This is a genomic window from Micromonospora sp. WMMD735, assembly GCF_049178995.1.
GTDB lineage: Bacteria > Actinomycetota > Actinomycetes > Mycobacteriales > Micromonosporaceae > Micromonospora > Micromonospora wenchangensis.
This window is the reverse complement of sequence record NZ_JBMHMJ010000002.1, coordinates 470,302-527,972: the sequence shown is the minus strand read 5'-3', so window position 1 is coordinate 527,972 and position 57,671 is coordinate 470,302. Positions and strand designations below refer to the sequence as shown.

General features: G+C 73.0%; 43 protein-coding genes and 1 pseudogene (2 of these 44 only partly in view). 18 read left to right on the top strand and 26 right to left on the bottom strand.

Features of this window, described 5'->3' with window-relative positions; genetic code table 11:
* On the bottom strand, nt 1-431 hold the start of the coding sequence (locus tag ACN268_RS02340; RefSeq protein ID WP_421481488.1) for a S8 family peptidase. 883 nt of this gene lie to the left of the window's left edge; only the first 431 of its 1,314 coding nucleotides appear in the window; the start codon lies at nt 429-431; its stop codon lies off the left edge, out of view.
* A 187-nt stretch (nt 432-618) separates the two neighbouring features.
* Here ACN268_RS02340 and ACN268_RS02335 point away from each other — a divergent pair, with 187 nt between their 5' ends.
* Complete coding sequence (locus ACN268_RS02335) at nt 619-3,231, top strand: CHAT domain-containing protein (RefSeq protein ID WP_421481487.1); 2,613 nt, start codon at nt 619-621, stop codon at nt 3,229-3,231.
* Nucleotides 3,232-3,261: 30 nt separating this feature from the next.
* Here the strand turns inward: ACN268_RS02335 and ACN268_RS02330 are convergent, their stop codons facing one another.
* A complete protein-coding gene (locus ACN268_RS02330; protein ID WP_421481486.1) occupies nt 3,262-4,044 on the bottom strand; it encodes an inositol monophosphatase family protein in 783 nt (260 codons plus the stop codon).
* Nucleotides 4,045-4,323: 279 nt separating this feature from the next.
* Here ACN268_RS02330 and ACN268_RS02325 point away from each other — a divergent pair, with 279 nt between their 5' ends.
* Nucleotides 4,324-6,024, top strand: a complete 1,701-nt coding sequence (locus ACN268_RS02325) for an aminotransferase class V-fold PLP-dependent enzyme (protein WP_421481485.1) — start codon at nt 4,324-4,326, stop codon at nt 6,022-6,024.
* Nucleotides 6,025-6,109: 85 nt separating this feature from the next.
* Here the strand turns inward: ACN268_RS02325 and ACN268_RS02320 are convergent, their stop codons facing one another.
* From ACN268_RS02320 to ACN268_RS02290, 7 genes are all read right to left on the bottom strand, one after another.
* On the bottom strand, nt 6,110-6,700 hold the full coding sequence (locus ACN268_RS02320; protein WP_421481484.1) for a hypothetical protein: 591 nt from the start codon (nt 6,698-6,700) through the stop codon (nt 6,110-6,112).
* A complete protein-coding gene (locus ACN268_RS02315) occupies nt 6,697-8,103 on the bottom strand; it encodes a hypothetical protein (RefSeq protein ID WP_421481483.1) in 1,407 nt (468 codons plus the stop codon). Before ACN268_RS02315 ends, ACN268_RS02320 begins: the two co-directional genes overlap by 4 nt.
* Nucleotides 8,100-8,900: an ABC transporter ATP-binding protein gene (locus tag ACN268_RS02310; protein WP_421481482.1), complete on the bottom strand. Its 801-nt coding sequence runs from the start codon at nt 8,898-8,900 to the stop codon at nt 8,100-8,102. Before ACN268_RS02310 ends, ACN268_RS02315 begins: the two co-directional genes overlap by 4 nt.
* 104 nt (nt 8,901-9,004) lie before the next feature.
* Nucleotides 9,005-9,808, bottom strand: coding sequence for a hypothetical protein (locus ACN268_RS02305; protein WP_421481481.1), 804 nt, complete (start codon nt 9,806-9,808; stop codon nt 9,005-9,007).
* Nucleotides 9,805-10,362 carry an RNA polymerase sigma factor gene (locus ACN268_RS02300; RefSeq protein WP_421481480.1) on the bottom strand — a complete coding sequence of 186 codons (558 nt, stop codon included), beginning with the start codon at nt 10,360-10,362 and terminating at the stop codon, nt 9,805-9,807. Before ACN268_RS02300 ends, ACN268_RS02305 begins: the two co-directional genes overlap by 4 nt.
* Before the next feature lie 150 nt (nt 10,363-10,512).
* Entirely contained in the window at nt 10,513-12,363 is a 1,851-nt protein-coding gene (locus ACN268_RS02295) for a putative bifunctional diguanylate cyclase/phosphodiesterase (protein ID WP_421481479.1), read from the bottom strand.
* Nucleotides 12,360-13,166 carry an SAM-dependent methyltransferase gene (locus tag ACN268_RS02290; RefSeq protein WP_421486791.1) on the bottom strand — a complete coding sequence of 269 codons (807 nt, stop codon included), beginning with the start codon at nt 13,164-13,166 and terminating at the stop codon, nt 12,360-12,362. The genes ACN268_RS02295 and ACN268_RS02290 overlap by 4 nt, the downstream gene beginning before the upstream one ends.
* 410 nt (nt 13,167-13,576) lie before the next feature.
* On the opposite strand from ACN268_RS02290, the pseudogene ACN268_RS02285 reads away from it, so the two are divergent.
* Nucleotides 13,577-14,655, top strand: a pseudogene (locus tag ACN268_RS02285) (sporulation protein).
* Nucleotides 14,656-14,792: 137 nt separating this feature from the next.
* Nucleotides 14,793-14,963: a hypothetical protein gene (locus tag ACN268_RS02280; RefSeq protein ID WP_168222526.1), complete on the top strand. Its 171-nt coding sequence runs from the start codon at nt 14,793-14,795 to the stop codon at nt 14,961-14,963.
* Between the two features lie 119 nt (nt 14,964-15,082).
* On the opposite strand, the gene sigJ is transcribed toward ACN268_RS02280, so the two are convergent.
* Nucleotides 15,083-16,027: an RNA polymerase sigma factor SigJ gene (gene sigJ / locus ACN268_RS02275; RefSeq protein WP_421481478.1), complete on the bottom strand. Its 945-nt coding sequence runs from the start codon at nt 16,025-16,027 to the stop codon at nt 15,083-15,085.
* 221 nt (nt 16,028-16,248) lie between these two features.
* On the opposite strand from sigJ, the gene ACN268_RS02270 reads away from it, so the two are divergent.
* The 3 genes from ACN268_RS02270 to ACN268_RS02260 all read left to right on the top strand — a co-directional run bounded on the left by ACN268_RS02270 (nt 16,249) and on the right by ACN268_RS02260 (nt 17,375).
* Nucleotides 16,249-16,551: an antibiotic biosynthesis monooxygenase gene (locus tag ACN268_RS02270; RefSeq protein ID WP_421481477.1), complete on the top strand. Its 303-nt coding sequence runs from the start codon at nt 16,249-16,251 to the stop codon at nt 16,549-16,551.
* A 223-nt stretch (nt 16,552-16,774) separates the two neighbouring features.
* Complete coding sequence (locus tag ACN268_RS02265) at nt 16,775-16,933, top strand: hypothetical protein (RefSeq protein ID WP_421481476.1); 159 nt, start codon at nt 16,775-16,777, stop codon at nt 16,931-16,933.
* Nucleotides 16,934-17,012: 79 nt separating this feature from the next.
* Nucleotides 17,013-17,375, top strand: coding sequence for a hypothetical protein (locus tag ACN268_RS02260; protein ID WP_421481475.1), 363 nt, complete (start codon nt 17,013-17,015; stop codon nt 17,373-17,375).
* A 51-nt stretch (nt 17,376-17,426) separates the two neighbouring features.
* Here ACN268_RS02260 and ACN268_RS02255 read toward each other — a convergent pair whose 3' ends face one another.
* Nucleotides 17,427-17,804, bottom strand: coding sequence for a hypothetical protein (locus tag ACN268_RS02255; protein WP_421481474.1), 378 nt, complete (start codon nt 17,802-17,804; stop codon nt 17,427-17,429).
* A gap of 499 nt (nt 17,805-18,303) precedes the next feature.
* Between ACN268_RS02255 and ACN268_RS02250 the strand changes: the two genes are divergently transcribed.
* The gene (locus ACN268_RS02250) at nt 18,304-18,933 is read left to right on the top strand and encodes a DUF4291 domain-containing protein (protein WP_421481473.1); all 630 of its coding nucleotides are present in this window, start codon (nt 18,304-18,306) and stop codon (nt 18,931-18,933) included.
* A 131-nt stretch (nt 18,934-19,064) separates the two neighbouring features.
* On the opposite strand, the gene ACN268_RS02245 is transcribed toward ACN268_RS02250, so the two are convergent.
* From ACN268_RS02245 to ACN268_RS02230, 4 genes are all read right to left on the bottom strand, one after another.
* On the bottom strand, nt 19,065-20,588 hold the full coding sequence (locus ACN268_RS02245; RefSeq protein ID WP_421481472.1) for a hypothetical protein: 1,524 nt from the start codon (nt 20,586-20,588) through the stop codon (nt 19,065-19,067).
* Nucleotides 20,585-21,139 (bottom strand): hypothetical protein, encoded by a 555-nt coding sequence (locus tag ACN268_RS02240; RefSeq protein ID WP_421481471.1) that lies wholly within the window; start codon nt 21,137-21,139, stop codon nt 20,585-20,587. The genes ACN268_RS02245 and ACN268_RS02240 overlap by 4 nt, the downstream gene beginning before the upstream one ends.
* A gap of 239 nt (nt 21,140-21,378) precedes the next feature.
* Entirely contained in the window at nt 21,379-23,226 is a 1,848-nt protein-coding gene (locus ACN268_RS02235) for an ABC transporter permease subunit (protein ID WP_421481470.1), read from the bottom strand.
* 149 nt (nt 23,227-23,375) lie between these two features.
* On the bottom strand, nt 23,376-24,812 hold the full coding sequence (locus tag ACN268_RS02230) for an extracellular solute-binding protein (protein WP_421481469.1): 1,437 nt from the start codon (nt 24,810-24,812) through the stop codon (nt 23,376-23,378).
* A gap of 793 nt (nt 24,813-25,605) precedes the next feature.
* Between ACN268_RS02230 and ACN268_RS02225 the strand changes: the two genes are divergently transcribed.
* Complete coding sequence (locus ACN268_RS02225) at nt 25,606-27,198, top strand: cellulase family glycosylhydrolase (protein ID WP_421481468.1); 1,593 nt, start codon at nt 25,606-25,608, stop codon at nt 27,196-27,198.
* Nucleotides 27,199-27,226: 28 nt separating this feature from the next.
* Here ACN268_RS02225 and ACN268_RS02220 read toward each other — a convergent pair whose 3' ends face one another.
* Nucleotides 27,227-27,820: an AAA family ATPase gene (locus ACN268_RS02220; protein ID WP_421481467.1), complete on the bottom strand. Its 594-nt coding sequence runs from the start codon at nt 27,818-27,820 to the stop codon at nt 27,227-27,229.
* The gene (locus tag ACN268_RS02215; RefSeq protein WP_421481466.1) at nt 27,808-28,401 is read right to left on the bottom strand and encodes a hypothetical protein; all 594 of its coding nucleotides are present in this window, start codon (nt 28,399-28,401) and stop codon (nt 27,808-27,810) included. The genes ACN268_RS02220 and ACN268_RS02215 overlap by 13 nt, the downstream gene beginning before the upstream one ends.
* A 399-nt stretch (nt 28,402-28,800) precedes the next feature.
* On the opposite strand from ACN268_RS02215, the gene ACN268_RS02210 reads away from it, so the two are divergent.
* Nucleotides 28,801-31,155, top strand: coding sequence for an AbfB domain-containing protein (locus ACN268_RS02210; RefSeq protein WP_421481465.1), 2,355 nt, complete (start codon nt 28,801-28,803; stop codon nt 31,153-31,155).
* 42 nt (nt 31,156-31,197) lie between these two features.
* Here ACN268_RS02210 and ACN268_RS02205 read toward each other — a convergent pair whose 3' ends face one another.
* From ACN268_RS02205 to ACN268_RS02190, 4 genes are all read right to left on the bottom strand, one after another.
* Nucleotides 31,198-32,409: a chitosanase gene (locus ACN268_RS02205; RefSeq protein WP_421481464.1), complete on the bottom strand. Its 1,212-nt coding sequence runs from the start codon at nt 32,407-32,409 to the stop codon at nt 31,198-31,200.
* A gap of 234 nt (nt 32,410-32,643) precedes the next feature.
* The gene (locus tag ACN268_RS02200; RefSeq protein WP_421481463.1) at nt 32,644-33,465 is read right to left on the bottom strand and encodes an alpha/beta fold hydrolase; all 822 of its coding nucleotides are present in this window, start codon (nt 33,463-33,465) and stop codon (nt 32,644-32,646) included.
* A gap of 19 nt (nt 33,466-33,484) precedes the next feature.
* Complete coding sequence (locus ACN268_RS02195) at nt 33,485-34,054, bottom strand: DJ-1/PfpI family protein (protein ID WP_421481462.1); 570 nt, start codon at nt 34,052-34,054, stop codon at nt 33,485-33,487.
* An 89-nt stretch (nt 34,055-34,143) separates the two neighbouring features.
* Nucleotides 34,144-34,887 carry a GntR family transcriptional regulator gene (locus ACN268_RS02190; protein ID WP_421481461.1) on the bottom strand — a complete coding sequence of 248 codons (744 nt, stop codon included), beginning with the start codon at nt 34,885-34,887 and terminating at the stop codon, nt 34,144-34,146.
* Nucleotides 34,888-35,057: 170 nt separating this feature from the next.
* Between ACN268_RS02190 and ACN268_RS02185 the strand changes: the two genes are divergently transcribed.
* The 8 genes from ACN268_RS02185 to ACN268_RS02150 all read left to right on the top strand — a co-directional run bounded on the left by ACN268_RS02185 (nt 35,058) and on the right by ACN268_RS02150 (nt 43,572).
* Nucleotides 35,058-35,225, top strand: coding sequence for a hypothetical protein (locus ACN268_RS02185; protein ID WP_204926720.1), 168 nt, complete (start codon nt 35,058-35,060; stop codon nt 35,223-35,225).
* A 77-nt stretch (nt 35,226-35,302) separates the two neighbouring features.
* Nucleotides 35,303-36,736, top strand: a complete 1,434-nt coding sequence (locus ACN268_RS02180) for an extracellular solute-binding protein (protein ID WP_421481460.1) — start codon at nt 35,303-35,305, stop codon at nt 36,734-36,736.
* Nucleotides 36,737-36,786: 50 nt separating this feature from the next.
* Nucleotides 36,787-37,686, top strand: a complete 900-nt coding sequence (locus ACN268_RS02175; RefSeq protein ID WP_421481459.1) for a carbohydrate ABC transporter permease — start codon at nt 36,787-36,789, stop codon at nt 37,684-37,686.
* Nucleotides 37,686-38,603: a carbohydrate ABC transporter permease gene (locus ACN268_RS02170; RefSeq protein ID WP_421481458.1), complete on the top strand. Its 918-nt coding sequence runs from the start codon at nt 37,686-37,688 to the stop codon at nt 38,601-38,603. Before ACN268_RS02175 ends, ACN268_RS02170 begins: the two co-directional genes overlap by 1 nt.
* Nucleotides 38,603-39,670, top strand: a complete 1,068-nt coding sequence (locus ACN268_RS02165) for an ABC transporter ATP-binding protein (RefSeq protein WP_421481457.1) — start codon at nt 38,603-38,605, stop codon at nt 39,668-39,670. The genes ACN268_RS02170 and ACN268_RS02165 overlap by 1 nt, the downstream gene beginning before the upstream one ends.
* Entirely contained in the window at nt 39,670-40,746 is a 1,077-nt protein-coding gene (locus tag ACN268_RS02160; protein ID WP_421481456.1) for an ABC transporter ATP-binding protein, read from the top strand. Before ACN268_RS02165 ends, ACN268_RS02160 begins: the two co-directional genes overlap by 1 nt.
* A 99-nt stretch (nt 40,747-40,845) precedes the next feature.
* Entirely contained in the window at nt 40,846-42,306 is a 1,461-nt protein-coding gene (locus ACN268_RS02155; protein WP_421481455.1) for an NAD-dependent succinate-semialdehyde dehydrogenase, read from the top strand.
* Nucleotides 42,307-42,363: 57 nt separating this feature from the next.
* On the top strand, nt 42,364-43,572 hold the full coding sequence (locus tag ACN268_RS02150) for an iron-containing alcohol dehydrogenase (protein WP_421481454.1): 1,209 nt from the start codon (nt 42,364-42,366) through the stop codon (nt 43,570-43,572).
* A 156-nt stretch (nt 43,573-43,728) separates the two neighbouring features.
* On the opposite strand, the gene ACN268_RS02145 is transcribed toward ACN268_RS02150, so the two are convergent.
* The 5 genes in view from ACN268_RS02145 to ACN268_RS02125 are tightly spaced (at most 49 nt apart) and all read right to left on the bottom strand, a layout consistent with a single transcriptional unit that may run on beyond the window.
* The gene (locus ACN268_RS02145) at nt 43,729-44,394 is read right to left on the bottom strand and encodes an O-methyltransferase (protein WP_421481453.1); all 666 of its coding nucleotides are present in this window, start codon (nt 44,392-44,394) and stop codon (nt 43,729-43,731) included.
* The gene (locus ACN268_RS02140; RefSeq protein WP_421481452.1) at nt 44,378-47,194 is read right to left on the bottom strand and encodes an ATP-binding protein; all 2,817 of its coding nucleotides are present in this window, start codon (nt 47,192-47,194) and stop codon (nt 44,378-44,380) included. The genes ACN268_RS02145 and ACN268_RS02140 overlap by 17 nt, the downstream gene beginning before the upstream one ends.
* Nucleotides 47,195-47,241: 47 nt before the next feature.
* On the bottom strand, nt 47,242-48,063 hold the full coding sequence (locus ACN268_RS02135; protein ID WP_421481451.1) for an SAM-dependent methyltransferase: 822 nt from the start codon (nt 48,061-48,063) through the stop codon (nt 47,242-47,244).
* A gap of 49 nt (nt 48,064-48,112) precedes the next feature.
* The gene (locus tag ACN268_RS02130) at nt 48,113-53,320 is read right to left on the bottom strand and encodes a type I polyketide synthase (protein WP_421481450.1); all 5,208 of its coding nucleotides are present in this window, start codon (nt 53,318-53,320) and stop codon (nt 48,113-48,115) included.
* Nucleotides 53,317-57,671 carry the end of an SDR family NAD(P)-dependent oxidoreductase gene (locus ACN268_RS02125; protein WP_421481449.1) on the bottom strand. 12,091 nt of this gene lie beyond the right edge of the window, so only the last 4,355 of its 16,446 coding nucleotides appear in the window; its start codon lies off the right edge, out of view; the stop codon is at nt 53,317-53,319. The genes ACN268_RS02130 and ACN268_RS02125 overlap by 4 nt, the downstream gene beginning before the upstream one ends.

Below are 57,671 nucleotides of genomic sequence, written 5' to 3'. Positions count from 1 at the left end.
GCCGGCACCGGTTGGCCGGGCCACTGCTGGGGGTCGCGCAGTTTTCGCACGACGCCGGGGATGTCGGTCTCCCGGTCGAACAGCAGCCGGGTGACACCGGCGAATCCGGTGCCGACGGTCACCGGATAATCGTGGGCGCGCAGCCAGGTGGCGACCCGTTTGGCGTCGGCGGCGGCGGCGAGCAGTTGCCGGGGGCGGTAGAGGATCTCCCGGCCGGGGGCGGTGTAGCGGCGGACGTTCTGGTCGGCGGCCAGGGCGGCCTCGAACGCCTTCTGGTAGGCGTCGGCATCCGCGTCGCCGGCGGCGGCCGGGGCCGGACGCGGCAATACACCGAACGGCGCCGCCACGGCCAGCGCGGACAGCGTCAGGATCCGCCGTCGGGACAGTGGGCCGCCCGGACCCGGCACGGTGGGGTGGTCAGACGGCGGCACGGATCCTCCATGCTCGTGAAAGAAGCGTGCCCACCGAGGGCGGGCGCGGTGAATTCCCCGACCGCCAATTATTCCGCACCATCGCCGCTTGTCAATTAGGGCAACCGAGCAGGACACCCATTGACGACATTCCCGCGATGGATTCTCGACGTTGACTCGCGGCTGTTCGTCGTGGACTCTCTAGGGCATGCCCGACAGCACCGGTTGCGGTGCCGCGGCGGCCCAGGCGGCGCTCGACGCCGTCCAGCGATACCCACCCGAGGCGATCAGCATCGCCCAGCGGGTGCTCGCCAGCCAGACCGCCGACGACGACGAGCGCTCCACCGCCGAGCGGGCCATCGGGCTGGCCCTGCGCGAACTCAACGACCTGCCCGGCGCGCTGCGCCACCTGCGCCGGGCGGTACGGGTGTCCGGCACCCCCCGTACCCGGGCGCTGGCCCGGATGAGCCTCGGGTACGTGCTGGCCAACGCCGGTCGTACCGCTGCCGCGCTGCGGGCGGTGACCGCCGCGCTGCCCCAGCTCACCGGTGCCGACGCCGGCCGGGCCCGGATGCAGCGGGGGGTGGTGCTGCACTACCGCGGGCGCTACGCCGAGGCGGTGCGCGACTACGGCATCGCCATCGACATCGCCCAACGCGAGAACGATCCGCTGCTGGAGGCGCGCGCCCGCAACAACCGGGGACTGCTCAACGCGCACCGGGGTGCCTCAGGTGGCCCCGGCGACGACCTCTCCCGGGCGGCGGCGGTCTTCCACCGGCTCGGGCTCGACCTCGCCGCGGCCGACGCCAGGTGGAACAGCGGCATCGCCGCCGGGCAACGCGGCGAGATCGCCGTCGCGCTGCGCTGCTTCGCCGACGTCGACGAGGAGTACCGCCGGCTCGCCGTCCCGCGTCCGGCGCTGCTGCTGGACCGGTTCGAGCTGCTGCTGTCGGTGCCGTTGCTCGACGAGGCGGTCGGGGTGGCCGCCGCCGCGGTACGGGAGCTGCACCGCCGGGGCATGGCCTCGGACCTCGCCGAGGCGCTGCTGGCCCAGGCCCGCGCCGCGCTGCTCGCCGACGACCTGGACACCGCGACTGCGGCCGCAGCCCAGGCCCGGGTCAGGTTCCGGCGTCAGGGCCGCCGCACCTGGGCCGCCTTCGCCCGGCACGTCGAGCTGCGCGCGGAGTTCCGCCGGGGCACCCGGACGGCGGCGCTGCTCACCGCGATGGTGCGGACGGCCGACGAACTCGACGCCACCGGGTGGCCGGGGCCGGCGCTGACCACCCGCCTCGAAGCCGGCCTGCTGGCCGCCGCCTCGGGTCGCGTCGACCGGGCCGTGAGCCTGCTCGACGTGGCCGCGCAGGCCCGCCGTCGGGGCACCGCCTCCCGCCGCGCCCAGGGCTGGTACGCCCTGGCCCGGTCGCGTCGACTCACCGGTGACGACGCCGGGGCGGCCCGGGCGCTGCGGCGGGGGCTGGCCGTGCTGGACCGGCACCGCACGTCGCTCGGCGCCACGGAGCTGCGCGCCCACAGCGGCACGTACGGTCGGGAACTGGCCGCCGAGGGTCTCGACATCGCGGTGCGGGCCGGCTCCCCGGCCCGGACCCTGGCCTGGGCCGAACGCTGGCGGGCCAACACCCTGCGGATGCGTCCGGCGCTGCCCCCGGACGACCCGGACCTGTTCGCGGCGCTCACCGAACTGCGGCTCGTCAGCAGCCTGCTGGAGGACGAGGTGCTGGCGGGCCGGCCGGCGCACGCCCTGCGTGGTCGGCAGGCGCGGCTGGAGCAGCGCATCCGGGACCTGGCCCGCCGGGTGCCAGGTGGGACCGGTGTGGTGAAACCGCCGGGCGTGGGCGTGCTCGCCGGACGGCTCGGCGCCCGGGTGCTGGTCGAGCTGGTCGCCCACGGCGACCGGCTGCGGGCGGTGCTGGTCCGCGACGGTCGGGCCAGCCTGCACGACCTCGGTCCGCTGGCCGAGGCGGTGCACCTGACCCGGTGGCACCGGTTCGCGCTGCGCCGGCTGGTCACCACCGGCGACACGGCGACCGCACGGGACGGGGCCGGGCACGCCGCCGCCGCACTGGACCGGCAGCTCTTCGATCCGCTGCGCCGGCACCTCGGCGACCGTCCCCTGGTGATCGTGCCGGTCGGGGCCCTGCACGCGGTGGCCTGGGCGGGTCTGCCGACCTGCGCCGGGCGTGCCGTGACGGTCGCCCCGTCGGCCACGGCCTGGCTGCGGGCGGACGACGGCGAACCCTCGGCCGGGCCGTCGGTGCTGGCCTGCGGGCCGCGCCTGCCGGCGGGTCAGGCCGAGGTGGGCCGGCTCGCGCAGGTGCTGCCGGGGGCGACCCTGCTCACCGGCGCGGACGCCACCGCCGACGCGTTGACCGCGGCGCTCGACGGGGCCGGTCTGGTCCACATCGCCGCGCACGGCACCTTCCGCGCCGACAATCCGCAGTTCTCCACCCTGGAGCTGGCCGACGGACCGCTGTTCGCCTACGAGTGGGAGCGGGTCACCCGTCCGCCCGGCTGTGTGGTGCTGTCCGCGTGCGACTCGGGACTGACCGGGGTCCGCCCCGGCGACGAGGTCATGGGTTTCACCGCCGTGCTGCTCGGACTGGGTGCCCGGTGCCTGGTCGCCACCGTGCTGCCGGTGCCGGCCGACCCCACCACCGCGCTGATGCTCGACCTGCACCGACGGATGCGGGCCGGGCTACGCCCGGCGCAGGCGCTCGCCGACGCCCAACGGGCCTTCGTCGCCTGCGGCGACGGCACCGCCGCGGCCACGGCGGCGGCGTTCGTCTGTCTCGGTGCCGGGTGACGCCCCGACCGTCAGCGCGGCCGGTGCGGGTCACCCCAGCGCCGCGACCCGGGGACGCAGGCCGTCGATCAGCTCCGGTGGCGCGGCGAGCACCCGGCTGCCGCTGACCTCGACCGCGACGCCGGCCTCGACGGCGATCACCTGACCGGCCGCCCAGTCCCAGCGGAACGTGCGGTCCTCGACGTAGGCGTCGCAGCGGCCCGCCGCGATCCAGGCCAACGCCAGCGCCGTCGAGCCCAGCATCCGCACCCCGCGTACGTCACCGGCCAGGTCGGTGACCACGGCCGCCTGCACCCGGCGGTGGGCGACGTCGTAGGCGTAGCCGGCGGCGAGGACGACCTCGCCGAGGGTGACACCGGCGCGCCGGGTCAGCGGGGTGCCGTTCAGGGCCGCGCCGCCGCCCCGGACGCCGCAGAAGGTCTCGTCGTGGACCGGGTCGTGGACCACCCCGACGACGGGCCGCCAGCCGTCCGGGGTCTGCTGCTCGCAGGCGACGCTGACGCACCAGAACGGTATCCCCGAGACGTAGTTGACGGTGCCGTCGAGGGGGTCGAGGACCCAGCGCAGCCCGGAGTCGCCGACGTGGTCGCTGCCCTCCTCGGCGAGGATGCCGTCGCCGGGGCGGCGGGCACGCAGCAGCTCGACGATGCGCGTCTCGCTGGCCCGGTCCGCCTCGCTGACCAGATCGGTGGGAGCGGTCTTGTAGTCGACGCGGCCGTGGTCGCCGAAGCGCCGCAGCAGTTCCCGGCCACCGAGGCGGGCCGCCTCCTCGGCGACCCGCCGGCAGTCGTCCAGCTCGGCAGCGGTCGCCATCGCGTCCTCCTCGGGTCGTCGGCAGGGCCGGTGGAGATCGTCGCACCCGCACGGGCGCGGGCACCAGGTGGACCCGGGCGGCAGGTGCCGCAGCGGGCCGGACGCCGGTGGTGACACCGGGCCGCCCCGGACCGGGTGGCGGCGTCGGACCCCGGACACCGGGCGGCGAGCGGCAGGACCGGCCGGTCGGGCACACTGTGGACAGCGGTCGGGGAACCGACGCTCGCCGACATCCCGTCGACCCGCCCCGTCGCCATCGCCGTGGGGAGGCAGCGCGACATGGGTACGGTCGACACAGAGCGGCTGCTGGCGCGGATCCGCGACGGGGTCGTCGGCGAGGGCGAGGTGCTGGACGGCCCGTACGGGCCACGCCGGATCACCTACGCCGACTACACCGCCTCCGGTCGGGCGCTGGACTTCGTGGAGGACACCGTCCGGGACTGGGTCCTCCCCCGCTACGCCAACACCCACACCGAGAGTTCCGCCACCGGCCGGGCGACGGGACGGTTGCGGGAGGACGCCCGGCGGACGATCCTCGACGCCGTCGGCGGCACCGACGACCATGCGGTGATCTTCTGCGGTGCGGGGGCGACGGCGGCGGTCGACAAGCTGGTGGGCGTGCTCGAACTGCGGCTGCCCGACGGGCCGACGCGCCGCCACGGCCTGCTGGACGCCATCGCCCCGCAGCAGCGCCCGGTGGTCTTCGTGGGCCCCTACGAGCACCACTCCAACGAGCTGCCGTGGCGGGAGACGTACGCCGACGTGGTCGTCATCGGTGCGGACGCCGACGGGCACATCGACCGGGCCGAGCTGGCCGAGCGGCTGGTCCGGTACGCGGACCGCCCGCTGCGGGTCGGCAGTTTCTCCGCCGCCTCGAACGTCACCGGCATCCTGTCCGACACCGACGCGGTCGCGGCGTTGCTGCACGCCCACGGGGCGCTGTCGTGCTGGGACTACGCGGCCGCCGGCCCGTACGTGCCGATCCGGATGGGCGAGTCGACGCCGGGTGCCGCAGACGGCAAGGACGCGGTGTTCCTGTCCCCGCACAAGTTCGTCGGCGGCCCGCAGACCCCCGGCGTGCTGGTGGTGCGGCGGGATCTGATGCGCAACCGGGTTCCGGTGGTCCCCGGTGGCGGCACCGTGGCGTTCGTCGACCCGGTGGGGCACCGGTATCTCGACGATCCGGTGGCCCGTGAGGAGGGTGGCACGCCGGCGATCGTCGAGTCGATCCGGGCGGGCCTGGTGTTCGCCCTCAAGCAGTCCGTCGGCACCGACGTCATCGCCGACCGTGAGGAGCGGCTGTGGTCGCGGGCGCTACGCCGCTGGTCGACGAACCCGGGGATCGTGGTGCTGGGCAACCCCCGGGCGCGGCGGCTGCCCATCGTGTCGGTGCAGATCCGCCACGGTGCCCGCCACCTGCACCACAACTTCGTCGTGGCGCTGCTCAACGACCTGTTCGGCATCCAGGCCCGGGGTGGGTGCTCCTGCGCGGGCCCGTACGGGCACCGCCTGCTCGGCATCGACGAGGAACGGTCCCGGGCGTTCCGGGTGGAGATCGCCCGGGGGTGCGAGGGGATCAAGCCGGGGTGGACCCGGATCACCTTCGGCTACTTCCTGTCCGACCAGGTCGCCGACTACCTGATCGACGCCGTCGACCTGGTCGCCCGGCAGGGGCACCGGCTGCTGGCCGACTACCACTTCGACGCCCGTACCGGCCTGTGGCAGCACCACCGGGGGCCGGGCCGGTCGGTGGGCCTGGCCGACCTGGCCCGGCTGGTGACCGGCGGGGAGCAGCCGGCGGCGCGCCGGCGTCGGGCCGGGGAGGATGCCCTGGCCGGCTACCTGCACGAGGCGCGGGAGATCCTGGCCGGCCGCCGGGACCAGGTCGACGAGGGGCCCACCGGTCTGCCGGCCGGCGTGGAGGCGTTGCGCTGGTTCCACCTCCCGCCGGCCTGCACCGCCGCCGCGTCGCCGCGCTGACCGGGCGTCGCGCCCCGCCCGGCCGCCCGGTCGTCCCCCGCCGCGTCCGGCGGCGGTTCCTGCCCGCCGCCGGACGCCCGAGCCGCTACTCCGCCGGGTCGGTGCGGGCGGGGCCGGCGACCGCGTAGACGACCAGCCCGGCGAGGGCGAACGCCACCGCGATCACCGTGGCGGCCCGACTGTCGGTCGGCTGGCCCTGCCAGGTGGCGACCGCTCCCCAGGTGCCTTGCTGCGGGTACATGGCCGCGATGGTGGTCCAGCCCACCGGCAGGAACCAGGACCGGGCGGCGCCGACCACGCTCGTGCACAGCGCGGTCAGGCCGAGCAGCCCGGCGGTGTCACGGACCACCAGTGCGGCCGGCCCGAACCGGGCTCCGGTGTGCAACGTGGCGAGCAGTACCGCGAGGACGATCACCCCGCCGGCGAGCAGGTGCGCGCCGCGTCGCCAGGACCACCGCAGTGACGCCGTCCGGTCCAGGTTCGCGTCCGGGCCGACGAGGGTGGGGGCGAGCGTCGCGACCATCATCAGGACGGTCAGCACGACCAGCAGCGGGGTGGCGTCGCGGTCCTTGGCCAGGGCCCGGTAGAGCACCCAGGCCACCGCGGCGCCGCCGACCGCCGCGGCCAGGGCCACGGGTACCCGGCGTGAGCGCAGGTAGAGCAGCGTCCCGGTCACCTGGCGCTCCGGGACAGCAGGCCCTCGGAGTCCCGGCAGGCCCGCACGGCGTCGCGGACGGCCGTGACCCGGGCCACCGCCTCCGCCTCGGGCAGCGCCCGCAGGCCCTGCCACAGGGTCTTCGCCCCGGTGGTGATCGCCGGGTCCTCCTCGATCATGCCGGGAACCAGCCCGACGTCCGAGCGCGGCTCACGGCCCATGAGCCAGTACGCCGCCGCCCGTTCGACCGTCTCGTTGCGGTTCTGGCAGTCGTAGTCGTACGGGACGCCCAGGCTTCTGACGACGTCGAGGACCACGAGGTCGGGGTGGGCGAGCCGGCCCCGCTTGTCGATCCGGACCTCGATCGTGACGACCCCGTTCCGGGCGGCCGGCTGCTCCTGGCGGTACCCGATCGTGCGGGTGTCCTCGTGCACGACGGTCGGCGAGTCCGGTAGTTTCGCCAGCGCCGCGAGGCCCTCCCGGGCCCGCGGGGTGATCGTGTCGAGCACGTTGGCGTGGACCCGGCTGACGCACACCGTCGGGGTGTCGTCGGTGCAGACCAGTTCCCGCGCGACCGGGTCGACCGGCCAGGTGAGCATGTCCCGGTCGGTGGGGAGGATCGTCGTCGCCACCCCGACCCCGAGCAGCACCGGCAGCACCGCCATCACCCGCAGCCGCCAGCCGTCGGCGACGAACAGCAGCAGGCCGGTGACGGCGAGCGTGATCATCGAGATCGCCAGCGCGCCGCTGACCCGGTTGTCGATGGTCTGGTACTCGTGGAAGCCGCCGGAGCCGTGCGCCGGGGAGATCGCCGCGGCCAGCCGCTCCGGGGTCGAGACGGTGCTGAAGAAGACCAGCAGCACACCGCCCACCGCCAGCGCCGGGGCGGTCACCAGGGCGGGCAGCAACCGCCCGATGCCCAGTCCGAGCCACGCCGCGGCGACCAGGGACAGCGCGCCGACCGCGGTGACGACGACGAAGTTCGGCAGCGGCACGTACGAGGCGGTGTTGACGATCCAGGCGATGCCCGCCGCGGTCACCACGAGGTAGGCGACCACGAGGGTGAGGGCCATCGTGCCGAGCACCGGCAGCATCCGGGCGGTGCGGGGGCGGGCGGTGGTGGCGAACAGCTCGCCGACCTTCGCCCGGTGTTCCCGGCGGCCCTGCCAGGCCCCGGCCGCGAGGGCGAGCGGCCACATCAGGAGCAGGTACTCCCGGATGGCCAGGGCCAGGGCCATCCAGCCGGTCGACCAGCGGCCGGTCGCCACGTACAGCGACCCGACCCCGATCACCACCGTGATCGCCGCGGCTCCGAGTGCGGCGGAGCGGCGCAGTTCGATCCCCATGACGCCCACCCGGGCACCCCGCTTCCCCTCGGGCCGCCGGGCGGCGGCAGTCTGCGTGTCGGCGGTCCGCCCGCTCATCGGGTGGCCTCCGCACGGTGCTGACGCAGCAGCGCCGAGTAGCCCCGCTCGGCCGGGCTGTCACCGGCGTGACCCGCGTCGCCCTGCGCGGCCAGCACCTCGGGCGTGCCCCGCCACACCAGGCGGCCCTCGTTGACCAGGACGACGTCGGTGCAGGCCGCCACCACGTCCTCGACCAGGTGGGTGGAGACCAGCACGCAGGTGTCGCCGCCGAGGTCGCGCAGCAGCTCCCGGAAGTCGAGCCGTTGTTCCGGGTCGAGGCCGACGGTCGGCTCGTCGAGCAGCAGGAGCCGTGGGTCGTTGACGATGGCCTGGGCGATGCCGGCCCGGCGCAGCATGCCGCCGGAGAGGGTCTTCATCCGGGCGTCGGCCTTGGCGGTGAGCCCGACCCGGTCGATGGCCCGCTGCACCGCCGCGGCGACGCCCGCCTTGGGCATCTCCTTGAGCCAGGCCATGTAGCCGACGAACTCCCGCACGGTGAACCGGGGGTAGTAGCCGAAGTGCTGCGGCAGGTAGCCCAGGTCACGACGGACCGCCCGCAGCTCGGAACGGCCGTCGACGGGGTGTCCGAGCAGGGTCAGCCGGCCGCCGGCCGGGGACACGACGGTCGCCAGGGCGCGCATCAGGGTGGTCTTGCCCGCGCCGTTGGGGCCGAGCAGTCCGTGTACGCCGGTGGGCAGGGCCAGGTCGAGGCCGTTGACGGCGAGGTACCGGCCGGCCCGGACCTGGAGGCCCTCGGCGTGGATCGCCCAGGGATGGGTGGTGGTGGTCGTTTCGACCGCGCTCACCGCACGCATCGTCGCTGTCTCCTTCGATAATTGCCAGGGCAGGGTGGCGGTCCGGCCCGGTGGCCGTACCGCTGCGTCAGGTCAGGGGTGGGGGTCAGTCAGGTCAGGGGGGATCAGTCGCGGTGGGACAGCCGCCGGAAACCGTCGACCCGGAGCAGGGCGACGACGGTCAGGGCGGCCGTGACGAGCGCCCACGTGCGGGCGCTGTCCGCGGACAGCACCACCGGCATCCGGGCGGCGAGCAGGCTGGGGGCGATCACCGCGAGCGTCCAGGCCGTCATGAGGCCGAGCGCGGCGCGGCGTACGCCGACAAGGGTACCCAACAGCAGGGTGGCGGCGGTGAACGCCAGGCAGGGCAGCAGCAGCAGCGCCATCGACGCCCCGGTCCCGGCACCGACCACGGCGAGCGCGGGGATGACGAACGCCAGCACCGCGGCCGTGCGTCGCAGCAGCATCGTCAGGCCGGCGGCGGGCGTCGCGGCGATCAACTCCCAGGCCGGGTCGGCCCGACGGTGCCAGGCGACCGCCACGCCGGGCAGCGGTGCCAGGGGCGCGATCAGCAGCACCACGGAGGGGAGGCCGACCCACAGCGCGCCGAGCAGCGCGGCGCAGCCGAGCACCGTCACCGTCATGACCAGCCAGGGCAGCAGGGTGCCGACGAACCAGCGGTGCCGGGCCACCGACCAGGGCCGGCTGCGGCGGGCCGGGGCCGGGGTGGCCGCCAACTCCCGGTCCAGGGCCGTGGCGACCATGTCGATCACGGCCCGGCTCTCCGCCGTGGTGCTGCCGGCCAGGCGGGCGCGGCAGTCGGCGCAGTCTTCGAGGTGGACCTCGATCGCCCAGACGCTGGCCTCGTCGAGACCGGGGTCGCCGGTGGCATAGCGGTCGATCTGGGTCAGGTTGGGGTGGGTGGTCATGACAATGCCTCCCGTAGCGCGACCCGGGCCCGGCGGACGCGGGACTTCACCGTGTTTTCCGGTACGCCGAGCAGCACCGACGCCTCGCGCGCCGAGAGCCCGTCGAGGACCGTGGCCCGCAGGGCGGCCCGGACCCCGGGTGGCAGGGTGAGCAGGGCCTGCTCCAGTTCCTGGCCGATCCGGGCGGACATCACCTCGTCCTCGGCGGCGGGGGCGGTGGCCGGCATCAGCTCCACCTGCGGCACCTGGCTGCGGCGGGCGCGGCGGCGGAACGCGTCGACCAGCCGGTGGGCGGCGATGGTCCACAGCCAGCCCACGGCGCTGCCCTGCGCCTCACCGCCGGTGCGTGCCCGGGTGCCGGCGAAGCTGCCCGCTGCCCGCCAGACCGCCAGGTAGGTGTCCTGGAGCACCTCGGCCACCACGTCCGGGTCGGCGCAGCGGCGCCGCAGGCGCACCTCCAACCACGGGGCAGTACGCCGGTAGAGCTCGTCGAACGCCTGGCGGTCGCCACGGGCGACGCGGCGTACGAGTTCACCCTCGTCGTCTGCTTCCATGTCTGTCCTCACACCTGGTAAGACGACGGCCGCACCGGATCGGGTCCCCAATCGGAGTGACCGGCGTCACATTGCTGCCGGGTCGGGCTCCCCCCATCCTGACGCACCCGCCCGGGTGGGTCGGCGGGCCGCCTGCCACGCCGCCGCAGGTCAGCGCTGCGGGGCCGGGAACGCCGGCAGGGCGGTGTCCCGGGACACCGTGTCGAGGTCGCGCTGCGCGAGAATGCTGGCGGTGATCTCCTCGGGCGGCACCGGACGGCCGAAGTGCCAGCCCTGCCCGTTGTCACAGCCGGTCGCGGCCAGCCGGTGGGCCTGCTGGGCGGTCTCGATGCCCTCGGCGGTCACCACCAGGCCGAGCCGGTGCCCGAGGGACACGACGGTACGCAGGAAGTCGTCGTCCGTGGCGGGACGGCGGGCCCCCGGCCGCCGGACCGGCTGCGCCGACGGGCGGGTCAGGCTGGCGTCGAGCTTGAGTCCGTGCAGCGGGAGGGAACGGAGGTTGGCCAGGTTCGCGTAGCCGATGCCGAAGTCGTCGATGACGACCCGGACACCGAGGGCCATCAGCGCCTCCAGGGACTCCGTCACCACGCCGGTCAGGTCGATCACGGTCTGTTCGGTGACCTCCAGCTGGAGCAGGTGGGGTGGCAGGCCCGTCCGGTCGAGGATCTGCGCCACCTCCCCGGCCAGGCCGTTGCGGCGGAGCTGGCGTACCGACACGTTCACGCTGACGTACAGCCCGGGTTGGATCCGCTGCCACCGGCTGGCCTGCCGGCACGCCTGCTCCAGCAGGTGGCGGCCGAGCGCCACCACGAGGCCGGTGTGCTCGGCGAGGTCGATGAACCGGGCGGCGGTCAGCAGGCCGAGCTGGGGGTGCCGCCAGCGGGCCAGGGCCTCCACGCCGGCCAGCCGCCCGGAGTGCAGCGCGGCGATGGGTTGGTAGGCGGCGATGAACTCACCACGGTGCAGCGCCGCGGGCATGGCCGCCGACAGTCGGTAGCGGGCCGCGTCGGCGGCGCTGCGGTCCTGGTCGAAGCGGCGCAGGGTGGCCTTCCCGTCGGCCTTGGCCCAGTGCAGCGCGATCTCGCTGTCCCGCAGCAGGCTTGCGCCGTCGTCGGCGACGCTGCCCTCGGCGACACCCGCGCTCGCCGTCAGGGGCACTTCGGTGTCGTTGACGTGGAACGGGGCGGCGAGCGTAGCCAGGGCCCGGTCGGCGATCTTGATGGCGTCCTCGGCGCAGGTGGTGTCGCGGACCAGGATCGCGAACCGGTCGCTGTCCAGCCGGGCCACCAGGTCGATCCGCGGGTCGGTGAGGGCGGCGAGGCGGTGGGCGATCTCGCGGAGCAGGAGGTCACCCACCTGGTGCCCGAGGACGTCGTTGACCGCGGCGAAGTCGTCGACGTCGAGGCAGCAGACCCCGACCCGGTCGACCGGCACGGCGGCGGAACAGAGGCGTCCCAGTTCCTCGGTGAACCGGGTCAGATTGGGCAGGCCGGTCAGCTGGTCGTGGGTGGCGAAGCGGCGGAACCGGGCCTCGCTGACCCGCAACGCCTCCTCGGCATGGGTGCGGGCGGCCAGCGCGGCCAGCCGGACGGTGTCCTGCTCCCGCAGGCTACGGTCGTGCGCGGCGGACGCGAAGCCCGCCGCGAGCTCGGCCAGCAGGCCGTTGAGCCGGGCGACGCGGCTGGGGTCGGCGGCGACGCCCAGCGCGGCGGGCAGCCGCGCGCCGATGACCGCGATCGTCCCGCCGAGCGCCTCCGGCGAGCCGAAGCCGGCCGCCACCAGATCGGCGCCGATCCGCTGGCCGTCGCCGGGCCGGACCGGGTCGGCGAGGACGGCGGTGACCAGCCGGGCGGCCAGCGCGCTGACGATCCGGTGCCGCTGCCCGGCGGTGATCGGCACGTAGTGGGCCCGGTGCAGGGCGGTGGCCCACGCCGTGACGAACCCCTCGACGCCGGGCCGGTGCCGGTCGTCGATTCCGTCGGCGTCGGGCCGATCGCTCACCTGCGGCGTCCGACTCCGACGTAGAAGCTCATCCGCTCCGGGTGCTCGCCGACCTCGGCCGGCGACTCGGGACGCCACAGCGGTGACCACACCACGCCGGGCTCCACCAGCTCCAGGCCGGCGAAGAAGTCCTCCACCTGGGCACGGGTGCGAGCGGTGACGGGCGTGTTGGTCCGGCCGCTGAGCCGGGTGCCCTCGCCCATCTCGTCCGGTCGGCTGTCGGTGGTGACGTGGCTGATCGCCACGCAACTGCCGGGGGCCAGGGCCGTCCACAGTCGCTTGATCAGACCGTACGGGTCGTCGTGGTCGGGGACCGCGTGCACCACCGAGACGAGCAGCAGGCCGACGGGCCGGTCGAGATCGAGCAGCCGGCGGGTCTCCGGATGGTCGAGGATGGCCTCCGGGTGGCGCAGGTCTTCGAGCAGGGCGACCGCGTTGGGCTGGCCGGCGAGGATGTGCGTGCTGTGCGTCACCGCCACCGGGTCGATGTCCACGTAGACCACCCGGGCGTCCGGGTCGACCTGCTGGGCGATCTCGTGCACGTTGCCGACGGTGGGGATGCCGGACCCGATGTCGAGGAACTGCCGGACGCCCTGGTCGAGCATGAACCGCACCGCGCGGTGCAGGAACTCCCGGTTCGCCCGCGCGACCAGGCGGAGATCGGGCACCGCGGCCAGTGCCTGGCGGGCGAACTCCCGGTCGACCTCGAAGTTGTGCGAGCCGCCGAGCCAGTAGTCGTAGGCTCGCGCCACGCTCGGCCGGCTGAGATCGACATCCGCTGGCGCCCACTCCGGCCGTTCCATCGCCACCCTTCCCACCGCCACCGTGACGTGACCGCCGCCACTATAGTCGGATATTTTCCACTCCCGCACCGCACCGCGATCACGATCCGGGGTCATGGCGCTGAGCCGCCACCCGTGTGTCCACACGGTACAGACATCGGCCGCAGCGCGCCCGGATCGGGTCGGGAGCGGACGGCGGCCCCACGCGGAGGCGACGGCCCCACGCGGAGGCGACGGCCCCACGCGGGGCGACGGACCGTGGCGGCCACGGGCCCGGTCCACTCAGCCACCGTCCAGGTTGCGTTGGTAGCTTGCCGGCCCGTCGGCTTACACAGTGGGTTCCGGTGGAGTCTTTGTTGGACAACGGTTTCGTGCACATCGCGTCTGGTCCGTGGTCACCGCGCGCCCGACGGCCGTCGAGGAAGAGGTTCGTGGTGTTCAAGAAGATGCTGGGTGCGTTCGGGGTGGGCGGCCCCAGCGTCGATGCGGTCCTGTCCAATCCGAGCACCCGGCCGGGGCTGACGCTCGCCGGCCAGGTGAACCTGACCGGCGGCAGCCACGACGTGGAGATCGACCAGATCACCGTCGGTCTGGTCACCCGGGTCGAGATGGAGGGCGCGGAGGAGGAGTACGACGCGCTCGTGGAGTTCCACCGGGTGCCGGTCGCCGGTGGCCTGTTCCTGCGCGAGGGCAGCAGCTCAGCCTGCCGTTCCAGGTGGCGGTGCCGTGGGAGACGCCGGTGACCGAGCTGAACGGGCAGCACCTGCCCGGCCTGACGATGGGTCTGCGTACCGAGGTTGCCGTCCGGGGTGCGGTCGACAAGGGCGACCTCGACCCGGTGTACGTGCACCCGCTGCCCGCCCAGGAGCGCGTCCTGGAGGCGTTCGGCCGACTCGGCTTCACGGTGAAGGCGGCCGACCTCGAACGGGGCCACCTCTCGGGGCTGCACCAGACGCTGCCGTTCTACCAGGAGATCGAGTACTACGCGGCACCGCAGTACGCCCATGCCGTCAACGAGGTCGAGCTGACCTTCGTCGCCAACGAGCACGGCGTGGACGTCGTACTGGAGTTGGACAAGCACGGTGGCCTGTTCACCGGCGGACACGACTCGTACGGCAGGCACCACGTCGCCCACGGCGACGCGCACGGCGACTGGACCGCGCAGGTCGACGGCTGGCTCCGGCAGGCGGTCGACGGCCGGCAGGCCCCCCACGCCGGCTCCGGCTACGCCCCGGCCCACGGGACGCCCGGCTACCCGCCGCCACCCCCGCCGCCGGGCTACGGCGCACCCGCCTACGGGCAGCCTGCTTACGGACAGCCCGGACACGGGCACGCGGGGTACGGGCATCCCGGCGGTCACCACCAGGAGGGGCACCACGATCACGACGGTCCCGGCATGGGTGCGGTCGCCGCCGGTGTGGTCGGTGGCGCGGCTCTCGGCTTCGCCGGCGGCATGATCGCCGACGAGATCTTCGACGACGAGGACGGGGGTGGCGACGAGGACGCCTGATCCCCTGCCCGGTGGCCCGGGACCACCCCGGGCCGCCGGGCACCCGCCCGCGCCGACCCGCCGCCGGGCGGACCGCGACGACGCCGGCACGGCCCCGCCGACAGGCGCGACCGACCGTCGTGCCGGATAATTGCCCGATGACAAATCCTGACCTCGACCCGGACGTGTACCCACCCCTCGACCCCCGCGAGCCGGTGCCGGACGACGTCGGCGAGCTTCTCCCCGACACGCCCGGCGAGCTGCCGGAGGCCCCGGTCGAGCCGATGCCCGACGACGGCGATCCGGGAGGCGTGCCCGAGCCGGCCTGACGGCAGACCCTCACGCCGGCCGGCCGGCCGAACGACCGGCCGCCGTCCCCGTCGGCGCGGGTGACGGTCGGGACACCCCGGCGGTGGGATCGCCCCCGTGCCGACCCCGGGGGCACCGCTCAGCGGCCGCGACCTGTGGGAACGTGTCGCCACCGGGCGAGCTTGCCGGGGTTGCGGACCACCCACAGGTGCCCGATCCGGCCACTGCCGGTCGCGGCGAACGCGAGCACGGCGAGGGTACGGCCGTGCCGGTCGGTGGCGACCAGGCCCGGTTCGCCGTTCACGGACGCCTCGTCGACGAGCAGGTCGGGTTGCCGGTCCCGCACGCCCAGTAGGAAACCGGCGATGGCCTGCGGCCCGTGCAGCGGTACGACGGAAGCCGAGACGAGGCCGCCACCGTCGGTGATCGCGGTGGCGTCCGGATCGAGCACGTCGACCAGGGCGGCGAGGTCGCCGGTCTGCCAGGCGGACCGGAACGCCCGTACGGTCGCCGCGTGCTCGGCCGGACGCACCGGCGTACGGCGCTGCTCTCGGACCCGACGCCGGGCCGACGAGGCGAGCTGCCGGCACGCGGCCGGGGTACGGCCGACGATCCCGGCGATCTCGGGGTAGGTGAACCGGAACACGTCGTGCAGCACGAAGGCGACCCGCTCGGCCGGGGTCATCGCCTCCAGCACCACCAGCAGGGCCATCGACACGGAGTCGTCCAGGCTCACCCGGTCGGCGGGGTCGACCACCGTCGAGGTTTCCCGGCTGCTCCAGCCGGTCACCGGGAGGGGTTCCGGGAGCCACTCGCCGACGTACCGCTCCCGGCGGGCCCGCGCCGTCGTGAGCATGTCGAGCCCGATGCGGCTGGCGGTCCTGATCAGCCAGGCGCGGGGGTTGACGACGGCGTCGCGTTCCCCGTCGCTGAGCCGGTGCCAGCGCAGGTAGGTCTCCTGCACGGCGTCCTCGGCGTCGGCGAGCGAACCGAGCAGGCGGTAGCTGAGCCCCAGGAGCACACCACGCTCGCGGGTCACCGGGTCCGGCGTCCCCGGGTGGCCCGGCACGGCGTGAGGCGGCACCTCTGCTCCCTCCCCCGGGCCGACGCGTCGACCGTCGCGCGCCGCCCACCGCTATCGGATCACGCCCGGCACGACGGGGACCGCCTGACAGTTCGCCGTCCCGCGTCGTCTACCTCACAGAGCGGGCGGGTCCCGTCCGCTCACCGGCAGCTCCACGCGGCGTCGGGTGCGGCCCGCCGTGGCGGCACCACCCGCACGGAGCCCGAACGAAGGAGAAGACGATGTCCGACCCCGTCACGTTCGTCAACGTCATCGACGTCGACCCGTCCCGGCAGCAGGAGCTGATCGACCTGCTGGTCGAGGGCACCGAGAAGGTGGTGGCCCGGCGGCCCGGTCTCGTCTCGGTCACCCTGCTCGCCAGCCTCGACCGGACCCGCGTCGTCAACGTCGCCCGGTGGCGCAGCGCCGACGACGTCAGGGCCACCCAGGCCGACCCCGAGGCTGCCGGGTACGCCCGGCGGACGGCCGCGCTCGCCCAGGCCGACCCCGGTCTCTACACCGTCGTCGGCGAGTTCACCCCGTGACCCCGACGGGGGCGGGCCCCGGCCGCCCCCGGAGCCGGAGTGGGACTGCGCCGGCGGCCAGGCCGTTCCCGGCCGGCGCCGACGTCCGCCCGGTCGGATAGTCGCCACCGGTGGTGCCCGGCCCAGCCCGGCCGGGCACCACCGGTGGCGACCGCGCTCGTGCGAGCCGGAAGGCGTGTCGGGTCGGGCCGCCCGAGGATCTGACCGCCATCTCAACGCATCGGTGTCCGTCCTCGGCGGAACCGGCGTCCTCCTCGCCGCCGTCGCCCTCGTCGTCGTGGTCACCGGCCCGACGCCGGTCCTGGGCACCCGGTGGTACTGGTTCTGGTTGATCTTCCTCGGCCCGTACGGCCTCGGGCTGCTGCTCTGGACGGCCCCCTAGCAGCGCGGTCCGTCCGGGTGCCGGCCGACGCGGGTCCGATCGGCCCTCGGAAACGACCGGAGTGCGGCACAATGCGCCCATGACCTCCACCGGATCGTCGCGGCTGTCGTTGTGGTCCACCGACTCGGTGTTGTCGATCGGGTCGCGGGGCTCGGTGCTGTCCATCGGCAGCGTCGGCTCGATCGCCTCCGTCGGCAGCGTCGGCTCCGCCGGATCGGTGCTGTCCATCGGGTCGGCGCTCTCGGTCGGGTCTGCTCTGGCGTGGCGGTCCCGCTGGTCGTTGCTGGCCGACCGTTCCTCGGGGGTCGCGATGGGTTCCCGCGCGAGCGCCCGCGCGCTGGTCGGTCCGTCGGCGATGGTGGCGGCCGTGGCGTTGGCCGCCTACGCCGGCTACCTCCTGACGCGCAGCCGCCGACCGGACGACGGCCGTCGGGGACGGTGACGCCACCCGGGCCGGCGGGGCTGCCTCACCGTTGTGCACTCCCGGGCCGGGTCAGCAGTTGCCGATCTCGTCGGTGCGCGTCACCGCCGCCGAGGTGAGCGGCTCGCCCGGCACCTCGGCGACGGAGTGGGGCGCTCCGTCGTACTTCGCGAGATCCTTGGCGAACGCGTCGCTGACGAGGAAGACGTGCAGTTCGAAGCGCCGTCCCGGCGACGTCTGGTCGCCGACGACGACCCGCCTGGCCTGCCAGCTGTGCGGGGTGGGGAAGTGCAGCGGTTTCTCGTAGAAGTAGCTCGCACCGGCCGGGCGGACGAACAGCACGGCGGTTCGGCCGGCCGGCGGCTCGTCCCCCGTGCCGAAGACGTCCAGGCAGTTCGGCACCACCGTCGCGACGGTGATCGCGAACCGCACCGTCGGCGTCCTGGTCACGGTCGGAACGACCGTGGGCGTCGGCGTCCTGGTCACGGTCGGAACGACCGTGGGCGGCGGTGTCCGGGTGGGAGGTGGGCTGCCCGGTGTCGTCGATGCCGTCGGGGTGGCCGGTGGGCTCGGCGGGTCGGTCGGCTCCGGCGTCCCGGGTGGACCTGCCGTCGGTTCCGGCGGTGTGGTGACGCCTGCCGCAGATTCGGACGCCGCCGGTGTCTCCTTGGTGACGGTGAGGTACGCCGGCACCGCCGCGATGACACCCGTGACCAGTGTGACAACCAGGCCGAGCCATCCCACCTGCTCAGCGGGCTTCAGCGCCCGCCACCACTGCCGCATACCCGCCCGCCTGGCTCGCCACCATCGCCGCATGCCCACCCTCCTACGTCGACAGACACCTGCCTGCAGTGAACACCGCGCGGGCAACACGGGCCCTCGTCCACACGGGGTCGACGGGCGCGGAATCCGGTGGACCGGTCGGGTCCTGGTCGTCGAGGATCGGCGGGTGTCCGTTCCCGTACGCCAGATCCGTGCCCGCCACACGGCCACGACCGTCACCGTGTACCAGGCGTACCCACCCGACATCGCGGTGCCGGCGGTGGCCGCCGGCCGTTTCGTGCCCCCCTTCAAGCGGGAGCGGATGACGTGGATCAAGCCGTCGTTCCGGTGGATGATGTACCGCTGCGGCTGGGCGACGAAGCCCGGCCAGGAGCGCGTGCTGTCCATCGAGATCACGCGGGCGGGGTTCGAGTGGGCGCTGGCCCGGGCCTGCCTGAGTCACTACGACCGTGACCTGCACGGTGACCGGGAGAACTGGTCACGGCAGTTGCGGACCAGTCCGGTCCGGGTGCAGTGGGACCCGGAGCGTTCGCTGCGGCTGGCCGCGTTGCCGTACCGCTCCCTGCAGGTCGGACTGTCCGGCGAGGCGGTCGACCGGTACGTCGACGACTGGACCGTCGCGGTCGAGGACGTCACCGCCACCGTCGAGCAGATCCGGGACCTGCTGCGCCGGGGTGACGAGCAGGCCGCGACGGCGCGGCTGCCCGTCGAACACGTCTATCCAATGCCGGACCGGATCGCGGCCGGCCTCGGGGCCGGCCCCGCCGATGAGCCCGACCGGCGGCACCGGCGGTGACAGCCGACCTGCTGCGACCCTGACCGCAACAGGTCAACCCACCCCACCCGCGCTCCGAGGTCCTCGGCCACCGCCGCACCGTGTGCCCTGGGGGCCGGGGCACACGGTGGACGCCAGGGGGCGCGCCCGGCTCAGGGCGGGAAGCCCGGTGGCCGGGGCCACTGTTCGGCCTCCGGGTCGGGTCGGTAGCCGGGTGGGGGTTGCCCGGTGGGCGGGCGTACCGGGGCCGGTGGCGCGGCGGACGGACCCGGAGGGTGTGCCCCGGCGGTGGGTGCAACCGGGGTGCCGGCCACCGACTGGCCGCCGCCCGGCGGGGGCGCAGCCGCCACGCCGACCACGGGCCGGGCCGCACCGGACCGGCCCGGAACACCGGGCGCGGACGCCGACGGGGTCGCGGGCCGTGGTGCCGGTGGCAGGGGGCCGTCGGGCTGCGGTCCCGGGAGCGCCACGGCGGCCCGGGGCCGCCAGACCGGTTCCGCGCCGATCAGGCTGCGGAAGTCGAACTGGCACTTCGGGCAGGTGCGCAGCGCCGTCTCGGCACGGCGGTCCCCGCACTTCTGGCAGTAGGTCACCACCGTCTCGTCGGCGTCCATCCCCTGGCAGCGGGGGCAGGCGAACGCGGGGCCCTTGTTGTTGAGCTGCACCAGCCGGCCGGCGAGCACGTAGGGCGTGACGAGGCCGCTGATGCTGCTGGCCAGGTCCCGGGTCCGCCGGGTGCGCTCCTGCATGCGTTCCATCTCCGGGTTGGCGACCTTCTCCAGCCGGCAGGTGGTGCAGGTACGCAGGGTCCGTACCGGCAGCAGCCCGCGCAGCCGCGCCTGCTGGTGCAGGAAGGTCACCGCCGGCACGTCCGCCGGATCGACGGTGATCCGGTCCGTCCCGCCCGCCGCGAGGCGTTCCTCGACCCGGAACACCAGCGACTGCACCTGCCCGACCAGCTTCGGCGGCATGCCACCCGGCCGGCTGACGATCAGCGTGCCGACCATCAACATGCCGTCGGCCAGCTCGGCGGGGACCTCGGCGACGGTGTCGGCCGTCTCGAACGTGAAGGTCGCGCCGCCGGTACGGGTGACCACCGCCTGCCGTTGCGCCGGCCCGTCGCCGTCGAGCAGCCGTCCCGCGTGCCGGGAGAGCGCCGCCTGCGCCCGGTTGGCCAGGCCGGCGGCGTGCTGCATCACCGCCACGTCACCCGGGCCTGTCTGCCGCCACCACGGGCCGAACGCGGCTGCGGCGGTCGGGTCGAGCCGGCCGAGCACGGCGTCGAAGGTGCTCAGCACCGACTCGAAGAGGCCGACGTACACCGAGGTCACACCCCAGTTCCGCCCCAGCCTGCCCGGCCAGCGGTCGACCAGCAGCACGCCGACCCGCACCCCGGGGCCGTCGGCCTCCAGGGTGACCCGCAGCAGCACCGGCACCTGCGTCGGCGAGAGGGTGACCCCGCCGAGGCGGGAGCCGCGTACCGCCTCCAGGAGGCTGAGCTGCTCGACCTTCAGGTCGAAGGCGAGATCGCGGATGCTGCGCAGCAGGTGCTGGCGGGCCACGCTCGGCGGTGCGCCGAGCCGACGGTGGACGCCGGCCGCCAGCCGGCCGGGCTCCAGCCCGGCCGCGACGGCCGGCGGCACGGCACCGGGTCCGCCGGGGTCAGCCCAGCTCATTCCGCTGCGTCGTAGGAGATGCTGGTGTCGAAGCTGGACGCCGCGTCGTACCCCCCGGCGTCGTACGAGGTGTCGTACGAGGTGCTGGCGTCGTAGGACGTGCTCGCGTCGTAGGACGTGCTCGCGTCGTAGGAGGTCGGGTCGTACGAGGTGCTGGTGTCGGTGCCGCTGGCGGCCCAGTCGACCTCGGCGGCGGCGGTCTCCACGTGGTCGGCGACGGCGTCGGAGTACTCGTCGGAGACCGTGTAGTTGTTCTCCGCGATGCTCGCGTGGTCGGCCGCCCGCGCCATGGCGCTCTCGGCGACCTCGACGTTGCCGGCCGCCGCGTTCTCCACGGCGTAGTCGGCCCAGTCCTGCGCGGATTCAGCCCAGTCGTCACCGCTGTCCGCGTGCCAGTTCGACCAGCCCTGGTCACTGACCGCGCCGCTGATCTCGCTCTCCACGATGGACGCCGACGGTTCCGGCAGCGCCGCCACCGCCTCGGTCAGGGTGGTGTCCCCGATCGGCGTGTCGGTGGTCAGGAAGTCGCTCCAGTCCGAGTCGGCACTCATGCTCTGATTCCCCAGATTCTGATGAACGGTGCGGTCAGCGGTCGTCGCCGGGTGGCCCGGCCGAACGACCAGAACTGTCCCACGCCCACGCCAGGGCCCGCGCGGTCGCGACGGCGGGGCCGCAGGGCGTCGGCCCAGGTCACGACGGGTGCCGGCCGCCGGGATGGCGATGGTGTCAACATGCCGACAGACCCGCTGGACGCCGTGCCGGCCCACCGGGTGGTCGGCGGTGGTGGCGGTCAGCCCTTGACCGCTCCGGCGGTGAGCCCCTCGGTGAGGAACCGCTGCCCGAAGGCGTACATGATCACCACGGGGATGCTGACCAGCAGTGACGCGGCGGCGAGTTGTCCCTGCGGTACGACGTCTCCGGTGATCATCGACTGCATGCCCACGGGGAGGGTCTTGTACTCGTCCTTGGTGATGAACACGAAGGCGAAGAGGAACTCGTTCCAGGCGTTGGTCAGGGTGAACAGGGCGACCGCCAGCAGTCCCGGCTTGGCCAGGGGCAGCACCACCCGGCCGAACGCCTGCAGCCGGGTGCAGCCGTCGACCAGCGCGGCCTCCTCCAACTCGATGGGGATCGACGCGAAGTATCCCGCCAGCAGCCAGGTGGCGAACGGCAGCGTGAAGGTCGGGTACGTCACGACCAGCGACCACAACGAGTCGGTGAGCCGGACCCCGATGAGCAGTTGGTACAGCGGGATGAACAGCAGCGCGCCGGGCATCACGTAGGTGACCAGGACCGTGACGGTGAAGCCCTGTGCACCGCGGAACCGCAGCCGGGCCAGCGCGTAGCCGGCCAGCGCGGCGCAGACCAGCGCCACCACGGTGGACGCCGTGGACACCAGCACCGTGTTGAGGTACCAGCGGCCGAACGGTTTGGTGGTGAACAGGTCGGTGAACTGTTGCAGCGTCCACGGTGTCGGCCACAGGTCGCGCTCGTGCAGGACGATCTGGCCGTCGGACTTGAAGGCCGTGACGACGATCCAGTACAGCGGGGCCAGGACGAAGACGAGCAGCGCGGCCAGGGCGACGCCGGAGGCCAGGCCCGACACCAGGGCGGACGTCCTGCGCCGTCCCCACGACTGCAACGCCGACAGGACCCGGCCGACCGCCGCCGCGACCAGCAGGATCACCCCGAGGACCAGCGCCGCCTTCCAGAGGATCTGCGGTGACGCCCAGGCCAGCGCGCCGGTGACCAGCACGGCGGCGGCCCACGGCAGGGCCCGGCGCACCGGCCCGGCGGGTCGGGTCGGCGCGGTGTCGGCGTCCCGCCGCAGCAGCCGGACCAGCACGTACACCAGCACGCCGATGACCGGCAGCATGACGAGCGTGACCGCCGCTCCCGCGCCGTACTGGAGTTGGAGGATCGCCTTGGAGTACGCGACCAGCACGTACGGTGCGGTCGCGTCGCCGGGGCCGCCCTGGGTCAGCAACCAGATGAGGTCGAAGTTGTTGAACGTCCAGATCGACGACAGGGTGACCGTGACGGTGATGACGTGGCGCAGTCCGGGCAGCGTCACGTGGACGAACCGCCGCCACGCCGACGCCCCGTCGACGGTCGCCGCCTCGTACAGGTCGGTGGGGATGGCCTTCAGCCCGGCGAGGAAGGCGACGGTGAAGAACGGCACCCCCTTCCACACGTTGACCATGATCACCGACGGCATGGCCAGGGACGCCTCGGACAGCCAGCCCGCCGGCCAACTGTCGACCAGGTGCGCGTCGACCAGCAGCGGCCCGATCCCCGACTCGGTGAGCAGCAGGTTGACGCTGCCGAAGATCGGGTCGAGCAGCGAGCGCCAACTGAACGCGGTGACGACCGTCGGCACCACCCACGGCAGCAGGAGCAGGCCGGCCAGCACCGCCCGTCCCCGGCGTCGGTGGTGCAGCAGCAGGGCCGCGGACAGGCCCAGCACCGCCTTGAACACCTCGGCGTACGCGGTGAAGACGAACGAGTTCACCACGCCGGTGTGGAACTGCTCGTCGTCGGTCAGGGCGAGGTAGTTGGCCAGACCGACGAACACGCTGTGCTGGCCGTGCCGCTCGGTGGTGCTGGTGACGACCGCCCAGCCGATCGGGACGAGCACGAGGGCGCCGACGAGCACGGCCGTGGGGGCCAGGAACAGGGCTGCCAGCCGCCAGTCGCGTCCCAGCCGTCGTCGGGTCGCGGGACGCGCGCCGGGCCTCGACCGTGGGGATCCTCCTGACGCCGGGGCCGGCGCCGGGCGGACCGACGTCACTGCGGCAGACCCTGCTGGGTGAAGATCTGCACCATCTTGGCGTGGGCGGCCTGCACGGCCCGCGCGGGCGACGTGCCCTGGATGACCTGCTGCATCATGTCGGTCAGCACGTAGGCGCCGACGGCGGCCTGCTGCCCGGCGCTGGCCTTCTGCGGGAAGTCCAGGCCGTTCTTCGTCGACAGCGGCAGTTTCTGTTGGGTGATCCTGCGCATGATGGGGAACGCCGGGTCGCCGCTGGTGAAGAACGAGTCGGCGTCCCAGACCCGGTCCCAGGCCGGCAGGGCCAGCCCCGGAGCCTCCTTGGCCACGCCGACGAGGGCGGGCGCGCTGACCAGGTACTGCGTCAGGAGCTTGGCGAGTTCGGCGTTCTTGGCGCCCTTGAAGATGACGAAGCACTGGGACTGGCCCAGCAGCAGGGAGGTGTCGGTGGCCGGGCCGGTGCAGTCGGGGAAGACGTGGGTGCGTTCGTAGACCGGGTTCTTCTTGGTCTTGGAGTCCGCGTAGACGCTGAACTGGTTGCGGGTGTAGCCGAGGATGCCGGCGAGCCAGTTCTCGTTGTTGCTGGAATCGGTCCAGGCCGCGACCCCCGGCGGCAGCATCGGCTTGTACGTCGGATTGGTGTAGATGTCGCCGAGGAAGGTCACCGCCTGGACTGTCTCGGGAGAGTCGAAGGTGACCTTCCGGCCGTCGTTGGAGGCGATCGCCCCGCCGTAGGAATTGATCAGGGCCTCGATCATGCCGTTGGCGTCACCGGACCGGTTCACGGTCATGCCCCAGCCGAACCGCCGTTTGCCGGGGTCGGAGATCGCCAGGCAGAGGTCCCGCAGCTCCTCCCAGGTGTAGCTGTCCTTGGGGGTGATGCCCTTGTCCTGCATCCAGTCCTTGCGCAGGAACGACCCGATCCCGATGAAGTGGTACGGGATGGCGAACCACCTGCCGTCGAAGACGCAGAAGTTCTTGGATTCGGCGGTGGGTTCGCCGTACTTCGCCGTCAACGCCTGGACGACGTCCGTCACGTCCTCCAGGTCGCCGAGCGCCTGGAACTGGGCGACGAACCGCGAGTCGGTCATGAACGCGAGGTCACGCGCGACGCCGCCCTTGACCTCGGCATCGATCTTGGCGACGACGTCGCCGGCGTCGGCCTGGACCAGGCTGTTTCCGATCTTCGTGCCGGTGGTGTCGGCGAACTTCCTGATCGAGCTGTCGAGGGCCGCGTTCGCCGCCTCCGAGTACAGCTTCTGCGACAGCATCCCCATCGAGGAGCCCTTCAACGCCGCCGCGGCGTCGATGAGTTCCTGCGGGACCTCGGCCTGCACCCTGGGCGTCGACGGTCCACTTCCTCCGCAGGCGGCGAGGCCGGCCGCGCCGAGCAGCCCCACCCCCATTCCCAGGAAGCCGCGCCGGGTCCGTAACGAGCAGTCCTCCGTGGACATCTGTCTCCTCCGTTCCGCCTCACCGCAACTCACCGAAGGTCGGGAAGGGTTACCCTCCCTTGTAGACGTCGGTACCGTTCGCCATCGAGGACGATCATTCGTCCTGGTGCAATGACCGCAGCCTGCTTCCGGCGCGTGGTCATCGGGGTCCGCCCCGCCGACGGCGGGGCCTCCCCGGCCTGTCCGAGATGCCCGCGCCCCGAGCGGCGGGATGTCGATCAGGGCGGCGCTGCGCTCACTCTACACATTTCGGAAAGTCGCGACCAGACCTTCCTTCCCACCGGAAGATACTTTCAACAATTCACTATGATCAATAGCGTTAACGGGGACCCCCGACGGCGGGCACCCACCCCCGACGCCACCCTGCCGGCCGGGGCCGGCGGGGCCACGCCCGACGCGAGCGCCCCTGCGGCACGGTGGGCCACCCGCACGACGGGCACCGGTCGCGGTCGGGCCGTGCGACGTCGACGCGACCACCGCCCGCCGCCCCGACGGCACGCGGCGCACGCGCCCGGCGCGCACGGAACCGGCGCCTCCACGGTCCACGCCACCGCTTCGGCCAGCCAGGTCGGCGTGGCGCGACACGGGTGGCCGCCCCACCCGGCCACCCGGCAGCCCGACGCCAGCCGGCCGCAGCGACCCGCACCCGCCCGCGACAGCACTCCCGTTGCCGATCGATGCACGTGCATCTATTCTTTGGCGGCCCATCGATTGCCGGAACAGGCAGTCGAAATACTGTCGAAACGCTTCGACAACCATCGCACGATGGTTGACCCGAAGACGGGAGATGCTGATGAAATCCACACTGAGGAGGGTTCAGTTCGCCGTACTTTCCGGCGTACTGGCGCTGGCCGGATCGACGGCCGTGATGACGAGTTCCGCGTCGGCCGACAGCATGACCCAAGTGAACGCCACCCAACTCGTCGCCAACATGGGGGCGGGCTGGAACCTGGGTAACGCCCTGGAGGCCAACGCCAACGGAATCCCCAGCGAGACGGCCTGGGGCAACCCGGTCGTCACGCAGGCGTTCATCGACCGGGTGCGGGCGGCGGGGTTCAAGACGATCCGCATTCCGGTCTCCTATCTGGGAAACATCGGGGCCGCCCCGAACTACACGATCAGTTCCGCCTGGCTGAACCGCATCCAGGAAATCGTCGACTACGCCTATGGCCGCGGCCTGTACGTGCTGATCAACATACACGGCGACGGCTACAAGACCATCAACGGTTCGTGGCTGATCTGCGACTCGTCCAACCAGACGACGATCAGAGACAAGTACCAGAAAGTCTGGCAGCAGATAGCGACCAGGTTCCAGAGTTACGGCGAACGCCTCGTCCTCGAATCAATGAACGAGGAGTTCGACGGGCAGTACGGCAATCCCACCCAGCCGTGCTACTCCAACATCAACGCCTACAACCAGATCTTCGTGGACACGGTCCGGCGGACCGGCGGAAACAACGCCTCGCGCTGGCTGCTCATCCCCGGCTGGAACACCAACATCGACTACACCGTCGGCAACTACGGCTTCGTGCTGCCGACCGACCAGTACCGCTCGTCGTCCGTGCCGGCCAACGAGCAGCGACTCATGATCTCCGTGCACTACTACGACCCCTGGGACTTCGCCGGTGAGGAGAACGGCACCATCACCCAGTGGGGGCCGGCCGCCACCAACCCGGCACGCAAGTCCACCTGGGGACAGCAGGACTTCATGGACGGGCAACTGAAGAAGGTGCGGGACACCTTCGTCGCGCGTGGATACCCCGTGTTCGTCGGTGAGTACGGCTCGGTCGACAAGACCTCGGCCGACTCGACGAACAACCGGTACCGGGCGGACTACGCGCGCACCCTGGTCGCCACCGCCAGGAAGTACGGCGCGGCCACCGCCTACTGGGACAACGGCTACAACGGCGCGTACGGGTTCGGGCTGTTCAACCGCAGCAGCGGCGCGGTCACCCAGCAGGGCATCATCGACGCCATCATGAGCGCCGTCGGCGGCACCACCCCGACCACGCCGCCGACCACCACTCCCCCGACCACCACGCCGCCGCCGACCACCGCCCCGCCGACGACCCCGCCGCCGGGCGGGCGCTCCTGCTCGGCGACGTACACGGTCACCGGCCAGTGGCAGGGCGGCTTCCAGGCCGAGGTGCGGGTCACCGCCGGCGGCTCCGCGATCAGCGGCTGGACGGTGACCTGGACGTTCGGCAACGGGCAGCAGGTGTCGCAGGCGTGGAGCGCGACGCTGACCACCAGCGGCGCGACGGTGACCGCCCGCAACGTCAGCTACAACGGCGCGCTCGCGGCCGGCGGCAGCACGACCTTCGGTTTCCTGGGCTCGTCGGGCGGCACCAACGCCGTACCGGCGGTCTCCTGCGCGGCGAACTGAACCGGCGGTGACCGACGCGGGCCGGGGGTCACGGACCCCCGGCCCGCGCGGATCCCGGCCGGCCGGAGCCGGGCCGGCCCAGCGCACCCATCAGCAGGTCGTAGGTGGCCTGCACCGCCCCCGCCGCGCTCGGCACCAGCACCGCCCCGGGGTATAGGCGGACCACCCGCATCAGGTCGTCGTACATGGTGCCGAGCACGGCCGATCCGCCGGCGCGCGCGATGAACTGACGGTGGTGGTGGACCCACTCGTCGTCGGAGTCACGGGCGCGACGGTGGAACCGCTCGATCGCGGTCTCCCGCTCGTTGACCAGGACGACCTCGTGGAAATCCGCCCCCTGCCCGCGCGCGAGCGCCGCGAGACCGTCGATCTCGTCGACCGTCGCGAGATACTGCGGCAGGACGACGTCACCTCCGCCGGCCAACCGGACCGTCACCATCGCCCGCCCCAGGGACCACACGACGGGCCAGGTGTCGAACTCCTCGTCGCGCCATCCGCCGACGAGACGGTGCAGCGCGTCGACGTCGAGATTCAGGGTGCCGGGGTGGCGGTCGGCGTAGCGCGCCGAGAGGGTGGACTTCCCGATGCCCGGCGGGCCGTTCAGATGGATCAGTCGCGCCACCGCGCACCCTCGGTGTGGCGGTCACCCGCGCCGTCCAGGCCGTCGACCAGCAGTTCCGCCTCGTCCGGCGACATGGTCATGGTGGCGCCGAGCAGCTCGACGGCCTGCTCACGCTGGCCGGCTTCCACGAGCGCCGCGATCCGGAGCCAGGCGAACGCGTCAGCCATCGCGTCGCTGTCACCTCCGGCCGTCGACGGCCACCGGGCCGGCGGGGCGGTCGGGTCCTGGACCGGCCGGGCCGCCGACGCACCACCCGGGGTTTCCGCGCCGGGTGACGTGGCGTCCGCAGCGGGCGTGCCGGCGACCGGCGGGTCGACAGGGCCGGGGGCGCGGTCAGTGCCGGTGGCTTCGTGACTGCGGGCGGCGGCGATCCGGGTGGCCGCGTCCCACGCTCGGGTGTCCGCGTCGGGGAACGCGGCGGCGGCGACCCGCGCCTCCAGCTCGCGGACCTGGGTGCCCGGCAGGTCCCGGCGGTCACCACGACGGCGCAGGACCACCGTGATCACCGCGATGAGCGAGACCGCGACGACGAGGCCCACCGCCAGTGCCAGCAGGCTCGCGTCGGTGCCGCCCGGGCTCACCGGGTCGGCCGGCCCCGGCCGGGCCGGTGCCGGCCGGCGACGGCGCGGAGCGGTACCAGGGCCAGGCAGGATGCGGTCGGGACCCGGCAAGTGGCGACCGGCGACACCGTCGCCGTGCTCGTCGCGGTCCCCCACCCCATGCCCGGCATCGTACCGGCGGGAGGGTCGCCCGCCGGGCTGCGCCCGGTCCGTATGCGGTCCCTTTGTCCCCCAGGGTCCGATACCGTGGGGCGGCCAGCAGGCACCTCATGACGACCGCCACCGATCGCCCCGGAGATCCCCCGACGTCCGCGCCCGACCGGTCGGGCCGGATGTGACCTGACCGGTCGCCCCACACCCCCACTGCCAGCCGCCCACGGCGCAGCCCGGCCCCGGCGGCCCGTCCGATGGAGACACGGCATGACACGTCCCGATCCCGTCCGCCTCGCCGCACCCCTCCTGCTCGTCCTCACCCTGGTCGCCGGACTGCTCACCGCGCCGGCCGGCCCGGCGCACGCCGCACCGGCCAAGAACCCGCCGCTGACCACCCCCTGGACCGCCCAGGCGCTCGACGGCACGCCCCTGCCGGAGTACCCGCGACCCCAGATGACCCGGCCGGACTGGCTCACCCTCAACGGCGAGTGGCAGTTGCGCCAGTCCGCCACCGACGACGCCCCGGCGTTCGGCACCGACCTGCCCGAGCGGATCAACGTGCCGTTCCCGGTGGAGAGCGCCCTGTCCGGGATACAGCGCGCCGCCGGCGACACCCGCAACTACCTGTTCTACCGCCGGACGGTGACGGTGCCCGGGAGCTGGAACGGACGCCGGGTGCTGCTGCACTTCGGCGCCGTCGACTGGCAGACCACCGTCTGGGTCAACGGCGTGGCGGTCGGTGGGCACACCGGCGGCTACGACGCCTTCAGCTTCGACGTCACCGCCCAGTTGCGGGGCGGCGCGAACGAGATCGTGGTGAAGGTGTGGGACCCGACGGACAGCCGGCAGAACGGCAGCCTGCCGCCGATCGGCAAGCAGACCAAGCAGCCCGGCGGGATCTTCTACACCCCCAGCTCGGGCATCTGGCAGACGGTGTGGCTGGAACCGGTGCCGACCGCCTCGATCAGCAGGGCCGACCTCTCGCCGCGCCTGGCCGACAACACCCTGCGCGTCCGGGTTCTCACCCGGGGCGACGTCAGCGGGCACAGCGTCCTGGCCGAAGCGCTCGACGGCACCACCGTGGTCGGCTCCGCCACCGGCGGTTTCACCGAGTTCACGGTGCCCGTGCCGAACGCCCGCCGCTGGTCGCCCGACAGCCCGTTCCTCTACCAGCTGCGTATCACCCTGCGTAATGCAGCGGGCGTCCAGGTGGACCGCACCACCCACTACTTCGGCATGCGGGAGATCAGCACCGGCGTCGTCAACGGCGTCCTGCGGCCCAGGCTCAACGGCCAGTTCGTCTTCCAGGCCGGCACGCTCGACCAGGGGTTCTGGCCGGACGGGCTCTACACCGCGCCCACCGACGCCGCGCTCGCGTTCGACCTGCAGAAGCACAAGGACCTGGGCTTCAACATGGTGCGCAAGCACATCAAGGTCGAACCGCAGCGCTGGTTCTACCACGCCGACCGGCTCGGGCTGCTGGTGTGGCAGGACGTCCCGTCGCTGACCGCGCAGGACGTCGACGCCACCGACGCGCAGCAGGCGCAGCTCGAAGCCGAGGCCCGCGAGATCGTCGACGAGCACCGCAGCTCGCCGGCCGTCGTCACCTGGACCGTCTACAACGAGGGGTGGGGGGAACGGGCGCTGGCCGACACCCGCCGGGTCGCCCAGGCCGTCAAGGCCCAGGACCCGACCCGGCTGGTCAACGCGCACAGCGGCCACAACTGCTGCCAGTCGTCGGGCGACCCCGGCGTCGGCGACATCGACGACTGGCACGTCTACCTGGGACCGGACTCGCCGGTGCCGTCGAGCAGCCGGATCGCCGTGCTCGGCGAGTTCGGTGGCCTCGGCCTGCACGCGCCCGGGCACGAATGGAGCCCGAACGGCAGCTTCTTCGCCTACGAGTGGCAACCGAACTCCACCGCGCTGACCGACCGCTACGTCGGCCTCGTGCAGGGCACCCAGAACCTCATGCTCGGCAAGGGGCTGAGCGCCTCGGTCTACACCGAGATCACCGACCAGGAGGGCGAGCTGAACGGGTTCCTCACCTACGACCGGCAGGTGGTCAAGCTGGACCAGGCCCGGGTGCGGGCCGCCAACCTGGCCCTGATCGCCGCGTCGCGGTCCGTCGGCAGCTCGGCGCCGGTGGCGTTGCCGCTGAACACCCGCCGGTCGTTGCAGGTGACGACTCCCGGGTACACCGACCGGTTCCTGCGGCACCGGGACGGCCTCGCCTACACCGAGGTGGTGAACGCGGACAGCTCGGCGCTGCTCAGGAACGACGCGACGTACACGGTCCGGGCCGGGCTGGCCGATCCGGCGTGCTACTCGTTCGAGTCGGTCAACTTCCCCGGGCAGTTCCTGCGCCACCAGGAGTCGCGGGTACGCAACTCCCCGAACGACGGTTCGGCGCTGCTCAGGAACGACGCCACCTGGTGTGCCCGGGTCGGGGTGAGCGGGAGCGGGGTGTCGTTGGAGTCGTACAACTTCCGTGGCAGGTACCTGCGGCACTACGCCTCGCAGGTGTGGCTGAGCAACGGCACGGGCGGCGAGGCGTGGAACTCACCCGTCCTGTGGGCCGCGGACAGCACCTGGAACGTCACGACCCCCTGGGCGCCCTGAGCGGGGCCGCCGGGGCAGCGTGGCTGCCCCGGCGGTGGGGGGTCAGCCGATGCGGAACTGGTCGCCGTAGACGGCGAACACCAGTGGCGTGTTCAGGTCGAAGTTGCCGTTGTCGAGGAACACCCGCTGGGCGGTGTCGACCCGGGAGGTGTCCGAGTGGGCCTCCTCCTTCTTCATCTCGACGACCCGCTCGTCGAGGAACGCGCTGAGCCAGGTCCGCTCGTTGCCACCCTGCGCCGGGGGCTTCGCCCGGAGCAGGGCGCGGCTGCGGATCTGGCGCATGCCCTCGTACCCGTGCATGACCGCCGCGTCGTAGTAGGCGAACTGGCCGAGTGCCCGGACCCCGTCGTTCTTCCCGTCCCGCACCGACGGGGTGAAGTAGACCCGGTCCCGCTCGGACTCCTGCGCGGCCCGGAACACCTGGTCGTTGGCGGCGGTGCGCCAGTCGCGGGGATAGTTGGGGTCGAGGCCGGCGTGCGAGGCGGTGCCGTTGACGGCGCGCAGCGCGGGCAGGTATCCGGCCAGCACGTTGCCGGGCTTGGTGTTCGTGTACGCCTGGACCAGTTCGAGCATGTCGCCGGTGCCGGAGCAGAAACCGATGATGCCGGCGGTGTAGCCCCGGCCGTCGCCGATGTCCTCGATGTAGGAGAACTGGGCGCGCCAGTCGAGCGAGGAGTTCTCGGCCGCCGAGACGAGTTGCATGGCGACGTCCTTCTTCGCCGGGTCGTCGAGGTGGGTGCCGGTCGGGGCGGTGGCGGTCGGGGTGGGGGTGCCGCCGCCGGGCAGGGTCCACTGCTGGTTGGTGGTGCCGCCGCAGGTCCAGATCTGCAGTCGGGCGCCGTTGGCGGTGCTCCGGTCGGTCACGTCGAGGCACTTGCCCGAGGCGGGGTTGACCAGGGCGCCACCGCTTGCGGTGGTCCACTTCTGGGCGCCGGTGCCGTTGCAGTCGTACAGCTGGATCTTGGCGCCGTTGGTGGTCGACGCGGCGGTCACGTCGAGGCACTTGCCGAGCGCGCGGATCGAGTTGTCGCTGTTGCCCACCGTCCAGGTCTGGGCGGCGGTGCCGTTGCAGTCGTAGAGCTGCACGGCGGTGCCGTTGGCCGGGTTGGCGCCGGCCACGTCGACGCACTTGCCGGCCAAACCGGTGATCGGGCCGGCGGTGGCGGCGCTGGCCGACGGCAGGCCGTAACCGACCGCCGCGATGCCGGCCAGCAGGGTGCCCACGGCGTAGGCGACTGTTCTTCTGCGCACCATGGCGTTCCTCGGGGACGGGGCGGCGGACCGCCGGCCGGTCGGTGCCCGGACGCGACGTGCGCCCGGGCGGGCACCGCAGCAATCAGTAAGGTCTATTTACTGATAGCAGTACGTCGATCAACTGTCAATCGCGCACCCGGCGATCATGGCAGGTCAGGGCGGAGCCGGGTGCACCGGCCGCGCCGTAACCGGGTACGGCGCGGCCGCGATGCCGGCCGGGCCGGGCCCCCATGGTCATGCCCAATGCTCCGGGCGCAGGAATCCCGCCAGCAGGTGCCGGAACTCGCGCGGATGTTCGATCGCCGGCACGTGCCCGCACCTGCCGAACACGTGCAGCCGGACGTCGGCCAGGTGCTCGAGCAGCGGCCGGGTCGCCGGGTCGAGCGGGGTCACCCGGTCGTCGGCGCCGTGCACCAGCAGCACGGGCGCGCGGATCGCGGCCAGCGTCCGCTCCGGGAGGGTCAGGTCGTCGACCCATCGTCGCCGGGGCGGCGGGAACAACGACGCGTACGCGGCGGCCCCGGCCAGCATCGCGTCCGCGCGGGCGGCGACCGCCGCATCGGTCACCAGCGCCTGGTCGAGAAGGAGCCGGCTCAGCATGTCCCGGGCCCCGGTCGGGCCGGCGGGGGCGGCCCAGAGCGCGTCGAGGTCGGCCGACAGCGGCGCCCCCGGGGCACCCATCGTCGAGACCGCCACCACCCGGGTGACCCGGCCGGGGTGCTCGGCCGCCAGGGCCAGCGCCACGGCCCCGCCCATGGAGTGGCCCACCACGGCGTAGTCCCCGACGCCGAGCGCGTCCATCAGGCGCGCCGCCTGCCGGGTCCACAGGCGCAGGCCACCCCGGGAGCCCACCGGGACGGGGGTACGACCGAACCCCGCGTGGTCGGGGGCCAGCACGCGCCAGGACGGGCCCAGCGCCTGCGCCGTCGCCGCCCAGGCTCCGGACCCGGTGGTGCCGGGTCCGGAGCCGTGCAGCATCAGCACCGCCGGCCCGGTGCCGCTGTCGAGTACGTGGACGGGAGAACCGTCGACGGTGACCGTCCGCGTGGTCGTCATCGGCACGGGCCGGGCGCGCTCAGGCCGAAGGGGCGTCGACGGACTTCGCGAAGAGTTCCATCATGGCCCGGCCGAACTGCGGCATGTCGGGCCAGCCCCGGCAGGAGACGAGGTTGCCGTCGACGACGTCGGGCGCGTCGATGACCGTCGCGCCGGCGTTCTCCATGTCGCCGGTGATGGGCGGGAAACACGCCGTCTTGCGGCCCTTGAGCAGGCCGTAGACCGCCGGGACCTGCGCACCGTGGCAGACCAGGGCGACGGGGAGGTTACGCGCGAAGAAGTGCTCGGTGATGCGCCTGACGTCGGCGTCGACCCGGATCCACTCGGGGGCGCGCCCGCCGGGAATGATCAGGGCGTCGTAGCGTTCGACGTCGACCTCGGCCCAGGGCACGTCGACCGGCAGCTTGCGGCCGTTCTTCTCCACGTAGGCGTCGGAGTTCGGGTCGAACTCGTGGATGACCAGTTGCACGTCACGTCGCGTGCGGGACGCGACGTCGACCTCCCAGCCGCCCTCCTGGACGCGGTAGTAGGGGTACATCGTGTCGAGTTCCTCGGCGGCGTCGCCGGTCAGGAGCAGCGCTCGGGGCATCTGCTTCTCCTCGCAATGGTGGTGGCGGTGAGGTGGACGCGATCCAATCCGATCCGATTGAGCTAGCATTCCTTCGCCCCGCCCGCCCGTCAAGACCGCACGGTCAACGCGTGGCCGTCCCTGATCTCGTCGAACAGCCGACGGAAGCGCTCGCCGGAGCGCAGGATGTGCCGGCGCATCGCGTAGGCGGCGGCGTCGGGGTCCCGCGCGGCGATCGCGGCCACCACGTCCTCGTGCTCGGCCATCGCCAGGTGGGTGACCTGGGCGTCGTGGTGCAGCCGGAACAGGTGCACGTGGCTGTGCAGGCGGGCGAGCGCCTCCCGGATGACCTGGTTCTCCGCGCTGTGGGCGACCAGGTCGTGGAAGGCGGCGTCGCGCAGCCCGAAGGTGCCGTAGGCGGTGGGCCCGACACCCCCCTCCAGCTCCGCCATCTCCTCCAGCATCCGGCGCAGGCCGGCCACCTGCTCCAGGGAGGCGCGTTCGGCCGACCTGCGCGCCGCCGCCGGTTCCAGGAGCAGGCGGACCTCCAGCATGTCCTCGAACCGCTGGCGGGTGATCTGGGGTGGGATGCGGTACCCGGCGTGGGGCACCCGGACGACCAGACCCTCGGCCTCCATCCGGTTGAGCGCGTCCCGGATCGGCGTCTGGGAGACCCCCAGCTCGCGCGCCAGCACGTCGATCGTGACCCGGGAGCCGGGCTCGATCCGTAGCGACATCAGCTGTCCGAGCAGCGTGTCGTACACCTCGTCGGCGAGCCGGCCGCGCGACCGCGCGGGTGACGTCGCACCCGGCGCGGCCGTGCGGCCCCGCGCGCTGATCGCTTCGTCGTCCATCGTGACGTGAGGTCCTTTCGTGCACCTTCGGGAACCTGTTGACATCAGTTACGACGCTGCGACATGCTGACGCCCCCCACCCGATCGTATAGGAAACGTGACGGGCGACCGTCATTCTGCACCGTCGCCGTAACGCCTGCCATCGCTCCACTCGATCAACCGGAGCTCCCATGAGCATGCTCGACGTCCCGCCCGGCCCAACACCGGGTCACCGCCGGGTCGGCGTGCCCGCCGACGGCACGACGACGAACCGGCACGACGACGAACCGGCAGGTCGCGGCGCGTCGGTGACACCGGTCCACGGGGCGGCCCCCGCGCCGGCCCGGCACCACGCCTGAAACAACCAAGCACCTGCTCGGCGAGGCACATAGCGAGGCTCTAGAAGTCCCCACCACCCCAGAAAGCAGGTACCACCATGCGGCACCCGGAGCGAATCGGTCGAACATCGGTCTCCCGGCGGAAGGTACGGCTGGCGGCGGCCGCCATGCTGCTGGTCGCCACGACCCTGGCGGCGTGCGGCGACGGCGGGGACGACGGCACGAAGGCCGGCGCCCCGAAGGCGCCGGCGACGGTCCCCGAACTCACCAAGGACCCGCTCAACCTCAGCTTCATCTGGTTCGAGTGGCCCCCGGCCAAGGCGCTGGAGGACTTCGCGAACGCGGAGTACAAGAAGGAACGGCCGAACGTGACCATCAAGGTCAACACCGTGCCGAACGCGAACTGGCACGACGCGATGTTCACCCAGTTCGCCGCGCGCAAGACCGACTTCGACATCGCGATCCTGGACTCGCAGCACATCGGCGAGGCCGTGACCAACGGCAACATCCTCGACCTGACCGACTTCGTCAAGAAGAACATCGAGGTCGACGCCTACAACCCGTACCTGCTGGCGGCGTACGGCCAGTTCCCGCAGGCCGAGACCGGCAAGCGCGACGAGAACGCCAGCCTGTACGGGCTGCCGCTGCTCGGCGACACCTGGACGATGATCTACCGCAAGGACCTGATCGGCGACAAGCCCCCACAGACCTGGGACGAGATGATCTCGGTCGCCGCGAAGTGCCAGGCGGACAACCCCGGCGTCAGCGGGCTCGCCTTCCACCAGGCCAACGGCTCCGACGCGGCGGCCGTCACCTACAACACGGTCAACGGCATCTACGGCGGCAACCTCTGGGACGCCAAGAGCCGCAAGATCGACGGCGTCCTCAACGACACCGCGGGTCACGAGGCGATGGACGTCCTGGTCAACAAGATGAAGCCGCTGACCGCCAAGGGCTCCGGCAACTGGTTCATCGACGAGGTGAACGCCGCGGTCGCCCAGGGCAAGGCGTGTATCGCGTTCAACTGGATCGCCGCGAGCGGCGGCCTGCTCGACCCGAAGCAGTCCACGCTCGGCACCACCCGGGAGCAGATCCTCGGCAAGCTGGGGTTCGCCACCCTGCCGACCCAGAAGACGAACCTGGTCCCGCTCGGCGGGATGGGGATGCACGTGTCGGCCTACTCCCCGTCGGCGCAGCAGGCCGAGGCGCTGAACTTCATGCGGTGGTTCGAGCAGGCCGACGTGCAGAAGAAGTGGGCCGCGGCCGGTGGCGTGCCGTCGCGTACCGACGCCCTGCAGTCGCCCGAGTTCCTCAACGCCGGACCGTTCAACCAGGTGTACGCCGACTCGGTGCCCCGGATGCGGGACATGTGGAACGTGCCCGAGTACGCACGGCTCGTCGACATCGAGAACACGAACGTCAACGCGGCGCTCAACGGCGCGAAGAGCCCGAAGGCCGCGCTCGACGACATCGCCCGGGAGCAGCAGGGCGTACTCGACTCCAGCAACCGCAAGGGCGGCGGCGGGCTGTGAAAGATCCCGTCCCGCTGACGACCGACCGCCCCGGGCAGGTGGCGTCCGCGATGCCACCTGCACCGGGCCGGCCCCGCCGCCGGCTGGGCGACCGCAGCCTCGCCGTGGCCTTCATCTCCCCCGCGTTGCTGCTGTTGCTCGGCATGTCGGTGTTCCCACTGCTGTGGGCGTTGTACCTGTCGTTCACCGACTACTCGGCCACCCGAGGAGGGCCCGCCCGGTTCGTCGGGTTCGGCAACTACACCGCCATCCTGACGTCGGCGCAGGTCCACCAGCGGGCGCTGACCACGCTGATCTACGTGGTCGGCGCGGTCACCCTGCAGACCGTGCTCGGCTTCTCCATCGCCTACCTGATCTCCCGGCGCACCCACGGCAGGGGCGTGCTGACCACCATGTTCCTGGTGCCGATGATGCTGTCCCCGGTCGTGGTGGGGCTGTTCTGGCGGTTCATGCTCGACGCGCAGTTCGGCGTGGTCAACAGCATGCTCGGCTCACTCGGCCTGGGGCAGGTGGAGTGGCTCACCCGGCAGCGGACCGCGCTGGTGTCCCTGATCGTCGTCGACACCTGGCAGTGGACGCCGTTCATCATGCTCATCGCCCTCGCCGGCCTCACCGCCGTCCCGAAGTACCTGTACGAGGCCGCCTCGATCGACCGGGCGTCCGAGTGGTTCCGGTTCCGCACCATCACCCTTCCGCTGGTGTGGCCGCTGCTGCTCATCGCCGTGCTGTTCCGGGCCATCGAGGCGTTCCGGCTGTTCGACCTCGTCTACATCCTCACCAACGGAGGTCCCGGGGTCTCCACCGAGACGTTGTCGTTCCACGTCTACAAGGTGGCGTTCCTGGGCTTCAACACCGGCACCGCCTCGGCGTACGGGATCCTCATGGTCCTCGTCGTCATCGTCCTCACGCAGCTCTACCTGCGCTACCTGAACAAACTCAAGGAGGGCTGATGGCCGTCTCCGTCGACGAGGCCGTGTCCGCAGGCCCGACCCCGGACCGCCCGTCCCCCGCACGCCGCGTGCGCCGCCGGGGCCGCGGCCGGTCGGTGCTGGAGGTCGTGCTGCTGACCGCACTGGCCGTCGTGATGCTCTTCCCGGTGCTGTGGATGATCGAGACGTCCATCAAGGAGAACCGGGACGTCTACGCCGTGCCGGCCGAGTTCTTCGGCTTCACGGTCACCCTCGACCACTTCAGGGACGTCTTCGTCGGCGCGGACGGCGGCCGCTCGGCACTGTCCGTGGCGTTCCTCAACTCCGTGGTCGTCGCCGGCGTGTCCACGGTGCTGGCCACCGTGCTGGGGGTGCCGGCGGCCTGGGCGTACTCCCGCTTCACCCTGAAGGCCAAGAAGGACCAGCTGTTCTTCATCCTGTCCACCCGCTTCATGCCGCCCGTGGTGGTCGTGGTGCCGATCTTCCTCATGTACCGCCAGGTCGGACTCATCGACACCAAGCTCGGTCTGATCCTGATCTACGCGGCGTTCAACGTCCCGTTCACGATCTGGATGATGAAGGGGTTCGTCGACGAGGTGCCCGCCGAGTACGAGGACGCCGCCATGCTCGACGGCTACAGCCGCCTGCAGGCGTTCTGGAAGTTCACCCTCCCCCTGCTCGTGCCCGGCATCGCCGCGACGGCGGTGTTCGCGCTCATCTTCTCGTGGAACGAGTTCGTGTTCGCCATCTTCCTCACCTCCAGCGACGAGGTGCGTACGGCCCCACCGGCCATCGCCGGCCTGATCGGCGGCACCACCGTCGACTGGGGCCTGGTGGCCGCCGCCTCGGTGGTCTTCGCCCTGCCGGTGCTCGTCTTCGCCTACCTGGTACGCCGGCACCTCGTCGCCGGTGTGACCCTCGGGGCGGTGCGACGCTGATGGCGGGCATCGAGGTGAGCGCCCTGCACAAGCGCTACCCGGACGGCACGGTCGCCGTCGAGCACGTCGACCTGTCCATCGGCGACGGCGAACTGTTCGTGATGCTCGGCCCGTCGGGATGCGGCAAGACGACCACGCTGCGGGCGATCGCCGGCCTGGAGCGGCAGACCAGCGGCGACATCCACATCGGCGACACGCTGGTCAACGACCTGCCGCCGGCCGAACGCGACATCGCCATGGTGTTCCAGTTCTACGCGCTGTACCCGCACCTGAAGACCCGCGACAACCTGGCGTTCCCGCTGCGGGCCGAGGGGCTGCCCAAGCACGAGGTGCAGGCGCGGGTCGAGGAGGCGGCCCGGCTGATGCGGCTGGGTCCGCTGCTGGACCGGCGGCCCCGTCAGCTCTCCGGCGGGGAGCAGCAGCGGGTCGCACTCGCCCGCGCCCTGGTACGCCGGCCACGCGCCTTCCTGATGGACGAACCGCTCACCAACCTGGACGCGGAACTGCGGGCGGACATGCGCACCGAGATCAAGCACCTGCAGGGGGAACTGGGGGCGACGATGGTCTACGTCACCCACGACCAGGTCGAGGCGATGTCGCTGGGTCACCGCATCGCCATCCTCAACAAGGGCCGCGTCGAGCAGATCGGGACCCCGCTTGAGGTGTACGACCGTCCGGCGAGCCTGTTCTGCGCGGCGTTCATCGGCTCCCCGCCGATGAACCTCATCGAGGTGGAGGTGGCCGACGGGAAGCTGCGCGGTCAGGGCGGACTGGTCCTCACGCCACCGCCGGGGCTGCCCCGCGACCGTCCCCTGGTGGCGGGCGTGCGGCCGGAGGCGCTGGAGGTCACCGCACCCGGCGCGGACCGGTCGGTGCCGGCCCGCGTGGTGTCGGCCGAGTGGCTCGGCGACGAGATCATCTACGTGGTCGACCACGACGGCGGACGCGACGTGCGGGTCCGGATGCCACCGACCGTACGGTTCGCCGCCGACGCGAAGGTCGGGCTGCGCCACACCGGCGGGACCCCGGCGGTCTACGACGTGCGCACGGAAGAGCTGGTGGCCTGATGGGAACCGTTGCGGTCAAGGGGCTGTGCAAGTCCTTCGGTAAGGTCCGCGCCCTGGACGGGGTGACGCTGGACGTGCCGGACGGCGCGTTCTTCGTCGTGCTCGGGCCGTCCGGTGCGGGCAAGACGACGACCCTGCGGGCGATCGCCGGCCTGGACAAGCCCGACGCCGGGTCGGTGCACCTGGACGGCAGGGACGCGACCGCCGACGCACCGGCCGTCCGCGACCTGGCCATGGTGTTCCAGAACTACGCCCTCTACCCCCGGCACACCGCGTACGAGAACATCGCCTCGCCGCTGCGGGCGCGTCGCCGCCCGGCGGGTGAGATCGCCGCGGCCGTCGAGCGGATGTCGGGCCTGCTGCACATCGAACGGCTGCTGCACCGTCGTCCGGCGCAGTTGTCGGGCGGTGAGATGCAGCGGGTCGCCCTGGCCCGGGCGCTGGTCCGCAGCCCCCGTGCGTTCCTCATGGACGAGCCGTTGACGAACCTCGACCTCAAGCTCCGCGTCGAGATGCGCACCGAGCTGACCCGCATCCACCGCAGCCTCGGGGCGACGTTCGTCTACGTGACCAACGACCAGGTCGAGGCGCTGTCCATGGCCGACCAGGTCGCGGTCCTCAGGGAGGGCACGGTGCAACAGGTCGGCACCCCGACCGAGGTGTACGAGCGGCCGGCCAACCAGTGGGTCGCCGGCTTCGTCGGCAGCCCGCCGATCAGCCTGCTCGCCTGCCACGCCGAGGGGGACCAACTGGTCGGCGCGGCCGGCTGGACGCTGCCCCGGCCCCGCTGGGCCACCGCCAGGGACGGTCAGGCGCTGATGCTGGGCCTGCGTGCGGAGGACCTGTCCGTGGAGCGGCGCGGGGACGCGTCGTTGCCCGGTGAGCTCTACGGGCTCGAACCCCTCGGTGACCGGACGGTGGTCGACGTGCGGGTGGGCACGGAGATCCTGAAGGTCAAGGCCCGACCCACCGTCACCAGTACGCCCGGCGAGCGGCTGCGGGTGACGGTCGACCTGGACCGGGCGCACCTGTTCGACGCGGGCACCGGACTGTCGCTGTCGGCGGCCGGGCGGTAGCCGGGGTGGCGACGGTACGCCGGCCTGCGGGGTGCGGGCCGGTGAACCGTCCGTCGCCGCACGCCGGACATCACCACGAAGAGCACTGGAGGCGACGCAATGAGTGACCCGATGGACGTCCTGGCCCCCGAGCACCGGCGGCTGCGGATCGGCGACACCTGGCGGGACGCCGCGAGCGGCGCCACCTTCGCCGTCGAGGACCCCGCCACCGGCACGACCGTCGCCGAGGTGGCGGACGCCGGCGTCGACGACGGGCTGGCCGCGTTGGACGCGGCGAGCAGGGCGGCGGCGCAGTGGGCGGCGACCCCGCCACGGAAACGGTCGGAGCTGTTGACCGCGACGTACCGGGCCCTGACCGACCGGTCCGAGGAGGTCGCCCGGCTGATCACCCTCGAAATGGGCAAGCCGCTGGCCGAGGCCCGGGCCGAGGTGGCCTACGGCGCCGAGTTCTTCAGGTGGTTCGCCGAGGAGGCGGTACGGGTCGAGGGGCGCTACAGCACCGCTCCCGCCGGCGGGTACCGCATCCTCACCGTGCCGAAGCCGGTCGGACCGTGCGTGTTCGTGACGCCCTGGAACTTCCCGTTGGCCATGGGGGCCCGCAAGATCGCCCCGGCGTTGGCCGCGGGCTGCACGACGGTCACCAAACCGGCGGCCCAGACGCCGCTGACCATGCTGCTGCTGGCCCGCATCATGGAGGAGGTGGGCGTCCCCGCGGGGGTGGTCAACGTGGTGACCACCAGACGTTCCGGTGCGGTGGTCTCGGCGCTGCTGGCCGACACCCGGACCCGCAAGGTGTCCTTCACCGGGTCGACCGAGGTCGGGCGGGTGCTGCTGCGCCAGGCTGCGGACAACGTGCTGCGTACCTCGATGGAGCTGGGCGGCAACGCGGCCCTGATCGTGTGCGCCGACGCCGACCTGGACGTCGCGCTGCACGGTGCGCTGGTGGCCAAGATGCGCAACATCGGGGAGTCCTGCATCGCGGCCAACCGGATCTACGTCGAGGAGCCGGTACGCGAGGAGTTCACGAAGCGGTTCACCGAGCGGATGGGCGCGCTGGTGGTGGGCCGCGGCCTCGACGACGGCGTGGACGTCGGGGCGTTGATCGACGAGCCCTCGGTCGCCAAGCTCGACGACCTCGTCGCCGACGCGGTCGGTCGGGGCGCCCGGGTCCTGGTGGGCGGGGTGCGCCCGGACGGGCCGGGTCACTTCTACCCGCCGACGGTCCTGGTCGACGTGCCCGACGACGCGCGGATGCTGCGGGAGGAGATCTTCGGCCCGGTGGCGCCGATCATCGGGTTCACGTCCGACGACGAGGTGATGGCGAAGGCCAACGACACCGAACACGGCCTGGTCGGCTACGTCTTCACCCGTGACCTGCAGCGGGCGCTGCGGTTCGCCGAGGGTCTGCAGACCGGGATGATCGGCGTCAACCGGGGGCTGATCTCGGACCCGTCGGCCCCGTTCGGGGGCGTGAAGCAGTCCGGCATCGGCAAGGAGGGGTCGCACGAGGGCATCCTCGAATATCTCGACGTCACCTACGCGGCGATCGACCTGCCGTGACAGTCCCGCCGCTGACGTCCGACCAGCACGTCGCCGCCGTTCCGGAGAGGCACCGCCATGCTTGAGACAGTCCGTGGACCACGCCAGCTGATCGTCGGCGAAGGGGTCGCGCAGAACATCCCCCGGGTGGTGGCCGAGAACGGCTCACGGGTCCTCGTCGTGACCGACCGGACCCTGCTGGGGCAGCCGGGGGTGGCCGCGATCGTGGCCGCCGTGCGGGACAGGGTCGAGGTCGTCGAGGTGTTCTCCGACGCGAATCCCGACGTGCCCCTCGCCGACGTCGACCGGGCCGTGGCGGCCGCCGCCGCGGTGGACGCCGACGTGATCCTCGCCGTCGGCGGCGGCACGGTGATCGACCTCGCCAAGATCGTCGGCGTCATCCGGTGCCACGGGGGCACACCGCGCGACTTCTACGGCGAGGCGCGGGTGCCGGGGCCGACGATTCCGCTCGTCGCGGTCCCGACGACGTCGGGCACCGGCTCCGAACTGACCCCCGTCTCGGTGCTGACCGACCCGGACCGGGCGCTGAAGGTGGGGGTGTCCAGCGTCCACATCGTGCCGGACTTCGCGATCGTCGACCCCGAACTGACCTACACCTGCCCGGCGACCGTCACCGCCCACTCCGGCATCGACGCGTTCTGTCACGCGGTGGAGAGCTACACCGCGCGGCCCCGGCCCCACGGGCCGCGCGACCCGGTGGAGCAGGTGTTCCTCGGCCGCAACCAGGTCACCGACCACTATGCGCTGCTGGCCGCGGAGCGGATCGCCCGGAGCCTGCGGCGGGCCGTGCGGGACGGCGGAGACACCGACGCGCGGGCGGACATGTCCTACGGGTCGGTGCTCGCCGGGCTCGCCTTCTCCCACGCGGGCAACGCGGCCCCGCACGCTCTCCAGTACCCCATCGGCGCGGCCACGCACACGCCGCACGGCCTGGGCGTCGGGCTGCTGCTGCCGTACGCGTTGGACGCGGCCCGCGACGCCGTCGGTGACCGGTTGGCGACCCTCGCCGGGGTGTGCGGGCTCGACGTGACCGACGCCGCGCCGGACGAGGCCGCCGAGGTGTTCCTCACCTGGCTCCACGGGCTCCTCTCCGACATCGGTATCCCGCCCACCCTGGCGGACATCGGGGTGGCCCGCGCCGACCTGCCCCGCTTCGCGGAGCTGGCCTCCGGCGTCACCCGCCTGATCCAGAACCATCCGGGGCCCACCGACACCGCCAGCCTGACCGCGATCCTCGAAGCGGCCTGGACCGGCGACCGGAGCTGACGGGCCCGGCCGCCGGGCACCGGGGTCGGTGCCCGGCGGCCGGGCCCTACTCCCGCGGTGCGGGCGACCGGGGCACGCCCCCTGAAGGGTCCTGGGAGGTATCGTGTCGGCGACCGGGCCGTGGGCCGCCTGTCAGGGCGGGGCGGCGGGGTCGGTTCAGCGCTTCACCGCCAGGGTGAGACCGTCGGCGAAGGACAGCATCGCCAGGTCGACCCGGTCGTCGGCGAGCAGCGAGACGTTCAACTCCCGGATGGTGGCGGTGTCCCGGTCCTGGTGGTCCCCGTCGAGCACCCGGCCGAAGAACACCGTGTTGTCGAGGACGACCAGCCCACCCCGGCGGACCAGTCGCAGCGCGGCCTCGTAGTAGTCCGGATAGCCCGCCTTGTCGGCGTCGATGAACACCAGGTCCACCGCGCCCGGTCCGAGTTCGCGCTCCAGGTCGGCCAGGACCTCCCGGGCGGCACCGATGCGTACGTCGATGCGGTCGGCCACCCCGGCGCGTTCCCAGTACGGTGCGGCGATCATCGGCCACCGCTCGGAGATGTCCACCGTGACCAGCCGGCCGCCGGGTGGGAGGGCCCTGGCCATGCACAGCGTGCTGTAGCCGGTGAAGGTCCCGACCTCGACCACCGAGAGCGATACCGCGGTCAGTCTGACGAGCAGGGCCAGCAGCTGGCCCTCTTCCGGCATGATCTGCATCGCCCGGCCCATCGGCAGGGCGGCGGTCTCCCGCCGCAGGTCGGCGAGGATCTCGTCGTCGCGCAGCGAGACCTGCCGGACGTAGTCGAGCAGTGCCTCGGTGAACTCAGTCTGCTGTGCCATCCGTATCCCCTCCGGCTCGTATCTCCAGTGCGTCACGTAGCCCGGTCCGTGAGGTGACCCCGAGCTTGGGGTAGACCTTGTAGAGGTGTCCGCTGACGGTGCGGTCCGACAGGCGCAGCCGGACGGCGATCTGTTTGTTCGTCAGGCCCTGGGCTGCGAGCCTGGCGACGGACTCCTCCTGCGCGGTGAGCCCGGCCGGCCCTTCGGCGGGCCGGGCGACCGCCAGCCCGGCGGCCCGTAGCTCGTTGCGGGCCCGCACCGCCCACGGCCTGGCACCGAGCCGCTCCAGGACCTCCAGTGCCGCGCCCAGTTCCACCCGGGCCGGGCCGATCTCCTTGGCGCGGCGCAGCCACTCACCGTAGGCGAGGCGGATCCGGGCGTGCTCCAGCGGCCAGCGTTCGTGTCCCGGCGCGGTCAGCGCCTGCCGGAAGGCCTCGTCGGTGTGGCTGTCCCGGGCGAGCAGGGCGGCGGCCCCGTGGGTCAGCATGGTCATCCGCGGGGAGAGGCGGTCGAATCCCCCGTCGCGCAACGCCTGCAGATAGGCGGCCGCCTGCGGTCCGTGCCCGGTGTGCACGGCGGCGTCGGCCAGGTCGAACACGATGCGCCGGGCGCTGACCGGCAGGCGGGTCACCGCCCCGGCGGGGGCGATGGTGGACAGGGTCGTGTAGGCGTGTTCGTGGTCACCGGTGCCCAGGGCCACCAGCGCCCGGGCCTGGTGGGCCAGGATGACCGCCAGCCCGATCCCACGCGGGGTGGCCCAGCGCAGCACCTCGTCGGTCAACTCCAGGGCCTGTTCGGTCTCACCTCGTACGGCGGCCAGCAGCGCCCGCTGGCAGCGGGCGATGCCCTCCAGGGTCCGCAGGCCGCTGACGCCCGCGACGGTGGCGCTCTCCCGCAGGAGGGTCTCCGCCTCGTCCCAGCGTCCCGACTGGTAGCGGTCCAGGATCTCCATGTGCAGGCCGAACCTCGCCGTCGGTGCTCCCCGGCTGTCGGCCGAGGCGTCCGGCAGGCCACGCAGCACCGGCAGCAACTCGGTGACCGCGTCGAGTGCGGCGGCGGTGGCGGAGAGGGACGCCGTGGACAGGGCGGTGAGTTCCGCCGGTGTCGTCGGCCAGCGGTCGAGCAGTTCCAGGAACCGTTCACGCATCGTGTCGGCGTCGCCGTCCCGGCCGGAGAGGATCGCGCGGCAGCGCAGGACGATGTCCGCCGACTCGCAGTCGGGACGGGCGAGGACGGTGTCCAGGGCAGCCCAGTGGTCCGGCCGGTCGGCGAGGACGCACACGTGGAACAGCATCTCCAGTGCCATCCGACGCATCGGCGTGCTGGTGGTGGGGTCGTCGAAGACCCGCAGGAGGCGACGGTGCGCCATGTCCACGTCGCCCTCGTCGAGGGAGAGCAGGTACGCGCTGACGGCGGCGGTGTGGGTGGTGACGCCGAACTCCCCCGGGGGCGGGTTGAGGTGTCCCGCCCACCGGAGCCAGCCGGCGCGGCAGGCCAGTTGGGCCGCGATGCCCAGCCGTTCGGCGCGGTCGGCCGCAGCGGTGCTCAGTTCGGCGGCACGGGCGAACATCTCGGTGGCCGTGGTGAGGACGCCCCGGTCGGCGGCCCGGTCCCCGGCCGTCGCCAGGGCCTCGGCCAGCGAGTCGTCCGGGCCCAGTGCCGCGGCCGCCAGGTGCGTGGCCCGGACGTCGGGGTCGGCGGTGGTCACCCGGGCCAGGTGGCGGTGGGCGGTGCGCAGCTCGGCCCGGGTGGCCAGGTCGATGGTGGTCAGCCGGACCAGAGGGTGGGTGAAGAGCAACCGGTCGGTGCCCACCGTGACGAGGTGGTGCCGTTCGGCGGGGCCGAGCTGGGCGGTCACGTCGGCCTCGTCGGTCGCTTCGGTGAGCGTCGCCAGCCGGGCCGTCCCGTCGAGGGCGGCGACCAGCAGGAGCTGCCGGGCCGGCTCGGGCAGGTCGCGGATGGGTGCCCCGAACTGCCCGCTGATCCTCGGGGTCACCGGCAGGTGGACCGGCAGCGGCATGCTCGCGCACCGCTGTTCCCGGCTGAGCGCCCTGGGTAGCTCGGTCAGTGCCAGCGGGTTGCCCTGGGCGTGGTCGAGGATGACGCGTCGGACGCGGCTGTGCAGGGTGGGGTGCCGGGCGTCGATCAGCAGGCCGGCGTCGTGGTCCGACAGCGGGGCGAGCTGTCGGACGTGCGGTCCGGCGGCGAGCGGTGGTCCGGGTTGGTGGGCGGCGGCGACCAGCACCAGGCCGGCCAGGTCACAGGTCCGGCGGGCGACGAAGGCGAGCAGTTCGGTGCTCTCCCGGTCGATCCACTGGGCGTCGTCGATGAGCACCACCAGGCCACCGTCGTCGGCCAGCTCGGTGACCAGGGACAGGGTGGCCGCGCAGGTCGCCAGGCGGTCGGGGAGGGGGCCGTCGGCGTGCCCGAGGATTCGCGACAGGGTGACCCGCTGGTGGACGGGCAGGCGGCCGAGGTCCGTACGCAGGGCGTAGAGCAGCTGGTGCAGGCCCGAGTAGGGAAGGTCGGCCTCGACGGGTGCGCCGGTGACCCACACGACGCGACGGCCGGCCCGGCGGGCCTGTTCGTCGGCGGCGCGCAGCAGTGCCGTCTTGCCGACGCCGATCCCGCCGCTGAACAGCAGTGCCGGGAGGCGTGCGCGGCCACGCAGCAGGGAGTCGAGCAGTTCCCTCTCGGCTGATCTGCCGATCAGTTCGGGCCGGCCGTGGGGCGGTGCCCGGTGCCGCCCGTCGTCGGGTGCCGGGTCGGCGAGCAGGGCGAGCTGGTACCGGGAAAGCACCTGGTGACTCCCCACCGATCGATGGGATGGACCCTTTCCCCGCACGGTCATCGGCGCTGGGCCACCGCCAAAACGTAGCCGGCCGCGGTGACGGCGCTGAAGCGTCGGAACAGTTCGACCAGCTGGTCGAAGTGCGCGGGCGCGATCCTGCCGACGAAGTCGGCCCGGACCTCACGCATCCGGTCGGACAGCACCGCGAACGCCCGCATCACGTGGGTGCTGACGTCGTCGAACTCCAGCACCTCGAAGCCCGCCCGGTCCAGTCTGTCGGGCAGCGCGGCGATGGTGCGGCACTGTGTCACGGCACAGAAATTGTCGATGATCTCCTTTTCGGCGCCGTTGGCCGGGTGTCTGTCGATGATGTCGGCGATGACCAGTCGTGCGCCCGGGCGCAACACGGTGCCGATCTCCTGGAGCGCGCGGTCCTGGTCCGGCATGTGGATGAGGGATTCGATGGCGAAGGCCCCGTCGAACATACCGGGTCCAAACGGCATGTTCATGGCGTCAGCGTAACGGAAGTGGACGCGGTGGGCTACGCCGAGTTCCCGCGCGCGGGCCCTGGCGGTGTCGATCTGGCCGTGGCTGACGGAGATTCCCGTCACCACCGTCTCGTCCCGTGTCGTGGCGAGGCGCAGCGAGGCGGTGCCGGCTCCGCAGCCGACGTCCAGCACCTGGCTGCCGGGTCCGGCGCAGACGCGTTCGATCACCATGTCGGTGAGGCGGGTGGCGGCCCCGGCGACGGAGGTCCGGTCCCCGTCGTCGTGCCAGTAGCCGACGTGGATGTTGCCGTCGAGCAGCGTGGTGAACAGTTCGGTCATGACGTCGTACATGTGACCGACGTCGGTCGATACCGGTGCTGACTTCGCCATGTGGTGTGCCTGGCCTTCCTGCAGGGTCTGCTGGACGCGGAGAGGGCTGCTAGACGCCGAACCTGCTGTCGATCAGGTTGAGGACCTCCTGCCGCGACGCGCCGGTCAGGTCGATCCCGGACGGCGTCGACCGGTCGTCGAGGTCGGACAGCAGGCGACCGAGCCGGTCCGTGACCTGTGGTCGGATGCCGTCGTCCGGGTCCAGGGACGCGAGCTGCGCCTCCAGTCGGGTCAGCGTCGCCAGGACGGGCACCGGCGCGGCCTCCTGCGCCGGCCCGGCCGCCGCGCGCAGATGGGCCGCCAACTCCTCGGGGTTCGGGTGGTCGAAGACCAGGGTGGGCGACAGTCGCAGGCCGGTCGCGGACTGCAGCCGGTTACGCAGTTCCACGGCCATCAGCGAGTCGAACCCGAGGTCGGTGAAGGCCCGTCCGGCACCGACGGCGTCCGGGCCCGGATGACCCAGGACGGCCGCCGCGTGGCCGCGTACCACGTCCACCAGCACCCGGTGCTGCTCACCGGGGGACAACCCGACCAGCCGGTGCAGCACGTTGCGCTGTTCGGTGCTGCGGCGTGCCCGCACGGGGCGCAGGTCACGCATCATGGTCGACGGATCGTCGTTCGCGGCCGTGTCGAGACGCGCGGGCACGAGCAGGGGCATGTCGGTCCGCAGCGCGGCGTCGAACAGGGCGAGTCCCTCGGCGGCGGACAGTGGCGCGACGCCGGCCCGCACCGCCCGGGCGCGGCCGGTCGCGTCCATCGCGGACGCCATCCCGTCGCTCTGCGCCCACAGCCCCCAGGCCAGTGACTGGGCGGGAAGCCCCAGCGACCGGCGGTGCGCGGCGAGGCCGTCGAGGGTGGCGTTCGCCGCCGCGTACGCGCTCTGGCCGGGGCTGCCGAGGACCCCGGCGGCGGAGGAGAACATCGTGAAGAACGCCGGTGGTCGGTCCCTGGTCAGGTCGTGCAGGGCGACGGCGGCGTCGACCTTCGCCCGGAGCACGCCGGCGACCCGCTCCGGCGTCATCGACTCGACCACACCGTCGTCGAGCACGCCTGCCGCATGGACGACCCCGCCGATCCGGACCCCGGCGAGCACCCGCGCCAGCGCGTCGCGGTCGGCGGCGTCGACCGCGACGACGCGTGCCCCGAGGTGCTCGACGAGTTCCGTGGCGGCGGGCGACCCCGGGCCGCTGCGGCTGAGCACCAGCAGGTTCCGCACGCCACGGTCGACGACGAGGTGGCGGGCTATCAGCCGGCCGAGCGCGCCGGTGCCGCCGGTGATGACGACCGTTTCGTCCGGTGGCACCAGCGGTTCGTCGTCCGTCGCGGCGGGCACCGGGGTCCGCGCCAGCCGGGGCACCAGCGTCCGGCCGTCGCGGACCGCGATCTGGCTCTCCCCTGCGGCGACCAGGGCGCTCAGGGTCCGCTCGTCGTGGGTGCCGTCGGTGTCGACGAGGACGAGGCGGTCGGGGTGTTCCGCCTGGGCGGAGCGCACCAGACCCCACACTCCTGCGCCGCCCAGGTCGGACACGGTGTCGTCGGCAGTCACCGCGACCGCACCGGCCGTCCGGATCATGAGCCGTTCGTGGTCGTCGTGGTGTCCGGCGAGCCATTCCTGTATCTGTCGCAGGGCCCCGGTGACCGCGTCGCGCGGGTTCACGCCGCCGCCCGGCCGGACGTCGAAGGTGATCCCGGCGGGCTCCGGTCCGGCCGGCGTCGGCTGCCACCGTACGTGGAACATCGCCCGCCGCAGCACGGTGTCGGCCGCCACCTGTTGCGTGGTCACCGGCCGCAGCGTCAGGGAGTCCACCGCGTACACGGGGCTGCCGGCCTGGTCGAACGCGGCGACCGCGACGGTGTCCGTGCCGGTGCGACGCAGCCGCACCCGGGCCGCCGTGGCGCCGGGGGCGAACACCGCGACGCCGGTCCAGGCGAAGGGCAGGCCGGCGGCGACGAGCAGCGTGGCCGCGTGCAGGGACGCGTCCAGCAGGGCCGGGTGCACCAGGTGACGGCCGGCCTCGTCCACCGTCACCTCGGCGTCGACGACGTCGTCGCGCCGCCACGCGGCACGCAGGCCCTGGAACGCCGGGCCGTAGGCGAAGCCCTGGTCGGCGAGCCTGTCGTAGGTGCCGTCGGTGTCCACGGGCGTGGCCTGCGCCGGGGGCCAGGTCGGTTCGGCCAGGGGCAGGGGCGGCTGCCGGTCCGACAGGGTCCCGGTGGCGTGGCAGGTCCAGCCGGGTTGGTCAGGTGGTCGGGAGTACACCTGCACGGTCCGCCGACCGTCGCCCGGTTCCAGCACGACCTGCACCGGGATCTCACCCTCGTCCGGCACCGCCATCGGCGCGGCGACGGTCAGGTCGTCGACGACGGGGCAGCCGACCCGGTGGCCGACGGCGAGGGCGAGGTCGACGAACGCCGCGCCGGGCAGGAGCACCGTCGCCCCGTACGCGTGGTCGGCCAGCCACGGCTGGGCGCGCCGGGACACCCGGCCGGTCACCACCAGCCGGTCGGTGTCGGGGGACTCCACCACCTCCCGCAGGATGTCGTGGTCGAGGGCGGACGGGCCGGGTCCGGTGTCGCGCCCCAGGCTGATGCCGCCGGCCCAGTACCGTTTGTGCTGGAAGGCGTAGGTCGGCAGGTCGATCCGCCGCCCGACGTCGCCGAGCCACGCGGTCCAGTCGACGGTCCGGCCGTCGGCGTGCGACCGGGCCAGCGCGGCCAGGAGCGCGGCCGGTTCGGCCAGCCGGCGGCGCTGCGTCGGCACCCACGGCACCGGCGCGGTGGCCAGCCCGGCCAGTACGGCGTCCGGGCCGATCTCCACGCAGGAGGTGACGTCGTGCCCGGCGAGGGCGTCGACGCAGTCGGCGAACCGGACGGTGTCCCGGACGTTGGCCACCCAGTGTTCCGGAGTGCACAGTTGCGCCGCCGTGGCGGGTTTCCCGGTCACGCCGGACAGCAGCGGCAGGACGGGCGGCCGTAGCTCCACCGTCGCCAGGACCGCACGGAAGTCGTCGAGCATGCCCTCGATCAGCGGGGAGTGGAAGGCGTGGCTGACGGCGAGCCGCGTGGTCCGCACGCCCCGGGCGGACAGGTCGGCGGCGGCCGCGAGGACCGGCTGTTCGGCTCCGGAGAGCACGACGGCGGTGGGTCCGTTCACCGCGGCGAGGGCCACCTGCGCGGACAGGTACGGTGCCACGGCCGCCTCGTCGGCGCGTACCGACACCATCGCGCCGCCGGGTGGGAGTGCCTGCATCAGCCGGGCGCGGGCGGCGACCAGGCGGGCCGCGTCGGGAAGGGACAGCACCCCGGCCACGTGTGCGGCGACGAGTTCGCCGACCGAGTGGCCGAGCACCAGGTCCGGTCGGATGCCGAAGGTCCGCATCAGTTCGGTGAGCGCCACTTCGACGGCGAACAGTCCGGTCTGGGCGTACTGGGTCTGCTCGACCGGTTCCGGGGTGTCGCCCCAGACGACCTCGCGCAGCGGTCGCGGCAGGTGCCGGTCCAGCTCGGCGGTGACCGCGGCGAACGCCGCAGCGAACGCCGGGAACGCCCGGGCGAGTTCGCGGCCCATGCCCGGTCGCTGGGCGCCCTGCCCGGTGAACGCGAACGCCGTCAGTCCGGCCGGTCGCGCCCCGCCGGTGAACACGGCCGGGTCGTCGGCTCCGGCGGCCACCGCGGTGAGGCCCCGTCGCAGGTCGGTCAGGTCCGATCCGGTGACCACCGCGCGGTGCGGGAACGCCGGGCGGGTGGTCAACGTGCGGGCCACGTCGGCGGGGTCCGGTTCCGGCTGGCGGTCCAGGTGGGCCAGTAGGCGCCGGGCCTGCGTCCGCAGGGCTTCGGGCGTGTGTCCGGACACCGGCCAGACCAGGCCGGGGGGTGTCGTCACGGCGGTGTGCGGCCCGGCTGCCGGCTCGGCGGGCTCGGCCGGTGGTTCCTCGATGATGACGTGCGCGTTGGTTCCGCTGACGCCGAACCCGGAGATCCCGGCCCGCCGTGGTCGTTGTCCGCGGGGCCAGTCGCGGGGTTCGAGGAGCAGGCGTACGCCGCCGCCGGACCAGTCCACCTGGCGGCTCGGCTCGTCGACGTGCAGGGTGCGGGGCAGTCGACCGTGCCGCATCGCGAAGATCATTTTGATGATGCCGGCGACCCCGGCGGCGGCCTGGGTGTGGCCGATGTTCGACTTGACCGAGCCCAGCCACAGCGGGCGTTCCGGGGGCCGGTCACGTCCGTAGGTGGCGAGCAGGGCCTGCGCCTCGATCGGGTCGCCGAGGGTGGTGCCGGTGCCGTGCCCCTCGACCACGTCGACGTCGTCCGCGGCCAGGCCGGCGGCCGCGAGTGCCCGGCGGATCACCCGCTGCTGGGCCTTGACGCTGGGGGCGGTGAAGCCGTTTGACGCGCCGTCCTGGTTGACCGCGCTACCGCGCACGACCGCCAGCACGGTGTGCCCGTTGCGTCGGGCGTCGGACAGTCGTTCCACCACCAGCACGCCGACGCCCTCGGCGAACCCGGTGCCGTCGGCGGCCTCGGCGAAGGACCGGCACCGGCCGTCCTCCGACAGTCCCCGGCGACGGCCGAACTCGATGACCGCCTCCGGGGTCGCCATGACGGCGACCCCACCCACCAGCGCCAGCCCGCACTCCCGGGCCCGCAGCGCCCCGGTCGCCACGTGCAACGCCACCAGGGACGCCGAGCAGGCGGTGTCCAGGGTCATCGCGGGACCTTCCAGACCCAGCGTGTACGAGATCCGGCCGGAGATCATCGCGCCGGTCCCGGTGCTGCCGAGGTAGTCGTGGTACATGGCGCCGACGAACACGCCGGTGTCGCTGCCCCGTAGCGTGGTCGGGTCGATCCCGGCCTGTTCGATCGCCGACCACGACACCTCCAGCAGCAGCCGCTGCTGGGGGTCCATGTCCAGGGCCTCGCGCGGTGAGATGCCGAAGAAGTCGGCGTCGAAGACCCCGGCGTCGTGCAGGAACCCGCTGCCGCGGGTGTAGGTGTGCCCGGGCGTTCCCGGCTCGGGGTGGTAGAGGTCCTCGGCCCAGCCCCGGTCGGTGGGCAGCGGTGTGATGCCGTCGCCGTCCTCGACGACGAACTGCCACAGTTCCTCCGGCGACCCCACCCCGCCCGGGTAGCGGCACGCCATGCCCACGATGGCGATCGGTTCCCGCAGCGAGTCGGCCAGTCCGGAGTTGCGCAGGCGCAGCCGTTCGTTCTCCTTGACAGCGGCGCGGAGCGCCTGGACCAGCTTCTCGTCGCTCATCGGGACGGGACCTCCTCGTCTGGGTCGCCCGGGTGGGCACCGCCGAGCGCCATCGCGATGAGGCTGTCGGTGTCCAGGTCGTCGATCGCCTCCAGCGCACCCGCCCGGGCCGGATCACCGGAGGCCAACGCGAGCAGCCGGTCCAACAGGCCCGATCCGCGCAGCTCGCTCATCGGGATGGTGTGCAGCAACTGCCGGATCTGCTCGTCGTCGGCGGTGCCGGCGGTCGGTTCGGCCGCGGGGAACAGCACCGTGTCCAGGTGCCCGGCCAACTCGTCCACGTTGGCGTGTTCGAAGACCATGGTGGCGGGCAGGCGCAGGCCGGTGGCGTCGTCGAGGCGGTTGCGGAACTCGACCGCCATGAGCGAGTCGAACCCGAGGTCGGTGAAGGCCCGGTGGGGGCCGATCGTCGCGGTCGTGGCGTGTCCCAGCACCGCGGCCGCGTGGCCCCCCACGAGGTCCACGAGCATCCGCCTGCGGTCCTGCGGCGCGCGTCCCGCGAGCCGGTCGCGGATGTCGTCGCGGCGGGGCTCCTGCCGTGCCAGCCGTGGCAGCAGGCTCCGCAGCGCCGGTGCGGTCGCCTCCCCGGGTGTGGGGTGCAGCCGGGCCGCCACCACGACGGGCCGGGCGCAGCGCAGCGCGGCGTCGAACAGCAGCAGGCCGTCCCCGGTCGGCAGGGGGGTGACCCCGGCGCGGGCCGCGCGGGCGCGGTCGGCCGCCGACATGCCGCCGGTCAGGGTCGAGGGTGTGTCCCACAGGCCCCAGACGATCGACCGGGCCGGCAGCCCTCGGGCCCACCGGCGGGCCACCAGCGCGTCCAGTGCCGCGTTGGCCGCCGCGTAGGCGGCCTGTCCGGCGTTGCCCAGGGTCCCCGCGAGCGAGGAGAACACCACGAAGAACGACAGGTCCTGGTCGCGGGTCAACTCGTCCAGCCACCCGGCGGAGGTGACCTTGGTGGACATGACGCGTCGGACGCGGTCGGGGGTCAGCGACGTCACCGGGGCGTCGTCGAGCAGCGTCGCGCAGTGCACCACCCCGCCGATCCGGACACCGTCCAGGGCCCGGCCCAGCGCCGCACGATCGGACACGTCGACGGCGAGCACCCGCGCGCCCAGGTCGGCGACGAGCCCGGCGGCTTCGGGTGCGGCCGGCCCGCTGCGGCTGAGCAGCAGCAGGTCGCGGACGCCGTGCTCGGCCACGAGGTGCCGGGCGATCAGCGCGCCGAGGCCGCTGGTGCCCCCGGTGATCACGACGGTGGCCTGCGGATCGACGGCGGGGAGGTCGAGGTCGGCCGTGGTGGGCAGCAGCCGGGGCACCAGTGCGCCCGCGGGGCGCACCGCGATCTGGGGCTCGTCCCACCCGCAGAGGTCGGCCGGCAGCTCCCCGGTGCCGTCGGCGGGCAGGTCGGCCAGGATGAACCTGCCGGGGTGTTCGACCTGGGCGCAGCGCACCAGGCCCCAGACGGCCGCCGCCCCGGGCAGCGCCGGGTCGTCCTGCGGGGTCGTCTGGACCGCGCCGTGGGTCACGAGCACCAGCGGTCGGTCGGCGGTGCCGGCCAGGCGGTGCTGGAGGATCTCCAGGACGTCTCCGGCGTCCCGACCGGTGACGTCGATCCGGTCGTGGCCGTCGGTGCCGGTAGGGTCGCGGTGGTGCGGAGGTTGCCACTCGACCGCGAACAACGCGTCGCGCACCCGGCTGTCGGCCGGGTGGCCCCGCAGGGTGAGCGCCTCCACGGTCAGCACGGGGGTGCCGGTCTCGTCGGTGGCGTCGACGGACAGGGTGTCCGGGCCGGTGGGGCGCACCCTCGCCCGCAGGACCGCACCGCTCGGCGCGTGGAAGCGCAGCCCGTTCCAGAGGAACGGCACCCGGGGCCGGTGGCCGTCCGGGAGGAAGACCGAGGCGTGCAGGACGGCGTCCAGCAGGGCCGGGTGGGTTGCGTAGCCCTGCGGGTCGGTGGTGGTCCGGGCCTCGACGAGGATCTCGTCGCCGACGCGCCAGGCCGACCGTAGGCCCCGGAACGTCTCGCCGTAGGCGAAGCCCCGGCCGGCGAGCCCGGGGTAGAGCCCGTCGAGGTCGATCGGCACCGCCCCGGGTGGGGGCCATTCGCCCGCCGGGCCGGCGGTCTGCGGCCCCGCCGGGGAGAGCAGGCCCGCCGCGTGCTGCGTCCACGGGCCGTCGTCGTCACCGGTCCGGGCGTAGACGGCGACCGGACGCCGGTCGGCGGCGTCCGGGCCGTCGACGGTCACCTGGACCTGCACGGTGCCGGCGGCGGGCAGGACCAGGGGTGTCCGCAGCGTCAGTTCGTCGAGGGCGAGATCGTCGACGGCCCGGGCGGCGCGACGCACCAGTTCCACGAAGCCGGTGGCCGGGAAGAGGTTCACGCCGTGGATGACATGGTCGGCCAGCCAGGGTTGGGCGGCGACGGACAGCCGGCCGGTGAATACCCGTCCGCCCCGGTCGGGCAGGTCCACTCCCGCGCCGAGCAGGGCATGGTCGACGGCGTCGAGGCCGGCGCGGGTGACGTCGCCGGTCGTGATGCTGACGGCGGGCCAGAACCGGGTGGACCGGAAGGGGTACGTCGGCAGGTCGACCCGCCGGGCGCCCGGGAACAGCGCCGGCCACCGCACCGCGACGCCGTGCACGTGGGCACGTGCGGTCGCGGTGACCACGGTGACGTCCTCGGGCTGGTTGCGGCGGCACAGCGGGATGTTGGCCGCGGTGCGGGGGCCCAGCGCCGACAGGACGGAGTCCGGCCCGATCTCCAGGGACACCGTGACGCCGAGGTCGGTCAGGCGTGCGACGCGGTCGGCGTAGCGCACCGTGTCGCGGACGTGGCGGACCCAGTAGCCGGGCTCGGTGACGTCGCCACCGGCGACGACGTCGATCTGGGGTCGGTTGAACGTCAACTGGTCGACGACGGCCTGGAAGTCGGCGAGGACCGGCTGCATGAGGTGGGAGTGGAAGGCGTGGGAGACCTGTAGCCGGGTCGACCGGTCGAATCCGGCGGCCACCCGTAGGACCGCCTCCTCCGTGCCGGCGATCACCACCGCGCGGGGGCCGTTGACCGCGGCGATGGACACCTCGTCGGACAGCAGCGGCAGGACCTCCTCCTCGCCCGCCCGTAGCGCCACCATCGCCCCGTCGCCGGGCAGCGCCTGCATCAGGCGGGCGCGCTCGGCGACCAGCGTGCACGCGTCGTCGAGGGAGAGGACGCCGGCGACGTGGGCGGCGGCGATCTCGCCGATCGAGTGCCCGGCCACGTGGTCGGGCACGATTGCCCAGGACTCGGCCAGCCGGAAGAGTGCCACCTGGAACGCGAACAGGGCGGGTTGGGCGTTGCCGGTCTCGGCGAGTCGGTCCCGGTCCTGGCCGAACAGCACGTCGCGGATCGGTAGCCGCTCCAGCACCTCGTCCATGGCCTGCGCGAAGGCCGGGTACCGGCGGTACAGTTCGGCGCCCATGCCGGGCCGTTGGGAGCCCTGCCCGGAGAAGACCATCGCCAGCCGGGGCGCGGGCGCGGCGGTTGCCCGGAAGAGTCCGGTGCCCTCACCGCCGTTCGCCAGGGTCTGCAGGGCCGTGCGGAACCCGGCACGGTCACCAGCGACGACGGCCGCACGATGTTCGAACACCGTCCGGGTCGTCGCCAACGAATACCCGACATCAACCAGATCCAGATCCACACACGACACCAACTGCTCCGCCCGCGCCCGCAGACCACCCGGACTCTTCGCCGAGATCACCCACGGCACGACCGGCAGGGCGGGCGACGCCGACGCGACAGGCGACGCCGACCCGGCCGGTGGCCCCGACTCGGCTGGCCGCTCCGGCTCCCGCGCCTCCTCCAGGATCACATGCGCGTTCGTCCCACTGATCCCAAACGACGACACCCCCGCACGACGAACCCGACCCACCTCCGGCCACACCCGCGCCTCACCCAACACCGCAACCCCACCACCCGACCAATCCACCTGCGACGACGGCACCCCCACATGCAACGACGCCGGCAACACCCCAAACCGCAACGCCTGCACCATCTTGATCACACCCGCCACACCAGCAGCCGCCTGCGTATGACCAACATTCGACTTCACCGACCCCAACCACAACGGCCGCCCCACCACCCGACCCCGCCCATACGTCCCCACCAACGCCCCCACCTCAATCGGATCACCCAACCGCGTCCCCGTCCCATGCCCCTCCACCACATCCACATCACCCACACCCAAACCCGCCACACCCAACGCCCGACGAATCACCCGCTGCTGAGCCAACCCACTCGGCGCCGTCAACCCATTCGACGCACCATCCTGATTAACCGCACTCCCCCGCACCACCGCCAACACCCGATGAC

What these genes read in the sequence shown, in the direction of transcription:
- ACN268_RS02335 (WP_421481487.1), top strand. Translation starts at nt 619, where the DNA reads ATGCCCGACAGCACCGGTTGCGGTGCCGCGGCGGCCCAGGCGGCGCTC.
- ACN268_RS02330 (WP_421481486.1), bottom strand. Translation starts at nt 4,044, where the DNA reads ATGGCGACCGCTGCCGAGCTGGACGACTGCCGGCGGGTCGCCGAGGAG.
- ACN268_RS02325 (WP_421481485.1), top strand. Translation starts at nt 4,324, where the DNA reads ATGGGTACGGTCGACACAGAGCGGCTGCTGGCGCGGATCCGCGACGGG.
- ACN268_RS02315 (WP_421481483.1), bottom strand. Translation starts at nt 8,103, where the DNA reads ATGAGCGGGCGGACCGCCGACACGCAGACTGCCGCCGCCCGGCGGCCC.
- ACN268_RS02310 (WP_421481482.1), bottom strand. Translation starts at nt 8,900, where the DNA reads ATGCGTGCGGTGAGCGCGGTCGAAACGACCACCACCACCCATCCCTGG.
- ACN268_RS02305 (WP_421481481.1), bottom strand. Translation starts at nt 9,808, where the DNA reads ATGACCACCCACCCCAACCTGACCCAGATCGACCGCTATGCCACCGGC.
- ACN268_RS02300 (WP_421481480.1), bottom strand. Translation starts at nt 10,362, where the DNA reads ATGGAAGCAGACGACGAGGGTGAACTCGTACGCCGCGTCGCCCGTGGC.
- ACN268_RS02290 (WP_421486791.1), bottom strand. Translation starts at nt 13,166, where the DNA reads ATGGAACGGCCGGAGTGGGCGCCAGCGGATGTCGATCTCAGCCGGCCG.
- ACN268_RS02280 (WP_168222526.1), top strand. Translation starts at nt 14,793, where the DNA reads ATGACAAATCCTGACCTCGACCCGGACGTGTACCCACCCCTCGACCCC.
- ACN268_RS02270 (WP_421481477.1), top strand. Translation starts at nt 16,249, where the DNA reads ATGTCCGACCCCGTCACGTTCGTCAACGTCATCGACGTCGACCCGTCC.
- ACN268_RS02260 (WP_421481475.1), top strand. Translation starts at nt 17,013, where the DNA reads ATGACCTCCACCGGATCGTCGCGGCTGTCGTTGTGGTCCACCGACTCG.
- ACN268_RS02245 (WP_421481472.1), bottom strand. Translation starts at nt 20,588, where the DNA reads ATGAGCTGGGCTGACCCCGGCGGACCCGGTGCCGTGCCGCCGGCCGTC.
- ACN268_RS02240 (WP_421481471.1), bottom strand. Translation starts at nt 21,139, where the DNA reads ATGAGTGCCGACTCGGACTGGAGCGACTTCCTGACCACCGACACGCCG.
- ACN268_RS02230 (WP_421481469.1), bottom strand. Translation starts at nt 24,812, where the DNA reads ATGTCCACGGAGGACTGCTCGTTACGGACCCGGCGCGGCTTCCTGGGA.
- ACN268_RS02225 (WP_421481468.1), top strand. Translation starts at nt 25,606, where the DNA reads ATGAAATCCACACTGAGGAGGGTTCAGTTCGCCGTACTTTCCGGCGTA.
- ACN268_RS02210 (WP_421481465.1), top strand. Translation starts at nt 28,801, where the DNA reads ATGACACGTCCCGATCCCGTCCGCCTCGCCGCACCCCTCCTGCTCGTC.
- ACN268_RS02205 (WP_421481464.1), bottom strand. Translation starts at nt 32,409, where the DNA reads ATGGTGCGCAGAAGAACAGTCGCCTACGCCGTGGGCACCCTGCTGGCC.
- ACN268_RS02200 (WP_421481463.1), bottom strand. Translation starts at nt 33,465, where the DNA reads ATGACGACCACGCGGACGGTCACCGTCGACGGTTCTCCCGTCCACGTA.
- ACN268_RS02195 (WP_421481462.1), bottom strand. Translation starts at nt 34,054, where the DNA reads ATGCCCCGAGCGCTGCTCCTGACCGGCGACGCCGCCGAGGAACTCGAC.
- ACN268_RS02190 (WP_421481461.1), bottom strand. Translation starts at nt 34,887, where the DNA reads ATGGACGACGAAGCGATCAGCGCGCGGGGCCGCACGGCCGCGCCGGGT.
- ACN268_RS02185 (WP_204926720.1), top strand. Translation starts at nt 35,058, where the DNA reads ATGAGCATGCTCGACGTCCCGCCCGGCCCAACACCGGGTCACCGCCGG.
- ACN268_RS02180 (WP_421481460.1), top strand. Translation starts at nt 35,303, where the DNA reads ATGCGGCACCCGGAGCGAATCGGTCGAACATCGGTCTCCCGGCGGAAG.
- ACN268_RS02175 (WP_421481459.1), top strand. Translation starts at nt 36,787, where the DNA reads ATGCCACCTGCACCGGGCCGGCCCCGCCGCCGGCTGGGCGACCGCAGC.
- ACN268_RS02170 (WP_421481458.1), top strand. Translation starts at nt 37,686, where the DNA reads ATGGCCGTCTCCGTCGACGAGGCCGTGTCCGCAGGCCCGACCCCGGAC.
- ACN268_RS02165 (WP_421481457.1), top strand. Translation starts at nt 38,603, where the DNA reads ATGGCGGGCATCGAGGTGAGCGCCCTGCACAAGCGCTACCCGGACGGC.
- ACN268_RS02160 (WP_421481456.1), top strand. Translation starts at nt 39,670, where the DNA reads ATGGGAACCGTTGCGGTCAAGGGGCTGTGCAAGTCCTTCGGTAAGGTC.
- ACN268_RS02155 (WP_421481455.1), top strand. Translation starts at nt 40,846, where the DNA reads ATGAGTGACCCGATGGACGTCCTGGCCCCCGAGCACCGGCGGCTGCGG.
- ACN268_RS02150 (WP_421481454.1), top strand. Translation starts at nt 42,364, where the DNA reads ATGCTTGAGACAGTCCGTGGACCACGCCAGCTGATCGTCGGCGAAGGG.
- ACN268_RS02145 (WP_421481453.1), bottom strand. Translation starts at nt 44,394, where the DNA reads ATGGCACAGCAGACTGAGTTCACCGAGGCACTGCTCGACTACGTCCGG.
- ACN268_RS02135 (WP_421481451.1), bottom strand. Translation starts at nt 48,063, where the DNA reads ATGGCGAAGTCAGCACCGGTATCGACCGACGTCGGTCACATGTACGAC.
- ACN268_RS02130 (WP_421481450.1), bottom strand. Translation starts at nt 53,320, where the DNA reads ATGAGCGACGAGAAGCTGGTCCAGGCGCTCCGCGCCGCTGTCAAGGAG.